This window comes from Qipengyuania proteolytica, from assembly GCF_019711565.1.
In the GTDB taxonomy this organism is placed as follows: domain Bacteria; phylum Pseudomonadota; class Alphaproteobacteria; order Sphingomonadales; family Sphingomonadaceae; genus Qipengyuania; species Qipengyuania proteolytica.
The window spans coordinates 223999-280425 of record NZ_JAIGNN010000002.1 but is presented as its reverse complement, the minus strand read 5'-3'; the positions used below and the strand labels follow the sequence as shown (position 1 = coordinate 280425).

Annotated in this window: 54 protein-coding genes (2 of these 54 cut by a window edge); 40 read left to right on the top strand and 14 right to left on the bottom strand. The window is 65.4% G+C overall.

Features of this window, described 5'->3' with window-relative positions; genetic code table 11:
- Nucleotides 1-1053 carry the 3' portion of an NAD(P)H-hydrate dehydratase gene (locus tag K3172_RS10235; protein ID WP_221589716.1) on the top strand. Its footprint begins 330 nt before the window's first position, so the window shows 1053 of its 1383 coding nt (coding positions 331-1383); its start codon lies beyond the left edge, outside the window; its stop codon occupies nt 1051-1053.
- Nucleotides 1050-2246 carry a class I SAM-dependent RNA methyltransferase gene (locus K3172_RS10230; RefSeq protein WP_221589714.1) on the top strand — a complete coding sequence of 399 codons (1197 nt, stop codon included), beginning with the start codon at nt 1050-1052 and terminating at the stop codon, nt 2244-2246. Before K3172_RS10235 ends, K3172_RS10230 begins: the two co-directional genes overlap by 4 nt.
- On the opposite strand, the gene K3172_RS10225 is transcribed toward K3172_RS10230, so the two are convergent.
- The 4 genes from K3172_RS10225 to K3172_RS10210 are packed head-to-tail and all read right to left on the bottom strand — an operon-like array spanning nt 2243 to nt 5030.
- Nucleotides 2243-3019: a hydrolase 1, exosortase A system-associated gene (locus tag K3172_RS10225; RefSeq protein WP_221589712.1), complete on the bottom strand. Its 777-nt coding sequence runs from the start codon at nt 3017-3019 to the stop codon at nt 2243-2245. The genes K3172_RS10230 and K3172_RS10225 overlap by 4 nt on opposite strands.
- Nucleotides 3016-3642, bottom strand: a complete 627-nt coding sequence (locus K3172_RS10220; protein WP_247718132.1) for an alpha/beta hydrolase family protein — start codon at nt 3640-3642, stop codon at nt 3016-3018. Before K3172_RS10220 ends, K3172_RS10225 begins: the two co-directional genes overlap by 4 nt.
- A 59-nt stretch (nt 3643-3701) precedes the next feature.
- Nucleotides 3702-4004 (bottom strand): phosphopantetheine-binding protein, encoded by a 303-nt coding sequence (locus K3172_RS10215; RefSeq protein ID WP_221589708.1) that lies wholly within the window; start codon nt 4002-4004, stop codon nt 3702-3704.
- A 36-nt stretch (nt 4005-4040) separates the two neighbouring features.
- Nucleotides 4041-5030, bottom strand: coding sequence for a GNAT family N-acetyltransferase (locus K3172_RS10210; protein ID WP_345725640.1), 990 nt, complete (start codon nt 5028-5030; stop codon nt 4041-4043).
- Between the two features lie 27 nt (nt 5031-5057).
- On the opposite strand from K3172_RS10210, the gene K3172_RS10205 reads away from it, so the two are divergent.
- The 12 genes from K3172_RS10205 (at nt 5058) to K3172_RS10150 (ending at nt 20157) form a co-directional block, all read left to right on the top strand.
- The gene (locus K3172_RS10205; protein WP_221589706.1) at nt 5058-6572 is read left to right on the top strand and encodes an acyl-CoA ligase (AMP-forming), exosortase A system-associated; all 1515 of its coding nucleotides are present in this window, start codon (nt 5058-5060) and stop codon (nt 6570-6572) included.
- Nucleotides 6569-7795, top strand: coding sequence for a pyridoxal-dependent decarboxylase, exosortase A system-associated (locus tag K3172_RS10200; protein WP_221589704.1), 1227 nt, complete (start codon nt 6569-6571; stop codon nt 7793-7795). The genes K3172_RS10205 and K3172_RS10200 overlap by 4 nt, the downstream gene beginning before the upstream one ends.
- A gap of 162 nt (nt 7796-7957) precedes the next feature.
- A complete protein-coding gene (locus tag K3172_RS10195) occupies nt 7958-8599 on the top strand; it encodes an XrtA/PEP-CTERM system exopolysaccharide export protein (RefSeq protein ID WP_221589702.1) in 642 nt (213 codons plus the stop codon).
- A gap of 15 nt (nt 8600-8614) precedes the next feature.
- Nucleotides 8615-10135 (top strand): XrtA system polysaccharide chain length determinant, encoded by a 1521-nt coding sequence (locus K3172_RS10190; protein ID WP_221589700.1) that lies wholly within the window; start codon nt 8615-8617, stop codon nt 10133-10135.
- A gap of 15 nt (nt 10136-10150) precedes the next feature.
- Entirely contained in the window at nt 10151-11197 is a 1047-nt protein-coding gene (locus K3172_RS10185) for a P-loop NTPase family protein (protein WP_345725639.1), read from the top strand.
- 4 nt (nt 11198-11201) lie between these two features.
- Nucleotides 11202-12872, top strand: a complete 1671-nt coding sequence (locus K3172_RS10180; protein ID WP_221589696.1) for a preprotein translocase subunit YajC — start codon at nt 11202-11204, stop codon at nt 12870-12872.
- A 13-nt stretch (nt 12873-12885) separates the two neighbouring features.
- Entirely contained in the window at nt 12886-14082 is a 1197-nt protein-coding gene (locus K3172_RS10175; RefSeq protein ID WP_221589694.1) for an XrtA/PEP-CTERM system-associated ATPase, read from the top strand.
- 33 nt (nt 14083-14115) lie between these two features.
- Entirely contained in the window at nt 14116-14973 is an 858-nt protein-coding gene (locus K3172_RS10170; protein ID WP_221591102.1) for an XrtA system polysaccharide deacetylase, read from the top strand.
- The gene (locus tag K3172_RS10165) at nt 14970-16031 is read left to right on the top strand and encodes a FemAB family XrtA/PEP-CTERM system-associated protein (RefSeq protein WP_221589692.1); all 1062 of its coding nucleotides are present in this window, start codon (nt 14970-14972) and stop codon (nt 16029-16031) included. Before K3172_RS10170 ends, K3172_RS10165 begins: the two co-directional genes overlap by 4 nt.
- A gap of 14 nt (nt 16032-16045) precedes the next feature.
- Complete coding sequence (locus K3172_RS10160; protein WP_221589690.1) at nt 16046-17269, top strand: TIGR03087 family PEP-CTERM/XrtA system glycosyltransferase; 1224 nt, start codon at nt 16046-16048, stop codon at nt 17267-17269.
- Nucleotides 17259-18248, top strand: a complete 990-nt coding sequence (gene xrtA, locus K3172_RS10155; protein WP_221589688.1) for an exosortase A — start codon at nt 17259-17261, stop codon at nt 18246-18248. Before K3172_RS10160 ends, xrtA begins: the two co-directional genes overlap by 11 nt.
- 10 nt (nt 18249-18258) lie before the next feature.
- The gene (locus K3172_RS10150; protein ID WP_221589686.1) at nt 18259-20157 is read left to right on the top strand and encodes an XrtA/PEP-CTERM system amidotransferase; all 1899 of its coding nucleotides are present in this window, start codon (nt 18259-18261) and stop codon (nt 20155-20157) included.
- Between the two features lie 10 nt (nt 20158-20167).
- Here K3172_RS10150 and K3172_RS10145 read toward each other — a convergent pair whose 3' ends face one another.
- The 4 genes from K3172_RS10145 to K3172_RS10130 all read right to left on the bottom strand — a co-directional run bounded on the left by K3172_RS10145 (nt 20168) and on the right by K3172_RS10130 (nt 23327).
- The gene (locus K3172_RS10145; RefSeq protein WP_221589683.1) at nt 20168-20866 is read right to left on the bottom strand and encodes a pirin family protein; all 699 of its coding nucleotides are present in this window, start codon (nt 20864-20866) and stop codon (nt 20168-20170) included.
- Nucleotides 20867-20966: 100 nt separating this feature from the next.
- Nucleotides 20967-22079, bottom strand: a complete 1113-nt coding sequence (gene zapE, locus K3172_RS10140; RefSeq protein WP_221589681.1) for a cell division protein ZapE — start codon at nt 22077-22079, stop codon at nt 20967-20969.
- Entirely contained in the window at nt 22076-22540 is a 465-nt protein-coding gene (locus K3172_RS10135; protein WP_247718196.1) for a PaaI family thioesterase, read from the bottom strand. The genes zapE and K3172_RS10135 overlap by 4 nt, the downstream gene beginning before the upstream one ends.
- Nucleotides 22541-22544: 4 nt before the next feature.
- Complete coding sequence (locus tag K3172_RS10130; RefSeq protein ID WP_247718131.1) at nt 22545-23327, bottom strand: succinate dehydrogenase iron-sulfur subunit; 783 nt, start codon at nt 23325-23327, stop codon at nt 22545-22547.
- A gap of 164 nt (nt 23328-23491) precedes the next feature.
- Between K3172_RS10130 and K3172_RS10125 the strand changes: the two genes are divergently transcribed.
- A complete protein-coding gene (locus tag K3172_RS10125; RefSeq protein WP_221589678.1) occupies nt 23492-24220 on the top strand; it encodes an SDR family NAD(P)-dependent oxidoreductase in 729 nt (242 codons plus the stop codon).
- Nucleotides 24221-24232: 12 nt separating this feature from the next.
- Here K3172_RS10125 and K3172_RS10120 read toward each other — a convergent pair whose 3' ends face one another.
- On the bottom strand, nt 24233-25249 hold the full coding sequence (locus K3172_RS10120; RefSeq protein WP_221589676.1) for a D-alanine--D-alanine ligase family protein: 1017 nt from the start codon (nt 25247-25249) through the stop codon (nt 24233-24235).
- A 145-nt stretch (nt 25250-25394) separates the two neighbouring features.
- Between K3172_RS10120 and K3172_RS10115 the strand changes: the two genes are divergently transcribed.
- The gene (locus K3172_RS10115) at nt 25395-26030 is read left to right on the top strand and encodes a class I SAM-dependent methyltransferase (RefSeq protein ID WP_345725638.1); all 636 of its coding nucleotides are present in this window, start codon (nt 25395-25397) and stop codon (nt 26028-26030) included.
- Nucleotides 26031-26103: 73 nt separating this feature from the next.
- On the opposite strand, the gene K3172_RS10110 is transcribed toward K3172_RS10115, so the two are convergent.
- Entirely contained in the window at nt 26104-28815 is a 2712-nt protein-coding gene (locus K3172_RS10110; protein WP_221589674.1) for an Rne/Rng family ribonuclease, read from the bottom strand.
- A gap of 451 nt (nt 28816-29266) precedes the next feature.
- On the opposite strand from K3172_RS10110, the gene K3172_RS10105 reads away from it, so the two are divergent.
- From K3172_RS10105 to K3172_RS10085, 5 genes are all read left to right on the top strand, one after another.
- Nucleotides 29267-30124 (top strand): N-acetylmuramoyl-L-alanine amidase family protein, encoded by an 858-nt coding sequence (locus tag K3172_RS10105; RefSeq protein WP_221589672.1) that lies wholly within the window; start codon nt 29267-29269, stop codon nt 30122-30124.
- A gap of 67 nt (nt 30125-30191) precedes the next feature.
- Nucleotides 30192-32699: a penicillin-binding protein 1A gene (locus K3172_RS10100; RefSeq protein ID WP_221589670.1), complete on the top strand. Its 2508-nt coding sequence runs from the start codon at nt 30192-30194 to the stop codon at nt 32697-32699.
- A gap of 81 nt (nt 32700-32780) precedes the next feature.
- Nucleotides 32781-33908, top strand: a complete 1128-nt coding sequence (prfB, locus tag K3172_RS10095) for a peptide chain release factor 2 (protein ID WP_221589668.1) — start codon at nt 32781-32783, stop codon at nt 33906-33908.
- Nucleotides 33905-34672, top strand: coding sequence for a class I SAM-dependent methyltransferase (locus tag K3172_RS10090; RefSeq protein ID WP_221589667.1), 768 nt, complete (start codon nt 33905-33907; stop codon nt 34670-34672). Before prfB ends, K3172_RS10090 begins: the two co-directional genes overlap by 4 nt.
- Nucleotides 34672-36078: an NAD(P)H-dependent flavin oxidoreductase gene (locus K3172_RS10085; protein WP_221589665.1), complete on the top strand. Its 1407-nt coding sequence runs from the start codon at nt 34672-34674 to the stop codon at nt 36076-36078. The genes K3172_RS10090 and K3172_RS10085 overlap by 1 nt, the downstream gene beginning before the upstream one ends.
- A 9-nt stretch (nt 36079-36087) precedes the next feature.
- Here K3172_RS10085 and K3172_RS10080 read toward each other — a convergent pair whose 3' ends face one another.
- Both K3172_RS10080 and K3172_RS10075 read right to left on the bottom strand, forming a co-directional pair.
- Nucleotides 36088-36516: a DUF4440 domain-containing protein gene (locus K3172_RS10080; protein WP_221589663.1), complete on the bottom strand. Its 429-nt coding sequence runs from the start codon at nt 36514-36516 to the stop codon at nt 36088-36090.
- A 54-nt stretch (nt 36517-36570) separates the two neighbouring features.
- Entirely contained in the window at nt 36571-37587 is a 1017-nt protein-coding gene (locus K3172_RS10075; RefSeq protein ID WP_221589661.1) for a 2-hydroxyacid dehydrogenase, read from the bottom strand.
- 82 nt (nt 37588-37669) lie between these two features.
- On the opposite strand from K3172_RS10075, the gene K3172_RS10070 reads away from it, so the two are divergent.
- The gene (locus tag K3172_RS10070) at nt 37670-38137 is read left to right on the top strand and encodes an SH3 domain-containing protein (protein ID WP_221589659.1); all 468 of its coding nucleotides are present in this window, start codon (nt 37670-37672) and stop codon (nt 38135-38137) included.
- Between the two features lie 65 nt (nt 38138-38202).
- Here the strand turns inward: K3172_RS10070 and K3172_RS10065 are convergent, their stop codons facing one another.
- Together K3172_RS10065 and K3172_RS10060 are read right to left on the bottom strand one after the other, a co-directional pair.
- Nucleotides 38203-38598, bottom strand: a complete 396-nt coding sequence (locus tag K3172_RS10065; protein WP_221589657.1) for a hypothetical protein — start codon at nt 38596-38598, stop codon at nt 38203-38205.
- A 56-nt stretch (nt 38599-38654) separates the two neighbouring features.
- Nucleotides 38655-39851, bottom strand: a complete 1197-nt coding sequence (locus K3172_RS10060) for a thiolase family protein (RefSeq protein WP_221589655.1) — start codon at nt 39849-39851, stop codon at nt 38655-38657.
- Nucleotides 39852-39940: 89 nt separating this feature from the next.
- Between K3172_RS10060 and K3172_RS10055 the strand changes: the two genes are divergently transcribed.
- The 18 genes from K3172_RS10055 to nuoN form a co-directional block, all read left to right on the top strand.
- Nucleotides 39941-41371: a coniferyl aldehyde dehydrogenase gene (locus K3172_RS10055; protein ID WP_221589653.1), complete on the top strand. Its 1431-nt coding sequence runs from the start codon at nt 39941-39943 to the stop codon at nt 41369-41371.
- A 147-nt stretch (nt 41372-41518) separates the two neighbouring features.
- Nucleotides 41519-41893: an NADH-quinone oxidoreductase subunit A gene (gene ndhC / locus K3172_RS10050; protein WP_221589650.1), complete on the top strand. Its 375-nt coding sequence runs from the start codon at nt 41519-41521 to the stop codon at nt 41891-41893.
- A 4-nt stretch (nt 41894-41897) separates the two neighbouring features.
- The gene (locus K3172_RS10045; protein WP_221589648.1) at nt 41898-42464 is read left to right on the top strand and encodes a NuoB/complex I 20 kDa subunit family protein; all 567 of its coding nucleotides are present in this window, start codon (nt 41898-41900) and stop codon (nt 42462-42464) included.
- A 5-nt stretch (nt 42465-42469) separates the two neighbouring features.
- Complete coding sequence (locus tag K3172_RS10040; protein WP_221589646.1) at nt 42470-43393, top strand: NADH-quinone oxidoreductase subunit C; 924 nt, start codon at nt 42470-42472, stop codon at nt 43391-43393.
- Nucleotides 43393-43914, top strand: a complete 522-nt coding sequence (locus K3172_RS10035) for a hypothetical protein (RefSeq protein WP_221589644.1) — start codon at nt 43393-43395, stop codon at nt 43912-43914. The genes K3172_RS10040 and K3172_RS10035 overlap by 1 nt, the downstream gene beginning before the upstream one ends.
- A complete protein-coding gene (locus K3172_RS10030) occupies nt 43911-45122 on the top strand; it encodes an NADH-quinone oxidoreductase subunit D (protein WP_221589642.1) in 1212 nt (403 codons plus the stop codon). The genes K3172_RS10035 and K3172_RS10030 overlap by 4 nt, the downstream gene beginning before the upstream one ends.
- Entirely contained in the window at nt 45122-45790 is a 669-nt protein-coding gene (gene nuoE, locus K3172_RS10025) for an NADH-quinone oxidoreductase subunit NuoE (RefSeq protein ID WP_221589641.1), read from the top strand. Before K3172_RS10030 ends, nuoE begins: the two co-directional genes overlap by 1 nt.
- On the top strand, nt 45790-45933 hold the full coding sequence (locus K3172_RS10020) for a hypothetical protein (protein ID WP_221589639.1): 144 nt from the start codon (nt 45790-45792) through the stop codon (nt 45931-45933). The genes nuoE and K3172_RS10020 overlap by 1 nt, the downstream gene beginning before the upstream one ends.
- A complete protein-coding gene (gene nuoF, locus K3172_RS10015; protein ID WP_221589637.1) occupies nt 45933-47225 on the top strand; it encodes an NADH-quinone oxidoreductase subunit NuoF in 1293 nt (430 codons plus the stop codon). The genes K3172_RS10020 and nuoF overlap by 1 nt, the downstream gene beginning before the upstream one ends.
- On the top strand, nt 47225-49213 hold the full coding sequence (gene nuoG / locus K3172_RS10010; protein ID WP_221589635.1) for an NADH-quinone oxidoreductase subunit NuoG: 1989 nt from the start codon (nt 47225-47227) through the stop codon (nt 49211-49213). Before nuoF ends, nuoG begins: the two co-directional genes overlap by 1 nt.
- A complete protein-coding gene (locus K3172_RS10005) occupies nt 49210-49398 on the top strand; it encodes a hypothetical protein (protein WP_221589633.1) in 189 nt (62 codons plus the stop codon). The genes nuoG and K3172_RS10005 overlap by 4 nt, the downstream gene beginning before the upstream one ends.
- The gene (nuoH, locus tag K3172_RS10000) at nt 49395-50450 is read left to right on the top strand and encodes an NADH-quinone oxidoreductase subunit NuoH (protein WP_221589631.1); all 1056 of its coding nucleotides are present in this window, start codon (nt 49395-49397) and stop codon (nt 50448-50450) included. Before K3172_RS10005 ends, nuoH begins: the two co-directional genes overlap by 4 nt.
- On the top strand, nt 50447-50932 hold the full coding sequence (gene nuoI, locus K3172_RS09995; protein WP_221589629.1) for an NADH-quinone oxidoreductase subunit NuoI: 486 nt from the start codon (nt 50447-50449) through the stop codon (nt 50930-50932). Before nuoH ends, nuoI begins: the two co-directional genes overlap by 4 nt.
- 27 nt (nt 50933-50959) lie before the next feature.
- Complete coding sequence (locus K3172_RS09990) at nt 50960-51583, top strand: NADH-quinone oxidoreductase subunit J (protein ID WP_221589626.1); 624 nt, start codon at nt 50960-50962, stop codon at nt 51581-51583.
- Nucleotides 51580-51885: an NADH-quinone oxidoreductase subunit NuoK gene (gene nuoK / locus K3172_RS09985; protein ID WP_221589624.1), complete on the top strand. Its 306-nt coding sequence runs from the start codon at nt 51580-51582 to the stop codon at nt 51883-51885. Before K3172_RS09990 ends, nuoK begins: the two co-directional genes overlap by 4 nt.
- A 6-nt stretch (nt 51886-51891) precedes the next feature.
- Nucleotides 51892-53883, top strand: a complete 1992-nt coding sequence (gene nuoL, locus K3172_RS09980; protein ID WP_221589622.1) for an NADH-quinone oxidoreductase subunit L — start codon at nt 51892-51894, stop codon at nt 53881-53883.
- Nucleotides 53883-55427 (top strand): NADH-quinone oxidoreductase subunit M, encoded by a 1545-nt coding sequence (locus tag K3172_RS09975; protein ID WP_221589620.1) that lies wholly within the window; start codon nt 53883-53885, stop codon nt 55425-55427. The genes nuoL and K3172_RS09975 overlap by 1 nt, the downstream gene beginning before the upstream one ends.
- Nucleotides 55427-56427: the 5' portion of an NADH-quinone oxidoreductase subunit NuoN gene (gene nuoN, locus K3172_RS09970; protein ID WP_221589618.1), read on the top strand. Its footprint extends 463 nt past the window's final position; 1001 of the gene's 1464 nt are visible here — the first part of the coding sequence; the start codon lies at nt 55427-55429; the stop codon falls past the right edge of the window. Before K3172_RS09975 ends, nuoN begins: the two co-directional genes overlap by 1 nt.

Below are 56427 nucleotides of genomic sequence, written 5' to 3'. Positions count from 1 at the left end.
GTGGTCGACTGCCTGTTCGGCTACGGACTCGCAAGGGAGGTTCGCGTAGACTTTGCGAAGCTGCTTGAGAAAGTAGCTGGAAGTACCTGTTATAAGATTGCAATCGACGTCCCGAGTGCCGTCGAAAGCGATAGCGGGCGCATCCTCGGGCCGCTGCCTGCATACGACCTGACGCTGGCGCTGGGTGCGTGGAAGCGCGCGCATCTGCTGATGCCTGCCATGGCTGCGATGGGTGCGCGTCGACTGGTCGACATCGGGCTCGATCTCGATGGCTCCACAGAGCGACTCTCGCAATGGCCCGCGTTCGCCGCACCGCCTGCCGACAGCCACAAGTATCGCCGCGGCCTGCTAGCCATCCTTGCCGGGACCATGCCGGGCGCGCCGATCCTCGCGGCGGAGGCGGCCATGCATGCCGGGGCAGGCTATGTGAAACTGGTGAGCGAAAACTCGCATCCCGACGCGCCCGCCGATCTGGTGATCGGGAGCGATCTGGCCGGGGTGCTCGACGACAGGCGCATCGCGGCGCTGCTCGTCGGTCCGGGTCTGGGGCGGGATGCCGCCGCGCGCGACAAGCTGTCGGCGGTCCTGGCTACCGGCAAACCGTGCGTCCTCGATGCCGATGCCTTGCACCTGCTTGTGCCAGACATGGTGGCGGGCAAGGACCCTGCCGCGGTCTGCCTAACCCCACATGAGGGCGAGTTGGCACGACTCTGCGAGGCTTTCGGCGTCACGGCGGAAAGCAAGCTTACGCGGGCGCAGGGGCTGCACGACGCCACTGGCCTGACCGTGCTGGCCAAGGGCCCGGACACGATCCTCGTCGGGAGGGACGGCACGCGTTTCTTCCCCGCCGGATCGAGCTGGCTCTCGACCGCCGGAACTGGCGATGTGCTCGCCGGTATCGTGGCGTCACGGCTGGCGGTCCACGGCGATCCGATGCGGGCCTGCGAGGAAGGGGTGTGGCTGCACCTCGAGGCTGCGCGCCTTGCGTCACCGGCTTTCTCGGCCAGCGATCTTGCGCGCGCCGTGAAACCGGCCATGGCGTCGTTCCTGTGAGCAACAAAGAAACCATCCTTCGCATCGCCGCCAAGGGCGATGGCGTCACCGCGTCGGGTCGCCATGTGGCCGGTGCCGTGCCCGGCGACATCGTGCAGGACGATGGCACGATCGAGCGTGGCCCGCATCATGTCACGCCTCCGTGCCGTCATTTCGGTACCTGCGGGGGATGCCAGCTGCAGCAGGCCGACGAGGAGGCGCTGCGGCAATTCGTCACCGATCGGGTTGTCCACGCTGCCGAGGGGCAGGGTATCGTGGTGGGCGCGCTGCTCCCGACGCACCTTTCGCCGCCGAACAGCCGCCGGCGCGCGACCCTGCATGGCCTGCGCACCGCCAGCGGTGCCGTGCTCGGATTCCGTGAAAAAGGCGCGCACCGGATCGTCGACCTGCGCGAGTGCCATATCCTCCGACCCAAACTGTTCGCCCTAATCGCGCCGCTGCGCGCGCTCGTTGCGAAACATGGCGGGCGACAGCCGGTCGATATCGAGCTGACGCTGGCGGACCAGGGCGTCGATTGCGTGCTGAAGGGGATGTCGGCAGATGGCCTTGTCGCTACCGAAGCCCTGCTTGATTTCGCGCGTGATCATGGCCTCGCTCGCCTTTCGCTCGATCAGGGTTACGGGCCCGAGACCGTCTGGGAACCGCAGCCGATCACCGTCATGCTCGGCCCGGTTCCGGTTCCCCTGCCGCACGGCAGCTTCCTCCAGCCCACGCTCGATGGCGAGAATGTGCTGGTGGCCGATGCGCGCGCTGCGCTGACGGGCGCGGCCACCGTAGCCGACCTGTTCTCCGGCCTCGGCACATTCGCCTTCGCGCTTGTCGGACCGAGCAAGTTTCTTGCTGTCGAAGCCGCGCGCGATGCGCATCTGGCTTGCAAGGCGGCGGCGAACCTGCGTGGCCAGTCCGTCCATGCAATGCACCGGGACCTGTTCCGCAATCCCCTGCAAGCCGAAGAAATCGGCCGCTTCGCCGCCATCTTGCTCGATCCTCCGAGGGCCGGGGCGCGCGAACAGGTGGCACAGATCGCAGCCAGCACGGCACAGCGCGTCGCTTACATCAGTTGCAACCCTGCAAGCTGGGCGAAGGATGCGAAGACGCTGGTCGATGCGGGCTTCCGGCTCGAGACGCTGCGTCCGGTCGGGCAGTTCCGCTGGTCGACGCATGTCGAACTCGCCAGCTACTTCGTCCGCTAGACCCGGAGCGCTTCGAGTATCTGCTCGCGCAGCCATGTGCGGGCATGCGCTTCGGCATAGGCATGACCGGCACCCGGGCAGCGGACAATGCGGCTATCCGAACTGTCCCACCGCTCGGCGAAAACCTGCGCCGTCCGGTCGTTCTCGGCCAACAGGATGCGGACGGGGCCGACGAAGCCGGCCAGGCCGCGCTCCATTTCTCCAGCAAGCTTCGAGCGCGGCGGACCACTCGCACTCGCTTGCCGTACGCCTGACGCAAGCTTGCGCAGGTCGACCCCGCCCGTGAGCAACCGCAGAACTTCGCGCGGGTTCTTCAGCTTCTCGACATAGCGCGAGCGCAGCGCGGACGGGGCCTGCACCGCAGCCTCGTGCTCGTCGATTGTCCAAGGATTGCTGAGGACGAGGGCGTCGCAACCCGCACCCTCTGCCAGCATCAGCGCGCTCGCGGCATCGCAATTGCCGAATCCGACGACGCGTTCGACCTGCGGCGCGATGGCACGGAACGCCAGCAGGGCCGAGGCGATATCCTTGCGCGACCTGCGAAATTCGCGGTTCTCGCCCTCGCTGTCGCCGATCCCCCGGCGATCGAAGCGGAATACCGGGAAACCTTTCGCGGCGATTTCAGCGGCAAGGCGCGCCTGTCCGTTAAAGGCACCGGCGCGGATTTCGTTGCCGCCGCTCACGATCAGCAGGCCCGTTGCCCCGGGCGCAGTGTCGAGCGTCGCGCCGCAGCGCTTGCCCTGGCACTCGAAGCTAAGCGGCATGCGGCTCATGCGGACAACCCCGCCAGGATCAGAGCTACAAGCGCGTCGGCCTGCGCCGGATCGACATCGTTTTCCGCCCGCAGCCAGAGTGGCTTTCCGCCGATGTCGGCCTGTTCGATCACCGAATAAGCGGCAGCGGGCTCGAATTGCGCTGTTTCCAGTTCGCCGACAAGCCGGGACCCGAGCTCCCATCCCGTCAGCTCGATACCCTTGGTGCGGCCCTGCTCGAGTAAGCTGTCCACCGTCTCGTCGCGGCCTGCTTCGCGCGCCGCGAGGGTGCGCGCGCGGGCGAGGCTTCTCAGGATCTTGGCCGGTCTGGCAGGCGCATAGAGCCAGCCTGCATGAGCCTCTGGAGCAAGCCAGCTACCCGACCGGATCGCGAAGACATGCGTCGCCCGCACATGGTCGGCTGCTCTGGCCGCCACCTCCTGCCAGCGGGCGAGGCTCTGCTCGCCATGTCGGGCAAGGCTCTCGTTGCACCCGGGCATGTCCGGCAGGAAGCTGTCGATCCCGTTCTGATCCAACCTGCGCATGATTTCAACGAGTTGACGACGAAACTTGTTGGCCTCGTCGAATAGTGGAGCGAGCAGCAATATGCGGGTTGTCCGCCCTTGGTCGAAGCCCAGCATCATCTCCTCGCCCGTTCCGCCATCGGGCGTCGGGCAGGGCCAACTGCTGTACATGCGGAGGGTCAGCCTTCGACCGTTTTCGCTTCGGCGAAGGCGAGCAGGCCGCCATAGGTCTCGAGCATTTCGCCGTCGACATCATCGTCGTCGATCACGATGTCGAGCCGGTCTTCCATTTCGGTCAGCAGGCCGGCGACGGCCATGGAGTCGAGTTCGGGCAGGTGGCCGAACAGGCCGGTATCGCCGTCGAAACCTTCGACCTGCCCGTCATCCAGAGCGAGGACATCGCGCAGGATGGCGCGCAAGGTAGTGTCGATGGCGCTGCGGCTAGGCCCGGTCGGATCGGCACTGGCGGTCTCGGCGGTCATTCGCTTGGTAATCCCCTGCGTACGAAGGCGTTGCCCTTAGCCGCGCGAATTTCGCGGCGCAAGGCGACGGACCAAGGCCTTCGCAATCGGCAACCACGTGGCGGGCCGGCGCCAGTCATAGCAGGTCAGGCGGTAACGCGGGCGCACTGTTTCCATCCAGTCGCGCTTGTAGGCGTCCGACCCCGTGCCGAAATCGACCAATTCGACCTTGTCGACATCGATCGCATGCTCGAACAGCGCGGCGCTCAGCGTGGTCCCGGCAGAAAGCGGCTTGGCGGCCTCGATATGGGCGAGCTTGTGGATGTAGGCGGTGCCATTCTCGACCGTCCAGAACTGTGCCGCGACCGGGCTTCCGTCGGCTCGGGCTATGCCGAGGCGAATGCGGCCGGCTTCCCCCTCGGCGCGGGCGAAGGCATCAAGAACATCTGCCCGTTCTTCCTCGGGCTTCCAGCTCGCTTCGTATATGGAGCGATAATCCGCCCAGGCGGGCTCTTCGAACCGAGTCAGGATTTCGACGTCGACCTTCCTGGCCTTCCGTTTCAAGGTCGTGCGCATTTTTCCGGGGCGATAGGACCAGTATTCCGCGAAGGAGCGGCCTTCCACCCGCAGGACATGGTTTTCATCCGACTGTTCGCGGATGACGATCCAGCCGCCCGCGCGGAACGCTGTTTCTAGCCGCGCTGCGCTGCCGTCTTCATCCGGCACGGGTGCGAGAGTAAGGTGCGCCACCCTGCCGCGCAGGTCGCGGGCGATTTCGGTGAGGATCTCGTCGACCAGATAATCGGTATGGCCCAGCGGGCGCCAGGTGAAGCTGAACCAGTTGGTCAGGCTCGCAAGGCCATCGTTGCCGCGCATCAGGGGCAGGGCGACTGTCCGCTTTGCCGAGCGACCGGTCACGATCAGCGGCTCGCAACCGCCCGTCGCCAGCAGCGCATACCACTCCGCCCTGTCGAACGGTCCGCGTGCAAATTCGGCAAACTCTTGCAGTTTGCTAACCGTCTCGTGATAGCTGACTTCGATCGCCACCCGGAAATTCCCCGCCTTGGAGCATCGATGCCTTATCCCACGCCGTTCCCGCTCGATCAACTGACCGAGAGAGGCGATGCACAGGCTGTTGCCCTGGTGCTGCGCGACCGCACGCTGACCTATGCCGATCTGCGCGCGCGGGTCGGGCTGCTCGCAGGCTGGCTGGCACAGAGGGCGCAGAAGGGCGCGCGGGTCGCCAGCTGGGCCGCAAAGGGCGAACTCACCTGCCTCCTGCCGCTGGCAGCCGCCCGCGCCGGCCTGATCCATGTGCCGATCAATCCGCTGCTGAAGCGGGCGCAGGTCGCGCATATCCTCGGTGACAGCGGTGCTGTCACGCTGGTCGGCACGAAGGCGCGCTTGGCCACACTGGAGGCCGGGGATGTGCCCGAAGGGTGCGAGGTGTTTGACGAAAACGACGTGTTTGCGCTTGCCGATGCGGGGGGTGCCACGCTCGGTCCGTCCACGCAGGACCCGCAGGAACTGGCCGCAATCCTCTACACAAGTGGTTCAACCGGCAAGCCCAAGGGGGTCATGCTCAGCCACGCCAATATGTGGCTCGGGGCGGTCTCCGTCGCTTCCTATCTCGGCATGGCGAGCGACGATGTGACGCTCGCGGTTCTCCCGCTGAGCTTCGACTATGGCCAGAACCAGTTGCTCTCGACCTGGTATGCCGGCGGGGCGGTGGTGCCGCTCGATTACCTGTTCCCGAAGGATGTCGCCAAGGCCTGCGCGAAGCACGGGGTGACGACGCTGGCGGCGGTCCCGCCATTGTGGGTCCAACTGACCGAGACCGAATGGCCGCAGGAGGCGATCGCGAGCATGCGCCGGCTGACCAATTCTGGCGGCGCGCTGACTGTCGAACTCGTGCGAAACTTGCGTACCATGTTCCCGGAAACAAAACTTTTTCCCATGTACGGCCTGACGGAGGCATTCCGTTCGACCTATCTCGATCCCGAACTCGTCGACGCGCATCCGACTTCGATGGGCAAGGCGATTCCCTTCGCGGAGATCCTCGTGATCGATGATGCCGGCGAGGTGGCTGCGCCGGATACGGAGGGCGAACTGGTGCATTGCGGTCCGCTGGTCGCGCAAGGTTATTGGCAAGACCCGGAGCGGACAGCGGAGAGGTTCAAGCCTGCGCCTGTTGCCTCGACCTACCGCGGGACTGCTGTGTGGTCCGGCGACCGGGTCAAGCGCGACGAGGATGGCCTGCTCTATTTCGTCGGGCGGCGCGATGCGATGATCAAGAGTGCGGGCAACCGGATCAGTCCGCAGGAGCTCGAAAGTGCCGCGCTCGCTACAGGCCTGGTGGCCGAGGTTGTAGCGTTGGGCGTGCCCGACGAGCGGCTCGGTCATGCAATCCACCTCGTGGTGCGCGCAGCGAACAACATTGACGATGGGGGACCGGCGCTCGAAAAGGCGCTCAAGAAGGACCTGCCGAATTTCATGCAACCGCACGCGATCCATTGGCGCGACACGCTGCCGCTCAATCCGAATGGAAAGCTGGACCGGACCGCGATTGCCCGCGAGATCGGCGCATGAAGCCCCTCGGTCCCATTCCCGGCGGCTATTCCGCGATAGACGGCGAGCTGGCGATTGCTGGGCGCAAGGTTTCCGAATTGGTCGAAGAAGCCGGGCGCACCCCGCTCTTCGTCTATTCGCGCGCACTGATCGCGCAGCGGTTCGCCGACCTGCGCGCGGCCATGCCTGAGCGTATCAGGATAAATTATGCTATAAAAGCCAACAGTTTCGCGCCTGTTCTTGAGTTTGTGTCTACCCTGGCGGACGGACTCGACATCGCCTCGGGCGGCGAACTGGAAATGGTCAGGGCGACCGGTTTCGACCTGTCACGGGTGAGCTTTGCCGGGCCCGGCAAGCGCGACGAGGAGCTCGAAGCCGCGATTGCCGCCGGCGTGACGCTGAATCTCGAAAGCGCCAACGAGGCCCGCCGGGCGCTCGCCATCGGGGAGCGGACCGGCACCACGCCGCGGCTCGCGATCCGCGTGAACCCCGATTTCGAGCTCAAGGGCTCGGGCATGAAGATGGGCGGCGGGCCCAGGCCCTTCGGCGTCGATGCGACCGAGGTGCCGGCCCTGGCGCGCGAGATTATCGCCGCAGGCTGCGAGTGGCGGGGCTTGCATATCTTCACCGGTAGCCAGGCGCTGTCGGCCGAGGCAGTGATCGACATGCAGGCCAAAGTGCTCGACTGCGCCGACCGCATCGCGCAAGAGGCGGGTGTGGCGCTGCCCAAGCTCAACATGGGCGGCGGTTTCGGCATCCCCTATTTCGCCGGCGACGAACCGCTCGATATCCAGGCGGTGGGCGATGCGCTGGAGGAGCGCTTCCGGCATCTTCCCGACACGCTCGCCGAAGCTGAACTCTTTATCGAACTCGGTCGCTATCTCGTTGGCGAGGCTGGCGTTTACCTGACCCGCATCGTCGACCGGAAGGACAGCTACGGCGAGACCTATCTCGTCACCGATGGCGGCTTGCACCACCAACTCGCCGCGTCGGGCAATTTCGGCACGGTGGTGCGCCGCAACTATCCCGTCGCCATCGCGAGCCGCTTCGATGCGGAGCCGACCCAAGAGGCCAACGTCGTCGGCTGCCTGTGCACCCCGCTCGATCGCCTCGCCGACAAGGCGCAACTGCCGCATGCCGAGGTCGGCGATCTGGTCGCGGTGTTCTGCGCCGGGGCCTATGGCGCCAGCGCCTCGCCCAGCGCATTCCTCGGACAGGGGCCGGCAGCCGAAGTCCTGATTTGAGACACCCCGCGTAAAACAGGGTAAACCCGCGGGAATCCGCCGCATTCCGGGCGCATGGATAACAGTATGTTCACCTTTATCGGGCAATAGATGGCCCAAACCGGGATTGCCGGGCGCATGCCGTGCCTGTCCGTCCCACACGTATGTTCAGGGATACGATCTATGCGCTTCACCCGTACTGCCAGCTTGCTTGCCGGATGTGCCGTCGCCACGCTGGCTCTCGGCGGATGCACCACCACGGGCGAGGAACTGCCGCCGGCGACCTTCGTCGCGCTGCAGGAAGGTCCGGGCGAGGAATATGTGATCGGTCCGCTCGACGAGCTCACCATCCACGTCTGGCGCAACCCCGAACTGGGTGCGGAGAAGATCCAGGTCCGCCCCGACGGTCGCATCACCATCCCGCTGGTCAAGGACATGCCCGCAGTTGGCAAGACTCCCTCGATGCTGGAGGAGGACATCCGCCTGCAGCTGAGCCAGTATATCGAGGACCCGCTGGTCTCGGTGATCGTCAACGAATTCGCGGGCACTTTCAGCCAGCAGGTCCGCATCGTCGGGGCGACCGAACAGCCGGCCTCGCTGCCCTATCGCGCGAACATGACCGTCCTCGACGCCATGATCGCCGTGGGCGGTCTGAGCGAGTTCGCCGCGGGCAATCGCGCCAAGCTGATCCGGTTCGACAAGCAGCTCGGCCGCCAGCGCGAATATGCGCTGCGCCTGACCGACCTGCTCAAGCGCGGTGACAGCAAGGCGAATGTTCTGTTGCAGCCGGGAGATGTGATAATCATCCCGGAAAGCACCTTCTAAGGGGTCTGCGGGGGCATGCAGGAAGTTTTCGACGAGATCCGCGGCGCGCTGCACACGGTGTGGAACCGCCGCTGGCTGGCGCTTGCTGTGGCCTGGGGCGTCTGCATCCTCGGCTGGCTGTTCGTGGCGACGATCCCGAACAGCTACGAAAGCCGCGCGCGTATCTATGTCGAGCTCGACGACGTGCTGTCCAAGCAGCTCGAGATTTCGGGCGAGGGCAGGCAGGCGATCACCAAGGTGCGCCAGACGCTGACCAGCGCGGTCAATCTCGAGAAGGTCGTCCGCGCGACCAAGCTGGGCGAAAACGTCAATACGCAGCGCGAGATGCAGAGCGCGGTGGACGGCCTGACCAAGAATGTCGGTGTGAAGAGCACCGAGGACAACCTCTTCGAACTCACCGCAACCATCGGCGATTCCTCGCTGACCGATGCGGAAAACGCGGCCCTGGCGCAGGACGTCGTGCAGAAGCTGATCGACATCTTCCGCGAGGAGAACGTCTCCGGCAATCGCGGGCAGGTGGCCGATACGCTGGTCTTCCTCGACCAGCAGCTCGACGATCGGAAGAAGGAACTCGAGGCTGCCGAACAGCGCCGCCTCGCCTTCGAAGCGCAGCATCCCGAACTGATCGGCGGTAGCGGCAGCGTCAGCAGCCGCCTCAACACCATGCGGGACGAAATGCGCGGCGTGGATAGCGACATTGCCGCTGCATCTAGCTCGCTTGCCGCGATAGACGGACAGATTTCCAGCACGCCGCGGACCATCGCGACCTTCGGCGCCGAAGGCGGCGCGCGGGGTGCGCTGTCGCAGGCCCAGTCGCAGCTCGCCGCGATGCGGGCCCGCGGCCTCACCGATAGCCACCCGGACATCCAGGCGCAGCAGCGCCAGATCGCCGCGCTGCGCGAACAGGCCGCCCGCGAACCGGCCGGATCGACCGGTGCGCCCAACCCGGCCTATGCCTCGCTCGTCGCAATGCGATCCGAACGGCAAGCGAACTACCAGGCATTGCAGGCCCGCAAGGCGGCGCTGCAATCGGATATCTCGCGCCTGATCGCGAACCAGGCGGAAGAACCCGCCGTGGCCGCCGAGGCCAACCGCATCACCCGCGATTACGAGGTGCTCAAGGAAAAATACGACGAGCTTCTCAACGACCGCGAGGAAATGCGCCTGCGCGGACAGGTCGAGACCGAGCGCAGCGCGTTTCAGTTCGAAGTGATCGATCCGCCTACCGCGCCCACCAAGCCGGCGGCACCGAACCGCCCGCTGCTGCTGGTCGGGGTGCTGCTGGCGGGTTTCGGTGCAGGGGCCGCTATTGCCTTCGTCCTCGGCCAGATGAAGTCCAGCTTCACTACCGCCGACAAGCTCGAGCGGGTGCTCGATATTCCGGTCATCGGGACGATCTCCCGCTCGGTCACGGCAGAGGCGCGGCGGCTCGAGAGAATGCAGCTCAAGAAGTTCTTCGCCGCGAGCGGTGCGCTGGCAGGCATCTGCCTGTTGCTGCTGGTCGTCGAGGTCATCCAGGTCGGATCGGTGGCCTGAGGGGGAAACGTGTCAGTGAACAAGCCCACCAAGATCACGCCCCCGGATAGCGGGACGGAGCCCAAGCGCGGCTCGCTGCTCGAGCGCGCCAGCGGCGCATTCGGGCTCGACAGCCTCAAGCCGGCGGGTGTTCCGCAGGGGCTGGAGAGCGACAAGGCGAAGAAGTTCGCGCCGAAGCGCCGCACCGAAGACGCTGCGCCCGCACAGCCCGCCCAGCCGGCACCGCCCAAGCGCCGGTCGTCCGACTACATCGGCGAAGCGGTCGGCGCGGATGCAGCGAAGCCGGCCATGCCCGCTGCCACTCCGGCCGAACCCGAGACTCCAGCCGTCGCCTTCACCGGGCAGAAGCGCGAAATCGTACGCTCGATGCTGCGCGAACAGGGGCTGATCGACCCCGATGGCGGCGCTTCCACGCTGCTGGAGGAATTCCGCATCGTGAAGCGCCAGTTGCTCGCGGCGGCCAAGGCCGAAGCGAGCGCCCATGCGCGCCGCGTGCTGGTCTGTTCGCCGCATCCCAACGAGGGCAAGACCTTCTGCGCGCTCAACCTCGCGATCGCCATGGCGGCGGAACGTGACATGGAAGTGCTGCTGATCGATGCCGATTTCGGCAAGCCGTCGATCATGGGCAAGCTCGGCCTCGAAGCGGGCAAGGGCTTCATGGACGTGCTCGCCGATCCCTCGGCGCATGTCGAGGACTTCGTCGTCGGGACGGATATCCCGGGCCTCTGGGTGCTCCCGGCAGGCGAACGCACGGGGCGCGACAGCGAATACCTTGCGAGCGAACGGACCTGGGTCGTGCTCAACCGCCTCACGCGCGGCGCGCCCAACCGCTTCCTCATTTTCGACAGCCCGCCGGCCCTTGCCGCAACGCCCGCGGCGGAGCTGGCCAAGCATGTCGGGCAGGCGCTGCTCGTCGCCCGCTCGGACCAGACCGGACGGGCCGCGCTCGAAGATGCGCTGGACCTGCTGTCGGCCTGTCCGGACATCAAGCTCCTCCTCAACGATGCCACCTTCAGCCCGAGCGGCCGCAAGTTCGGCAGCTATTACGGGTATGGGGAGTAAGCCCATGAACAGTCGCAAGAAACTGGCCTGCGCATCGGCGCTCGTGCTTGCAGCCATGCTGCCGCTCGCCGCCCCGCTGCATGCGCAAGATTTTCAGGGCAGTGGATCCGAGGAGGCCGAGGCCGACGGTGCGCCTCGCTCGGGCCGCAGCGTCCGGGTCGATCCCTATATCGAGGCAAATACGATCGCCAACTGGCAGATCTCGCCCGAGAGCGACGTCCTCACCTACACGCAGCTTGCGGCAGGCGTGGATACCTCGATCCAGGGCCGCAACAACGGTCTGGCGGCCTCGGTGCGCTACGAGCGCAATTTCGCGCACCAGTCCGATGGGGCCGATTCCGACAGCCTGTCGGGCATCGTGCGCGGTTATGCCTCGGTGGTGCCCAATGTGCTGACGGTCGAAGCGGGGGCGCTCGCCAACCGCACCAGCGTCGACGGCAGCGGCCGCTCAACGATCGCGCCCTTTGCGGCCGACGACCTGACCACGCAGACCTACTCGGTCTATGCCGGGCCGACCTTGCAGACGCAGGCGGGTCCGGTCGAAGTCTCGGCCAATTATCGCATCGGCTACACGCGCGTCGAAGCGCCGGAGATCGTCACGGCGAGCGGGCAGGCGGTCGATATCTTCGATGACAGCGTCAGCCACAGCGCCAATGTGCGCGCCGGGATCGCACCCGGCTGGGCTGGCCTGCCGGTCGGCGTCGGCGTCGGAGCCGGTTACTATCAGGAAGACGTCTCGAACCTCGACCAGCGCGTGCGCGATGCGTATGTGCGGGGCGATGTGACCGTGCCGGTCTCGCCGACGCTGGCCTTCGTCTTCGGCGCGGGCTTCGAGGATGTCGAGGTATCGAGCCGCGACGCCGTGCGCGACGCCGACGGCAATCCGGTGATCGGTTCGGACGGCCGCTATGTCACCGACGAGACCAGCCCGCGCGTCATCGCCTACGAGGCGGACGGCCTGATCTGGGACGTCGGCGTCATGTGGCGCCCGAGCAGCCGCACGCAGCTGCAGGCGACCTTCGGCCACCGCTATGACAGCGAGACCTTCTACGGCAGCTTCACCTGGACCCCGAGCAGCCGCAGCACCTTCGGCATCGGCGTCTATGATGGCATCCAGGGCTTCGGCGGCCGCCTCAACAATGCGCTCGCCGCGCTGCCGACCGATTTCTCGGTCGTGCGCGATCCGGTCACGGGCGACATCACCGGCTGCGTCAACAGCTTCGACGGGTCGGGCTGCATCGACGGCGTGCTTGGCTCGGTCCGCTCTTCGGTCTTCCGCGGCCGGGGCGTGGCCTTGAGCTACACCCACCAGATGGGCCGCACGGTCGCCGGCATCGGTGCCGGCTACGACCGCCGCCGCTTCATCGGCGCGCCGGGCACGCCGCTCGCGCTGGCCGACGGGATCGTCGACGAGAGCGTCTATGTCTCGGCGAACCTCGCGGGCCCGCTGGGCCGCGGCAACTATTCGCTCAACACCTATGCCAACTGGTTCGAAAGCGGTGCAGGCGCGCTCGGCGACGCCTTCGCGCTCGGCACCTCGGCCTCCTATTCGGAGCAGGTCTGGCGTAACCTCTCGGCGCGCGCCGCGGTTGCCCTGTCCATGCTCGATGCGGAAGCCGCGCCGGACGAGGTGGTTACCGCCTCCGCGCTGCTCGGCCTGCGCTACGATTTCTGATAAGGACGCTTCGATGTACGAGGAATTCTACGGTTTCAGCGAGCGGCCCTTCCAGCTCACCCCCGACCCGGCGTTCTATTTCGAAAGCCTCACGCACAAGAAGGCGCTGAGCTATCTCGGCTACGGCCTGAACCAGGGCGAGGGCTTCGTCGTCATCACCGGCGAGGTGGGCGCGGGCAAGTCGACGCTGGTCGCGCACCTCAAGGAAAAGCTCGACGGCGAGCGTATGACTGTGGGCGAAGTCGTCACCAGCGCGCTCGACGGCGAGGAGATGATCCACGTGGCCGCGCGCAGCTTCGGTCTCGATGTAGATGGCGGCGACAAGGCGGCGGCACTGGCCGCGATCGAGCTGTTCCTGCACGAGGAAGCCCGCAACGGCCGCCGCGTGCTGCTGATAGTCGACGAGGCGCAAAATCTCTCGATCGGCGCGCTCGAAGAGCTGCGGATGCTGTCGAACTTCCAGCTCGGCTCGCACCCACTGCTGCAGACGCTCCTGCTCGGCCAGCCCGAATTCAAGCACCTGCTCGCGCAGTCGGACGAGCTCGAACAGCTACGCCAGCGCGTGATCGCGGCGCACCATCTCGAGCCGATGCAGCCGGGCGAGATCGAACCTTATGTGATTCACCGCCTGGCCCATGTCGGCTGGGACCATAATCCCGAGATCGGCGCGGGTGTGTGGGTCAAGCTGCACAAGGCGACCGGCGGTATCCCGCGCAAGGTCAACCAGGTGATGACCCGCCTGCTGCTGATGGGTGCGGTAGAGGAACAGGCGGTGCTCGAAGCCGACATGCTCGAAGCCGTGCTCGAGGAGATGGCTGGCGACGCCTCGCCGGAGCAGGCCGAGACCAAGGTCGCCCGGCCGCGTCCGGATCGCGATCTTCCGGCGGCCGACGCGATCGCCAAGGCGGCGCAGGCCGCCGCCGCGCCCCAACCGGTGTCGCAGGAACGCGTACGCGGCCTGCTCGATATGCAGATCAACGCCATCGAGAAGGCCTTTGCCGAGCGCGACAAGCATATGGCGGCGCTGCGCCGCGAGGTCGAGAAGCTGTCGAAGACACGGGCCGAAGCCGGTGGCAGCTTGCCCGCCGATGCCGACCAGCGCCTTTCGGCCATCGAGCGTCGTCTCGACGAACAGGAGCAGTCGCTGCGCCACGTTCTGACCATGATGATCGACTATTTCGAAAGCCAGGCCACCCGCGCGGCAGCCTGACATCGCGGGGGAGGGCCGGTGACACAGCACAGCATCGTCAACGGCCTGTCGGTCGACGTCGAGGACTGGTTCCAGGTCGGCGCGTTCGAGAACACGATCCGGCGCGAGGACTGGGATTCGCTCCAGCTGCGCGTCGGCGACAATGTCGAGCGCATCCTCGACCTGTTCGACCAGGCCGGGGTCAAGGCGACCTTCTTCACCCTGGGTTGGGTCGCCGAGCGCAACAAGCCCGCCATGCGCCGGATCGTCGAGCGCGGTCATGAGCTGGCCAGTCACGGTTACGACCACACGCGCGTTTTCACCTTCACGCCCGATGAGTTCGCCGAGGATATCGCCAAGGCGCGCGCCATCCTCGAAGATGCGGGCGGCGCGGCGATCACTGGCTATCGCGCGCCGAGTTTTTCCATCGATGCCCGCAATCCGTGGGCGCATCAGGTGCTTGCCGAGCACGGCTATGCCTATTCCTCCAGCGTCGCGCCGATCGTCCACGACCACTATGGCTGGCGTGAAGCCCCGCGGTTCGCCTTCAATCCGGTGCCGGACAGCGATCTGGTCGAGATCCCGGTCACGACCGCGCTTTTCCGCGGCAAGCGCCTGGCGGCGGGCGGAGGCGGATTCTTCCGCGTGCTGCCCTATGGCTTCAGCCGCTGGGCGATCCGGCAGGTGAACAGTCAGGACAAGCGCCCGGCGGTGTTCTATTTCCACCCGTGGGAGGTCGATCCCGACCAGCCGCGCGTCCCCGGCGCTCCGATGCGTTCGCGCCTGCGGCACTACACCAACCTTGCGCGCATGGCGGGCAAGCTATCCGACCTGCTCGGCGATTTCGCCTGGGGCCGGATGGACGCGCTCGCCGCGCGCGAAAAGCCGCTCAGCCTCGACTGGGCCGCATGAACGCGCCGGTGAACCACAGCGTCGCCATCCGGCAGGTCGATCCGCGCGATCCGAAAGAGGCCGCGCGGATCGAGGCTTTCGTGGCCGGACAGGGCGCGAGCGCGTTCCATCGCCCGCTTTGGCTGCGGGCCATCGAGCAGGGGACGGGCAACCGCGCCCTCGGCCTCGTCGCCGAACGGGGCGGCATTCCCTCGGGCTGGCTGCCCCTCAGCGAAATCCATTCGCCGCTGTTCGGGCGCGCGCTCGTTTCGAGCGGCTTCGGTGTCGGCGGCGGCGTGATTGCCGAGCGGGAAGGCGACGCGCTTGCACTGTGCAAGGCGGCCGAAGAACTCGCGCTGCGCCGCTCGGCCAGCACGATCGAGTTGCGCGGTCCTGTGGCACCGGAAGACTGGCAATCCATCGAAGGGAAACACGCCAACTTCGCCGCCGACCTCGCCGTCGACGACGAGGCACAGTTGCTCGCCATCCCGCGCAAGGCCCGCGCAGAGGTGCGCAAGGGTCTCGCGGGAGACATGACCGTGTCGACGGGTAGCGACGAGGCCGAGCGCGCCTCGCACTATGCCGTCTATGCCGAAAGCGTGCGCAATCTCGGCACGCCGGTCTTCCCGCGCCGCCTGTTCGATGCGGTGCTCGACCTGTTCGGGGAAGATGCCGATATCCTGACGGTGCGGCACGAGGGCGCGCCGGTCGCCAGCGTGCTGTCGCTCTACCACCGCGGAACCGCCATGCCGTTCTGGGGCGGGGGCACCTATGCCGCCCGCGCCCTGCGGGGCAACGAGCGCATGTATTACGAACTGATGCTCCATGCCCGGCGCAAGGGCTGCACCCGCTTCGATTTCGGGCGCTCGAAAGTCGGCAGCGGACCCTTCGCCTTCAAGAAGAACTGGGGGTTCGAAGCCGAACCGCTGGTCTATCGCAGCTGGTCGGCGCCCGGCGTTGCGGCGCGCAATATCGACCCGACCGACGAGGGTTATTCGGCCAAGATCGCGCTGTGGAAGAAGCTGCCGCTGCCGGTGGCGAACCGGATCGGTCCCTGGATCGCGCGCGGGCTCGGCTGAGGGCGCAAGAAACCGTGGGCGACATCCTGTTCCTTGCACACCGGGTCCCGTTCCCGCCCGACCGCGGCGACAAGATCCGTTCGCACCACCTGTTGCAAGGGCTGGCGAAACTCGCGCCCGTGCATGTCGGGACCTTCGGCGAGACCGAAACCGACATGATGCAGAAACGCGAGCTTGCGCAGATGGCCAAGACCCACGCGCTGGTCGAGCGTCGCAAGCCGCTCCCTCTGGCGGGTATCGAGGCCGTGCTCTCGAACAAACCGGTGAGCGTGACAGCCTTCGAGCACGAGGCGATGCGCCGCTATGTCGCGAAGACGCTGGGCAACCACCGGATCGACACGATCTTCGTGTTCTCCGGGCAGATGGGCCAGTACATCCCGGACAGCTATCACGGGCGGGTCGTGATCGACCTGTGCGACGTCGATAGCGCCAAGTTCGAGGCCTATGCCGCTGCAGGCCAGCGCCGCTGGATCAACCGCCGCGAGGCGAAGCTGCTGGCGCGCGAGGAGGCGCGGCTGGCGCACCGGGCGGATGTGACGCTGCTCATCAGCGCGATGGAGGCCTCGCTGCTGGCAAGCCGGATGGACAGCCTGTCGGGCACCGCGATCCGCGCGCTGGGCAATGGCATCGACACCGATTTCTTCGATCCGTCGAGCACGCCGTTCCAGCCCGATCTCGAGGAGGGCGAGGACCCGCAGCTCGTCTTTACCGGACAGATGGATTACGCCCCGAATGTCGCGGCGGTGGAATGGGTGATGCGCGAGATCATGCCGGCCTTGCGCAAGACCCATGCGCGCGCGCGGTTCCATATCGTCGGGCGTGCTCCCGGCGCGGCGCTGAAGGCGCGGCATGGCGAGAACGGCGTGCGGGTGTGGGGCGAGGTGCCCGACGTGCGCCCCTTCCTGCGCTCGGCGGACCTCGTCGTTGCGCCGCTGATGATCGCGCGCGGGGTGCAGAACAAGGTGCTCGAGGCGATGGCCATGGCGAGGCCGGTCGTGCTGACACCGGGCGCGGCGACGGGCATCCCGGCGCGCGATGGCGAGCATTTCGCCGTCGTCCCGGCCGATCCGGCACAATGGCTCGAAGCTATCGATGGCTTGCTGGGCGATGCCGGCAAGGCGCGCGGCATGGGCGCGGCTGCGCGCCGTTTCGTTACCGGGCACATGGGCTGGGCGGCGATCCACCGCCAGCTGGCGGAGCTCATGCGACCGACCGAAAGCGACAGCGATGCCGCGTGAAGCCTCGCTCGATCTGCCGCGCGACGATGCCTGGACCGGCGCCGTGATGCGCCTCGGCGTGATCTGGCTTGCGTTGTTCGCAGCCACCTTCACCGAATGGGCGGAGATGGCGCACCAGTGGTGGAACATCGATACCTACAGTCACATCCTGCTCATCCCGCCGATCATCGCCTGGCTCGTCTGGCTGCGGCGCGAGGAGCTGGCACAGGTCAGGCCGCAAGGCTGGTGGCCCGGACTGCTTTGGACCGCGCTGGGTCTGGTCATCTGGCTGGGCGGCAGGGCGCTGGGGATCAACCTCTTCGCGCAGGCTGGAACGGTCATGGCTTTCCAGGGCGCGGCCATCGCGCTGCTTGGTTTGCGGGTCAGCCTGGTGCTGGCGCTCCCGATCGTTTTTTCGAGCTTCCTCGTGCCCTTCGGCGACGAGATCATCCCGCAATTGCAGGCCGTCACGGCGCATCTCGCCACCTGGCTGACCGAGGCGAGCGGCGTCGCGATGGTGGCTGACGGCATCTATATCGACACGCCTGCGGGCCTGTTCATCGTCGCAGAGGCGTGTTCGGGGGTGAAGTTCCTGATCGCCATGGTGACGCTCGGGGTGCTGGTGGCCTTCACCTGCTTCGATCGCTGGAGCAGGCGCGGGTGGCTGCTGCTCGCCTGCGTGATCGTGCCGATCATCGCCAATGGCGTTCGTGCCTGGGCGACCATTTTCATCGCGCAGTATGTCGGCGCAGAGGCGGCAGGCAGCTTCGACCACATCGTTTACGGCTGGGTGTTCTTCGGGATCGTCATCGCGCTGGTGCTGGGCATCGCCTGGCGCTGGTTCGAGCGCGATCCGGAAGATTCCGGGTGGAGCGCCGCCGAGGTCGCCGGGCTGCCGGTTGTCGCGCGACTAGAGGGTTATTGGCTGGCGCCCAATCTCGTCCTCGGCCTCGGCCTGGCCATCGCTTTCGCCTTTGCCGTGATCGCACGGCTCGTCTAGGCCACCGCGCATGTGCGGGATCGCGGGGATTTTCCATTACGAGACGGTGAAGCCGGTCGATCCCAAGCGGGTCGAGCGGATGACCGATGCGCTTTCGCACCGCGGGCCGGACGGGTCGGGTGTGTGGACGGCGCCCGGCGTCGGGCTCGGTCACCGGCGCCTGTCGATCATCGACCTCGCAGGCTCGCCACAGCCGATGCATTCGGCCGACGGGCGCGCGGTGATCGTCTTCAATGGCGAGGTCTACAATTACCGCAGCCTGCGCCGCGAGCTGGAGCTGGCCGGCGCCCGCTTCCGCACCGATGGCGATACCGAGACGATCCTCGCCGCTTGGCAGAAGTGGGGGCCGGGTTGCCTCGAGAAGCTCGACGGCATGTTTGCCTTCGCACTCTACGATTGCGAGAAGCGCCAGCTCTTCCTCGCGCGTGACCGTCTGGGCGTGAAGCCGCTCTACATGGCGCGGCTCGAGGGCGGGGCGCTGGCCTTCGCGAGCGAGCTCAAGGGCCTGCTCGCCAACCCGCTGTTCAAGCGCCGCGTGGATCCGCTCGCGATCGAGGATTACATGACCTGGGGCTACGTCCCCGATCACCGCGCGATGCTGCAGGGGGTCGAAAAGCTGCCCGCCGGGCATTTCCTGCTGCTGGAGCACGGCAAGGCGCCGGGTCGGCCGGTGCAGTGGTGGGACGTGAGCTTCGCCGAACGCCAGCGCGGGCGGACCGAGGATTATGCGGCGCAGCTCCTCCATCTGATGCGCGAAGGCGTGACGAGCCGGATGGTGGCCGACGTGCCGCTGGGCGCCTTCCTCTCGGGCGGGGTCGATAGCTCCTCGGTGGTCGCGCTGATGAGCGAGGCGAGCGCGAAGCCGGTGACGAGCTGCTCGATCGGCTTCGACGTCGCGAGCGTCGACGAAACCAGCCACGCCCGCAAGGTGGCGGAACTGTTTGCCACCGACCACCACGAGCGGATCGTTTCGGCCGACCAGTTCGGCGCAATCGACCGGATCGCGGCGATCTTCGACGAGCCCTTCGCCGATGCGAGCGCGCTGCCGACCCTGCGCGTGTGCGAGCTGGCGCGCGAGCATGTGACCGTCGCGTTGTCGGGCGACGGCGCAGACGAAGCCTTCGCCGGGTACCGCCGCCAGCTGTTCCAGCGGCGCGAGGAGCAGGCGAGGGCGGTCCTCCCCCGCGCGCTCCGCGAGCCGGTGTTCGGCGCTCTCGGGCGGGTCTGGCCAAAGGCCGACTGGGCCCCGCGTCCGCTGAGGGCGAAGACGACGTTCCTTGCGCTCGCGGCGAGCGGGGAGGCGGGTTATGCCCGCGCGCTGGCTATCCTCGCTCCCGAACAGCGGCAGGCGCTCTATGGCGACGCGATGCTGCGCGAGCGCGGCGAGTACCGCGCAGAGCAGCCCTTAGAGCAGATGATGCGCGAGGCGCCTGCGCGCAGCGGGCTCGACCGCGCGCAATATGCTGATCTCAAGTTCTGGCTGCCGGGCGACATCCTGACCAAGACCGACCGGACGAGCATGGCCGTCGGGCTGGAGGCGCGCGAACCGCTCCTAGACCACCGGCTGATCGAATTCGGTGCGCGGCTGCCCGAGGGCCAGCGCATTCGCGGCACGACCGGCAAGTGGCTGATGAAGCACACGATGGAGCGGTATCTTCCGCAGGACATCCTCTACCGGCCCAAGCAGGGGTTCGTGACGCCGCTCGCCGAGTGGTTCCGCGGGCCGCTCGCGGGCGAGGCGAGGGCGGTGGCTTCTAGTGAACTTCTGACCGGCAGCGGATGGTTCGCCCGCAAGGCGCTCTCACGCCTCGCGGACGATCATATTGCGGGCCGTTCGGACAACGGCCGCGTCTTGTGGCAGCTGCTGATGCTGGAGCGGTCGCTCCGGCACCTGAGGCCCGGCACCTGAGGCCCGGCGCCTAGCGCGCGTCGACCAGCACGATCTCGGCGTCGTCAAGCGCCTCGACCACGATCTCGCTCTCGCCGGTCACGGCAATCCCGTCGCGCGGCTGCGCTTCGACGCCGTTCACGGTCACGCGGCCCTTGGGCGCGACGAGATACTGGTGCCGCTCGCCCGACGTCTGCCAGACCGCCGTCTGACCGGCAGCGAGCGTCGCTGCGGCGACCTTCGCATCGGTGCGGATCGGCAGCGCGTCGTCGGCCTCGGGCGTGCCGCTGGCGAGCACTTCGAAGCCGCCCTCGCGCGAGGCCTTGGGGAATTCGCGCTGGCCCCAGCCGGGCTTTTCGCCCGCGCGATCGGGGATGATCCAGATCTGGAACAGCGTCGTGTCCTCGTCCTCCAGATTGAACTCGGCATGGGTGATGCCCGTGCCCGCGCTCATCACCTGCACGTCGCCCGCTGCGGTGCGGCCTTCGTTGCCCAGGCTGTCGCGGTGGCTGATCGCGCCCTTCCGGACGAAGGTGACGATTTCCATGTCGCGGTGCGGGTGCGGGGGGAAGCCGGTCTGCGCCTGGATGGTGTCGTCGTTCCACACGCGAATGCTGCCCCAGCCCATGCGCGCCGGATCGTGGTAATTGGCGAAGCTGAAGTGATGCCGCGCATCGAGCCATCCGTGATCGGCATGGCCAAGACTCTCGAAGGGACGGATATCGATCATGGTATTTCTCTCGCATCGGCGGGGTGTTGACGCCGGAATGCGCCCGATGTGGGGGCGGCTCTTCTGCCGTCAAGAAACACCGATGTGACTACCCTGCCGCTCAGGCGAGCCCGTGACCGCGCGCCATGTAATCGGCGCTCTGCATTTCCTTGAGGCGGCTGACGGTGCGCTCGAATTCGAAGGCCCCGTCGCCGCTGGTATAGAGGTCCTCTGGTTCGGCCGCGGCGGTGGCGAACAGCTTGACGCTGTTCTCGTAGAGCGCGTCGATCAGCTTGGTGAAGCGGATCGCCTCGTTGCGATTGTCGGGCGACATGCGCGGGATGCCGACCACGATGACGGTGTGATAGGCGCGCGCGATGGCGAGATAGTCCGCCGCACCGCGGTTCTCGCCGCACAGCCGCTTGAAACTGAACACACCGACGCCCTTGAGGCTCTTGGGCACATGCAGCGTCCGCCCGCCGCCGAGGTCGAGTTCGCCCGAAGGGACGTTGGCGGCATCCTCCGGGTCGAAATCCGTCAGGCGGAAGAAGGCCTCGCGCACCTGCGCGGTGGCCGCATCGCCCATCGGCGCGTGCCAGCTTGCGATGTCGCCGAGGCGGTCGAGCCGGTAATCGACCGGGCCATCGAGCGGCATTACGTCGAGTTCGGCCTGGATCAGGTCGATGAAGGGCAGGAAGAGCGAGCGGTTGAGCCCGTCCTTGTAGAGGTCCTTGGGCGGGCGGTTGCTGGTCGTCACCACGGTCACGCCCTCGTCGCAGATCAGCGCGGTGAACAGGCGGCTCATGATCGCGGCATCGGCGGTGTTGGTGACGACCATCTCGTCGAAGGCGAGGCAGCGAATGCCTTCCGCCAGCGTCGCGGCCACCGGACGGATGGGGTCGCCGGCTTCCTTGGCGCGTTCGTGCCGGATCAGCTGGTCGACTTCGAGCATGAACTCGTGAAAGTGGACGCGGCGCTTCTGTTCGATGGCAAGGCTGTCGATGAAGAGGTCCATCAGCATCGACTTCCCGCGCCCCACGCCGCCCCACATGTAGACGCCTTGCGGGCGGGTCTTCCTGGCGCGGAACAGCTGCGAGATCAGGCCGCCGGGCGCCTCGGCCTGCAGGTCCTTCTGCAACCGGTCGAGCCGTTCGGCGGCGCGGCGCTGGTCGGGATCGGCGCGTAATTCGCCAGCGGCGACGAGCCGCTCGTAACGGGCGAGCATACCGCTCATTGCGGCGTCGGGCGGCGGTGCATCTTCTTCACGATGCCCGAAAAGCTGGCGACGAGATGCTCCTCTTGCACCACCTGCCCGCGCACGAAGACCATGCTGCCCGTCTCGCGCACGATCTCGCACACTGCGTCGAGCGACCGGTCCACCAGTCCGCCGCCGACGAACTGGGTCGACAGCTCGAGCGTGACCGAAGGGCCGGCGTTGCCGGTCCCGATCGTGTGCATGGTGGTGAACAGGCTAATGTCGATCAGCGAAAGCGTCACCGCGCCGTGGATGATGCCCTGCAGGTTCTCATGCCGCCGTTCGGGAAACATGCGCAGCCGCGCTTTCCCGTCATCGTCGATGCGGGTGATGAGCTTGCCCATCACCGCGCCGTTGAACAGCGTCGGGTCCTTCAGGTTCCAGTGCCGCCAGCCCGGATTGTCCGGGTCGGGACCGTGTTCGAAGACCTCGTCCGGCAGCACGTCAGATCGCGCGTTCGGCCATCATCTTCTTGGTTTCGGCGATCGCCTTGGCCGGGCTCAGGCCCTTGGGACAGACGTTCGCGCAGTTCATGATCGTGTGGCAGCGATAGAGGCGGAAGGGATCTTCCAGCTGGTCGAGCCGCTCGCCGGTCATTTCGTCGCGGCTGTCGGCCAGCCAGCGATAGGCCTGCAGCAGGATCGCCGGGCCGAGGAACTTGTCGCTGTTCCACCAATAGCTCGGGCACGAGGTCGAGCAGCAGGCGCACAGGATGCACTCGTAGAGGCCGTCGAGCTTTTCGCGCTGTTCGGGCGACTGGAGCCGTTCCTTGCCGCTCGGCGTAGTCGAGACGGTCTGCAGCCAGGGGCGGATGCTGGCATATTGCGCGTAGAAATGCGTGAAATCGGGCACGAGGTCCTTGATCACGTCCATGCTCGGCAGCGGGGTGATGCGGATTTCGCCCTTCAGGTCTTCGATCGCGGTGGTGCAGGCGAGGCCGTTCTTGCCGTTGAGATTCATCGAGCACGAGCCGCAGATGCCTTCGCGGCAGGAGCGGCGGAAGGTCAGCGTCGGGTCGATCTCGTTCTTGATCTTGAACAGCGCATCGAGAACCATCGGACCGCAATCGTCGAGGTCGAGCTCGAATGTGTCGTAACGCGGGTTCTCGCCGCTGTCGGGATCGTAACGGTAGATCTTGAACTTGCGGATCCGGCTGCCGCTTTCCGCCTTGTGGGCGCGGCTCTTGCCGGTGATCTTCGAATTCGCGGGGAGGGTGAAACTCGCCATTACGCCTGTAATCCTGTTGCCTTGCGCAACCCATCTAGCGGTTCAGGCGAGCGGTGCAAGGCCGAGAGTGGCGCAAATCCCGCAACGTCTGTGCGACGGGATGGAACAGGGCGAAACACGTACTGCGCGCGGAACCGTCAGGCGGTCTCAGCGGTCTGGGAAACATGGAGGACCCACACAAGTCATTTCGGCGGGCGGCCGTTTTCGGCGCGAGCGGGGGGATCGGCAGGGCGCTTTGCGAAGCGCTCGTCGGTCGCGGGATAGAGGTTTGGGCCGGCTGCCGGTCCGGAGAGACCGGTCTGGCGGGCGCGAGAGGTTTTCGCTTCGACCTGACCGACGAGCCCAGCATCGAGCGCGCGGCAGGGCTGATGCAGGATGCGCCACCGGATCTCGTGATCGTGGCGAGCGGCGTGCTGACGCTGGAGGACGCGACCGGCCCCGAACGGACGTACCGGTCGCTCAATGGCGCGGCCATGGAGCGGGTATTTCGGCTCAACACGATCGGCCCGGCGCTGGTTGCCAAACATGTGCTGCCACTGTTCGATCGCAGCGAGCGATCCGTCTTTGCCGCGCTCTCGGCGCGCGTCGGGTCGCTCGGCGACAACCGCCTTGGCGGGTGGCACAGTTACCGGGCAAGCAAGGCGGCGCTCAACATGCTGTTGCGGAACTTCGCCATCGAGCTCGGCCGCACCCATAAGCACGCCATCGTGGCGGGACTTCATCCCGGTACCGTAGACACCGCGCTGTCCGAGCCCTTCCAGGGCAATCTGCCCGAGGGCCAGCTGACCACTCCGAGCGAAGCGGCGCAAAACCTGCTGGCCGTCATAGACCGGCTTTCGCCGCAGGACAGCGGCAAGGTCTTCGACTGGAAGGGAGCGCCTGTACCCGACTAGGTATAGAGGGCCTCAGCCGGCGATAAGGCCGTTGCGCCGCCAGCTCTCCGCTAGCAAGGTCTCGAGCAGGTCGGCATGGCTGAAGCCCGCCTGGGCCGCGGCCTTGGCCATGACCTTTTCCGACCACAGGTTGCAGTTGAGGTTGATCTCGATGAAATTGATGTCGCCGGTATTCAGGTCGAGGCGGAACTCGATCCGGCCATAGTCGAAGGGCACGAATTCCTGTGCGACCTTGCGCGCCATCGCCTCGATCCGCGGCGCGAATTCGGCATGCTCGAACCGCTTGAGCGCCGCCTTTTCCTTGTTCTCGACGAGATCGCGCTTCTCGTAATAGGTCCACAGGCGCTGGGTGTCCTCGCGTTCGTACCACAGCATGGGCAGGGCGACGGGTTCGTCATGGAGCGTGATGAAGGCGCACTGGATGTCGTAACCGTCGAGATACGGCTCGACGATCGCGTCATGGCCTTCGGTATGGATGTGCCAGATGGCGTTTGCGACTTCGGTCCATTCGTGGGCGTCGGTGATGCCCCAGCTGGCGGAGGACGCGTTGGGCTTGATCACCCAGCGTCCGGCATCCTTGGCCGGGAGGTCCTTCTCCAGCACCGGTGCGCCGCGGCGATAGCAGAACCACGGTGCAGTCGGCACGCCGGCGTGGTCGCAGACCAGCTTGGAGACCGACTTGTCGTCGCCCAGCCCGCGCAGGAACGGCATCGCGCCGAGATAGGGGATGCCGTGCTTGTTGCACAGGATCGGGATCAGCATCTCGCTGTTCACGAACCCACCGCGATTGAGCAGGGGGAAGACGAAATCCACGTCCGGCTTCTGGAAGAGCACGTCGTAGGTGTTCGCAAGCTGGAGGTTGAGACCGAGTCCCTCCAGCGTGGAGCGGACCTCGTGGTGGTAGATCGCGTGGTTGCCGTCTTCGGGATGCATGCCGCCGCCGAACAGCGCGTGCTTGGCCATGAACAGCATCCGGATCCGTTCCTTGGCTTCTTCGGGGATGCGAAGCGGTGCGATTTCTGAGCTCATAGGTTACCCGGTCCTGTTCGTTTCGCGCGCTTTACGCCTCCCGTCGATATGCCGCCATCCCTTTTTTGGCCCTCAGAATTCGCTTGCCGCATCGCAGAAACGCGATAGCGTAAGTCCCGGATATCGCCGGTTTGAGGAGAGCGGCGTGGGATTGAAGACCTGGTACGACGCACATGTCATGCCCCGGCTGATCACGCTCGCCTGCGGGCAGCCGGAAATCGAGGATCGCCGCCGAATGGTCGTACCGCTTGCGCGCGGGCAGGTGTTCGAGATCGGGTGCGGGGGCGGACTGAACCAGAAGCTCTACGATGCCGACGCGGTCACCGCGTTCAGCGGGATCGATCCGCATGCCAAGCTGCTCGACGGTGCGCGTGCCCAGGCTCTGCGCAAGGGTTGGGAGGTGGATCTGCGGCAAGGGGTCGGAGAGGACATTCCCTTCCGCGATTCCAGCTTCGACACTGCGGTCTGCACCTACACGTTGTGCTCGGTCGACGACCCGGCGAGGGTATTGTCCGAATTGCGCCGAATCCTGCGGCCCGGCGGCCGCCTGCTGTTTCTCGAACACGGGCGCGCCCCCGATCCGGGCGTGGCCGCCTGGCAGGAGCGCATCGAGCCGGTGTGGAAGCCGCTGGCAGGCGGCTGCCACCTGACCCGTCCGATCGGATCGGCCCTGCGCGGCGCGGGCTTTGCGGTCGAGCCGCTCGGGCAAGCCTATCTGCCCAAGGCCCCCAGGGTCATGGGCTGGATGGAATGGGGCGTGGCGCGCAAGGAAGGCGCGTGAAGTAGGGCTGACAGAAAAAACCCTCCGGTGCCGTGGCGCCGGAGGGTTTTTCGCGTTTGCCGTGGCTCGAAAATCAGCTCTCGCCGAAAGTCCGCTGCCACCAGCCGCGGCGCGGCTTCGTCTCGTCTTCGGCACCGCCCTCGTCGGCGGCTGGCACCGCCGGCTGCTCGACCGTTTCGGTCTCGGCCGGAGCGTCGGCCTTCGGCGCGGCATCGGCCTTCTTCTTGCGGGTCCGCTTGGGCTTCGGAGCCTCTTCTGCGGCTGGTGCATCCGCCACGGCTTCCGCTGCCGGGGCGTCTTCCACCTTCTTCTTGCGGGTGCGCTTGGGCTTCGGCTTTTCTTCCGTGGCTTCAGCGGGGGCCGACGCTTCGGTTTCGGCCATGGTGTCGGCCTCGACGTCCGCCTTCTTCTTGCGGGTGCGTTTCTTGGGCTTGGGCGCTTCCTCCTCGGCAGCCGCTTCCGCGGTTTCCGGGGCGTCGTCCGGCCCTGCGACCACCGCCATGTCTTCGACTACCTGTTCGGAAACCTCTGCGAGCGCCTCCATGTCGGTGCCGTCTTCGGCATTGCCGTCTTCGACATTGCCGTCTTCGGCATTGCCGCCGCGACCGCGACCGCCCCGGCGACGTCCGCCACGGCGGCGACGTTTCTTGGGCTTGTCCTCGTCATCATCGGCACCCTGCTCGTCGTCGCCGTTCTCGACGGCGGCCTCGTCGGCATCGCTATCGGTATCGTCTTCGGAATCCTCGTCCTGATCGCGGCGCTTGTTGCGGCCACGGCCACCCCGGCGGCGGCGGCGCTTCTTCTTCGGACGATCGTCCTCTGCGCCGTCCTCGTCCTCGTCCTCGTCGTCATAGGCTTCGGTTTCGGGCTCGTCCTCAGCCTCTTCGTCCTCGACGATAGTCTCGAACCTGGGCACGTGGGTCGGGCGCGGGCCGGAGCTGCCGACGCTCATTTTCGCGCCTTCCTCCTCGCCTTCGGGCCGCACGACCACGGTCACGCCATAACGCTCTTCGATCTCCATGAGATCGGCGCGCTTTTCGTTGAGCAGGTAAACTGCGGCCTCGGTACTGGCGGCGAGGGTGATGATCGTGCCCTTGCCCTTGGCCGCTTCCTCTTCGATCAGGCGCAGCGCGCTGAGGCCCGCCGAGCTGGCAGTGCGGACGAGACCGGTGCCGTCGCAATGCGGGCAATCGCGGGTCGTGGCTTCGAGCACGCCGGTGCGCAGGCGCTGGCGGCTCATTTCCATCAGGCCGAAGCTCGAGATGCGGCCGACCTGGATGCGCGCACGGTCGTTCTTCAGCGCTTCCTTCATCGCCTTCTCGACTTTGCGGGTGTTGGAGTGGTGCTCCTGGTCGATGAAGTCGATGACGACGAGGCCGGCCATGTCGCGCAGGCGCAGCTGGCGGGCGATTTCGCGCGCGGCCTCGAGATTGGTGTGCAGCGCGGTCTGCTCGATATTGTGCTCCTTGGTGGAGCGGCCCGAGTTGATGTCGATCGAAACCAGCGCTTCGGTCGGGTTGATCACGAGGTAACCGCCGCTCTTCAGCTGCACGACCGGGTCGTACATCGCCTTGAGCTGGTCTTCCGCGCCATAGCGCTGGAACAGCGGCACCGGGTCCGCATACTGTTTCACCCGGCGCGCGTGGCTGGGCATCAGCAGCTTCATGAATTCCTTGGCCGACTTATAGCCATCATCGCCTTCGACGACGACTTCCTCGATCTCCTTGTTGTAGATGTCGCGGATCGCCCGCTTGATCAGGTCGCTGTCCGAATGGATCAGCGTCGGAGCGGAGGAGGACAGCGTCTTTTCGCGAATCTCGTCCCACAGGCGGGCGAGGTAGTCGAAGTCGCGCTTGATTTCGGGCTTGGTGCGGCTGAGTCCGGCGGTGCGGACAATCAGGCCCATCGACTTGGGTAGGCTGAGATCGCCGACGATCTGCTTCAGGCGCTTGCGGTCGCTCGCGCTCGATATCTTGCGGCTGATGCCGCCGCCGTGGCTGCTGTTCGGCATGAGCACGGTGTAGCGGCCGGCGAGGCTCAGGTAGGTGGTGAGGGCAGCGCCCTTGTTCCCGCGCTCTTCCTTGACGACCTGGACCAGCAGGACCTGGCGGCGCTGGATGACATCCTGGATCTTGTAGCGGCGACGCAGCGCCATGCGCTTGGCGCGCGCTTCGTCGACTTCCTTGGCGCGGGTGCGGCCACCCTTGCCCTGGCGGCGCCCGCGACCGCGGCCGCGACCGCGCCCGCTGGACTTGCCGTCGCTATCCTCGGTCTCGTCGGCGTCGTCGTCGTCCTCGTCGTCATCCTCGTCGCCGTCGAGATGACCTTCCTCGATCGTGGCGACATCGTCCTTGTCGGAAGTGTCGACTTCCTCGAGCCCGTCTTCGGCGAGGTCTTCGGCCAGCGCTTCGGCGCTTTCGTCCTCGGCATCGTATTCATCGCCGGGCATTTCGCCGCGCTCTTCCTCTTCGGCGCGCAGGCGGGCTTCTTCCTCGGCCACTTCGGCCTCGGCCGCGAGCAGTGCTTCGCGGTCTTCTTTGGGAATCTGGTAATAGTCGGGGTGGATTTCGCTGAAGGCGAGGAACCCGTGGCGATTGCCGCCGAAGTCGACGAAGGCCGCCTGCAGCGACGGTTCGACCCTGGTTACTTTCGCGAGATAGATATTGCCCTTGATCTGCTTGTGATCGGCAGATTCGAAATCGAACTCCTCAATCCGGTTTCCCTTGAGGACCGCCACCCGGGTTTCTTCCTGGTGGCGCGCATCGATAAGCATGCGCGTTGCCATGTAGTATTCTCCAGCCGCTGCGGGGCGGGGCGGACCCTGCCTCTGCGCGGCACATCATGTTGGGATTTCCGCGTCCGTATCCGGAAGTCGCGGCGTTAAGAGACCGGTCGCCGCGCAGTGCTGCAAGGCGCCGGGTATTCGTGACTGCGTGGACGCCCCTGCGCATTGTCTGCGCTGTCCGGCCCGACGAAAACGCGGCGGGGCCGGTGGCCTGCGCTGCGAGTGTCGGGGAGGAACGGGGCATGTCCGGCATCAACCTGTATTGCTTGCGATCCATGCGCCTTGGGGCACGGGACCGGTGGGAGCGGGAGACCCCGGTGACCCTCTTCGTCGCGGATTTTCGCGCCGATCGGAGGCATCGGGATGCCGCTGGTGCATCGCTAGCACCGTGGGTTTCACACGGCAACCATATTGCGTGTTTGCACAACATAGCCCTAACAAATCGGCCGAAATGTCGAGCCGCGCGCAAATCCTTGCCCTGATTGTGCTTCCGCTGGCGATACTTGCCGGACTGATGGTAACCGGCATGCGCCTTCCGCTGCCCGAACTCGGACGCGGCTACGTGCAGCGGATCGCGCTGCCTCGGGCGATGAATACCCTCGAATTGCCCGATGTGGACGGGGACGAAAGCCTGCCGCTCGTGGTGATCGATGCCGGCCATGGCGGCCACGATCCCGGCGCCTCGGGGCAGGGTCTTGTCGAGAAGGATCTCGTGCTCTCGCTTGCCCGTGCCCTGAAGGATGAACTGGAGGCACAGGGCAGGGTGCGCGTTGCGCTCACCCGCAACGACGATCGCTACCTGCTCCACGCGGAGCGATACGAGATCGCGCGGCGGCTCGATGCCGACCTCTTCATCTCGATCCATGCCGACAGCGCCGGCGATGCGGACGAGGTTGTCGGGGCGAGTATCTATACGCTCTCCAACGAGGCATCGAGCGAGGCGGCAGCCCGCTTCGCCGAGCGGGAGAACGCTTCGGACCGGCTCAACGGGGTCGAACTGGGCGACCAGAGCGATGCGGTCAGCACGATCCTCGTCGAATTGTCGCAGCGGCGCACGCAGGAGCAATCTGCCGAACTGGCGCGGCTTATCCGGCGCGAAGGCGAGGACAACCTGCGCTTCCACCCACAACCCGTGCGATCCGCCGCGCTGAAGGTCCTGCGTGCGCCCGACGTGCCATCGGTGCTGTTCGAAAGCGGGTTCATCACGAACGAAGACGAAGCGCGGCGGTTATCCTCCGATGAGGGTCGGGCGCTGTTCGCGCAGACGATCGCCCGTGCGATCCGCATCTATTTCGCCCGCCAGCAGTAATTCTGCAGCGCGGGGATTCTTGTTCTGGCGATTTGCAGAAAGGGCATGCTAGAGGCGTCCGCCAGCCATGTCCGAACAATCGACTCTCGACTATTACCGCCACCGTCTGACGGGCGATCCGCAGCGGCTTGCCGCCTGGTTCAAGGAGAACTGGTCGAGCAACCAGAAGTTGCGCGTGACGAGCTATGCTGCCGGGCTTGCAGTGGCGCTGCTGGTCCTCGCCTGGGCGACGCTGGCTCGCAACCTGCCCGACGCGGAATCGCTGCTCGATTACGAGACGCCGCTGCCCACCGTGGTCCGCGGTGTCGACGGCGAGATCGTGCACTCCTACGCCCGCGAGCGGCGCGTCCAGCTGCAATATGGCGATTTCCCGCAGCAGATGATCCAGGCCTACCTCTCGGCCGAGGACAAGACCTTCTTCACGCATGGCGGGGTGGACATTACCGGCACCCTTGGCGCGGTAGTCGATTATGCCACGAAGTTCGGTTCGGGGGAGCGCGCGGTCGGCGGGTCGACCATCACGCAACAGGTCGCCAAGAACCTGCTGCTTGGCGACGAGTATTCGGTGACGCGCAAACTCAAGGAAATGATCCTTGCGACCCGTATCGAGAGCGTGCTGACCAAGCAGGAGATCCTCGAACTCTACCTCAACGAGATTCCGCTCGGTCGTCGCAGCTTCGGCGTGCAGGCGGCCGCCCGCGCCTATTTCGACAAGGACGTCGGCGATCTCGATCTGCATGAAACCGCGTTCCTCGCGATCCTGCCCAAGGCGCCCGAGCGCTATGGGCGGGCGCGCTACGTCGACATGGCGATCGAGCGCCGCAATTTCGTGCTCGACCAGATGGTTGCCAACGGCTTCGTCAGCGCTGCCGATGCGGCGACCGCGAAGCGCCAGCCGCTCGGCCTCGTCCAGCAACGCAGCGAACGGTCCGCCGACGCCGGATACTTCCTCGAGGAAGTTCGTCGCCAGCTGATCGACCGCTTCGGCGAAACCGCAGAGGACGGCGGCAACAGCGTGTACGCGGGCGGCCTCTGGGTGCGCACCTCGCTCGACACCGAATTGCAGGATGCGGCACGCGATGCCCTGCGCGCGCAGTTGCTGAGCTATCATGGCAACCGCGGTTACACCGGGGCGATCGCCACGCTCAATCCCGAGAATGGCGACCTGCATTCGCAGCTGGCTTCCTCCAATATCTCGATCAATTACGAAGACTGGCGGGTCGGGGTAATCACCGAAGCAGGCAGTGCGCCAAAGATCGGCTTCACCGATGGCGAGGACTATCCGCTGCTCGGCGCGCCGACCTCGATCAAGGTGGGCGACGTCGCCGCCGCGACCAAGTCCGGCAACGGCTATCGCCTGCGCGGCGTTCCGGAAGTCTCGGGCGGGTTTCTCGCGCAGGCTCCGCAGACGGGCCGTATTGTCGCCATGCAGGGCGGCTTCGACAGCCGTCTGGGCGCTTTCAACCGCGCGACCCAGGCGGAGCGCCAGCCCGGCTCGACCATCAAGCCGTTCGTCTATGCATCGGCGCTCGACCACGGCATGACCCCGGCCACCGAAGTGCCCGACCAGACCTTCTGCGTTTGGCAAGGGGCGGGTCTGGGCGAGAAATGCTTCCGCAACTTCGGCGGCGGCGGCGGCGGTGTCCATACCATGCGCTGGGGCCTCGAACAGAGCCGCAACCTCATGACCGTCCACATTGCCGACACGACCGGCATGCAGAACGTGGTCCAGACGATCAAACGTGTCGGGATCGGCGACTACGATCCCTACTACTCCTTCGCGCTCGGTGCGGGCGACACGACGGTTGCACGGATGGTCAATGCCTATGCGGCGCTGGCCAACTGGGGCCGCCAGACCGAAGGCACGGTGATCGACTACGTGCAGGACCGCCGCGGCAAGGTCATCTACCGCGCGGACAAGCGCGAATGCACCGGCTGCAACATGGAGCAGTGGGACGGGCAGCCGATGCCGCGCTTCGACCTGCGGGGCAAACAGGTGCTCGACCCGCGTACCGCGTTCCAGGTGGTGCATATGCTGCAGGGCGTCGTGACCCGCGGCACGGCCGTCCGGCTGCGGAGCCTCGAATTGCCGCTGTTCGGCAAGACCGGCACCACCAACGGTCCCACCAATGCCTGGTTTGTCGGCGGCACGCCGGACATCATCGCAGGGATGTATGTCGGCTTCGACAACCCACGCAATCTCGGCGGGTGGGTACAGGGCGGCAACACCGCCGCGCCGATCATGAAACGCTTCGTCGAAGCCACGCGTGATCGCTGGACGGCCGAAGACTTCGTTGCTCCTCCCGGTGTGCGCATGGTCAAGATCGACCGCCGTACGGGCAAGCGCGTGTTCGAGGGGACGCCGTCCGACGAGCCGACCGCTGCGGTTATCTGGGAAGCCTTCAAGCCCGATACGGAACCGCCGCGCTCCACCCGGTCGGATGCGATCGCTGCCAAGCGCACGGAAATCCTCGAACTGATCCGCCGCGCCCGGCAGGGTCCGGGAGAGAAACCGCGCCCTCAGGCCGAAGGCCGGCCGGACGACTTCGTCGAAGAGCAGGGCGGCATCTACTAGCCCCCGATCCCGTCCCTCCGGGTTTACAATCGCCGCCCGCGCGCTAGTTGGCGGTGCCAGATCAATGTGAAGGAATTTTCCATGCGTGCCGAAGGGCAGGCCCATATCGAGAGGATCGAAGCAGCCCTGTCGCTGGTGCGCCAGTCGCTCGACTGGGAGCGCGCCCTGCGTCGTCTCGACGAACTCGATGCGCGCGTGCAGGATCCGACGCTGTGGGACGATCCCAAGCAGGCGCAGGCCATCACCCAGGAACAGAAGCGTCTCGAAACCGCGATCAACACGGTGCGCGAGATCGAGAGCGAGATGGCCGATGCCGTCGAATTCGTCGACATGGGCGAGGCCGAGGGCGATGCCGAGGTCGAGCGCGAGGGCCTCGATACGCTGGCGGGGCTCGCCGAGCGCGCGGATCGCGACAAGGTGCAGGCCCTGCTTTCCGGCGAAGCCGACGGCAACGATACCTATCTCGAAATTCACGCCGGTGCGGGCGGGACCGAAAGCCAGGACTGGGCGGAAATGCTGCTGCGCATGTACGCCCGCTGGGCCGAACGGCGCGGCTTCAAGGTCGATACGGTGGAATATCAGGCGGGCGACCAGGCCGGGATCAAGAGCGCGACGCTGCTGATCAAGGGCGACAACGCCTATGGCTATGCCAAGACCGAAAGCGGTGTCCACCGCCTGGTCCGCATCAGCCCTTACGACAGTTCGGCGCGGCGCCACACCAGCTTCAGTTCGGTCTGGGTCTATCCGGTCATCGACGACAACATCGACATCGCGATCAATCCGGCCGACCTCAAGGTCGACACCTATCGCGCGTCGGGCGCAGGCGGCCAGCACGTCAACACGACCGACAGCGCGGTCCGTATCACGCACCAGCCGACAGGGATCGTGGTGGCGAGCCAGCAGGACCGCAGCCAGCACAAGAACCGCGAAATCGCCATGAACATGCTCAAGGCGCGCCTGTTCGAGCGCGAGATGGCCGAGCGTGAGGCGGCGGCCTCGGGCGAATATCAGGAAAAGAGCGATATCGGGTGGGGTCACCAGATCCGCAGCTATGTCCTCCAGCCGTACCAGATGGTGAAGGACCTGCGCACCGGTGTGACCTCGCCGACGCCCGACGACGTGCTCGATGGCGCGCTCGACCCGTTCATTTCCGCCGCGCTCGCCCAGCGGGTCACCGGTGAAACGGTCGAGGTGGAGGACGCGGAGTGAGGCTCGGCCTCGCTCTGATCCCCCTTCTCGCAGCCAGCCTTGCCGCCTGCGACGGGTTTACCGTGACCGGGCCCGATAACGAGGAGCAGTCTTTTCCCGCTCCCGACAGGTCCGTTTCGACCATCGGCACCTATTCCGTTGCCAGCGAAACCCAGCGCGACAGCCGCGGCGAAGCACAGACCGTGATGGACCTCGCGGAACTGGCAGAGGGCATGACCGTCGCCGATATCGGCGCCGGGAACGGCTACTACACCGTCCGGCTCGCCGAACGGGTGGGCAAAGGCGGTCGGGTGCTGGCGCAGGACATCGATAGTGACGCCCTGGCACGGCTCGGGCGGCGCGTCGAACGCCAGCGGCTAGACAATGTCTCGATCCGGCTCGGTCAGCCCGACGACCCGCGACTGCCCGCAAACAGCTTCGACCGCATCTTCATGGTCCACATGTACCACGAAATCGAGCAGCCCTACGAGTTCCTCTGGCGCATGTGGCCGTCCTTGCGCGAAGGCGGGCAGGTCATCGTGGTGGATATCGACCGGCCGACCGACCAGCACGGCATCGATCCGCTTCTATTGTCCTGCGAGATGGAACGCGTTGGCTACGAACTTGTCGCCTTCAAGGACGCGCCCGAGTTGCTGGGTTACTATGCACAGTTCAAGGCAGCGGCTACGAGGCCCGAGCCTGGAGAGATCGAGCCCTGCCGCGGCGACCGTGCCGCGCTGGGGGAGGCGCTGAAGAAGCGCCCAACGAAAAGAGAGAAAGTATAATGAGTTTCAAGGGGTTGAGCCCGATCGTTTACGGCGGCAAGGAAGTCTGGCCGCTGATCGAAGGGGGCAAGGGTGTCTCGGCGACGAATCACATGAGTTCGGGCGCCTGGGCCGCTGCCGGCGGCATCGGCACGGTGAGCGCGGTGAATGCCGACAGCTATGACGAGGACGGCAATCCGATCCCGCAGGTCTACCCGCAGGCCACCCGCAAGGAACGCTTCGAGCAATTGGTGCGCTACGCCATCGATGGCGCCACCGAGCAGGTCAATCGTGCCTACGAGATTGCCGACGGCAAGGGTGCCATCAACATCAACGTCCTGTGGGAGCAGGGCGGGGCGCAACAAGTGCTGGAAGGCGTCCTCGACAACTGCGCCGACAAGATCACCGGCGTCACCTGCGGTGCGGGCATGCCGTACAAGCTGGCGGAGATCGCCCAGCGCTACAACGTGAACTATCTCCCGATCGTGTCCTCCGCGCGCGCTTTCCGGGCGCTGTGGAAGCGCAGCTATTCCAAGGTCCCCGAGCTGCTGGCGGCAGTGGTCTACGAAGATCCCTGGCTGGCTGGCGGGCACAATGGCCTGTCCAACGCCGAGGACCCCACCAGGCCGGAGGATCCCTATCCCCGCGTCAAGGCGCTGCGCGACACCATGCGCGCCGAGGGTGTGTCCGAAGACACCGCGATCGTCATGGCTGGCGGCGTGTGGTTCCTGCGCGAATGGGAGAACTGGATCGACAATCCGGAACTCGGCAAGATCGCCTTCCAGTTCGGCACCCGCCCGCTGCTGACGCACGAAAGCCCGATCCCGCAGGTCTGGAAGGACATGCTGCGCACGGTCGAGCCGGGCGACGTGCTGCTGCACAAGTTCTCGCCGACGGGGTTCTATTCCTCTGCGGTGAAGACGCCGTTCCTCTACGATCTCATGCACCGCAGCGAGCGGCAGATCCCGATCTTCAAGCGCGACGAGGAAGAGGGCACGATCCCGCTGCTCGATCACGGCAAGGCGAAGTACTTCTTCGTGCACCCCGGCGACCAGCGCAAGGCGCTCGCCTGGATCCACGAGGGCTTCACCGAGCCCCTGAAGACGCCGGACAACACCGTGGTCTTCGTCACGCCCGAAAGCGCCGAACAGATCCGCGCCGACCAGCAGGGCTGCATGGGCTGCCTCTCGCACTGCCAGTTCTCGAGCTGGAAGGACCACGACGACCACACCACCGGCCGTCTTGCGGACCCGCGCAGCTTCTGCATCCAGAAGACCCTGCAGGACATCGCCCACGGCGGCGACCCGGACGAGAACCTCGCCTTCGCCGGCCATGCGGCCTACCGCTTCAAGCAGGACCCCTTCTACTCGAACAACTTCACCCCGACGGTGAAGGAACTGGTCGAGCGGATCCTGACGGGGGATTGAGCCGGGCGCTCAGCGCCACAGCTGCATCGCGCGGATCGCGTCGGGCATCCTCTCGTCCGTATCCGGCCGCGAGAGGGTGCGTTCGACGAGCTTCCATTTGCGGCTGACTTTGGCCTTCTGCCACAGGTCGACGACCCAGCCGTCGCCGCTCCAGTCGTGGTCTTCGACCGAAGCCTCGAGGCCGAGCCGCGTGGCGAAGAGGGCGACATTGCCGTGCTTGCGGACGTAGACCTCGTCGAACCGATAGCCGGTGCAGCGGAAACGGGTGGTCGCAGCTTCCAGCCAGCTCGCGCGATCCAGGATGACCGGCTTGTGCGAGCCGAGCAGGAAAATGAAATCCCGCGCGGCGAGGCTCTTCATCTGGTTGCGGTCGCGTTGCATCCACGATCGCATCCACAGGTGTTCGAGCGCTTCAATTCTTGCTGAGAATTCGTCCATGGATTGCGAGCGTTACAGGCCTGACGGCCAAAGACAAGCGGCCTTCGTTCGCCGTCAATCGAGCCCGGTCAGGACCTGGTCGGGGGGCCTGTGCCCGTCGGCCCACATGCGGATGTTGGCGATTACCTTCATACCCGATTCCTCGCGCCCTTCGCGCGTCGCGCTGCCTATATGGGGGAGGGTCATCACGTTGGGATGACGGATGAGGCGGCGATCGACATGGGGTTCGTCGGGATAGACGTCGAGGCCCGCGCCGGAGAGGTGGCCGCTTTCCAGCGCCGCGATCAGTGCCTCCTGGTCGACGAGGTCGCCGCGGGCCGTATTGATGAGGCTGGCCCCGGTTTTCATCATGCCGATCCGCCCTGCGTCGATCATTTGCCGGGTGCCCGGCCCGGCCGGACAATGAAGCGTCACGATATCGGCACCGGCGAGCAACGCGTCGAGGCTCTCGACATAGGTAGCGTCGAACATCCGCTCGACCGCTTCGGGCAGGCGCTTGCGGTTGTGATAGGTGATCTTCAACCCGAAGGCGCGGGCGCGATGGGCGACGGCCTGGCCGATGCGGCCCATACCGACGATGCCGAGTACCTTTCCTGCAAGCTTCGTGCCGAGCAGCGCCGTGGGCGTCCACCCGCTCCACTGGCCGCTGCGGATCAGTTGTACCCCTTCGCGAACCCGGCGCGGGACGCCGATGATGCCCGCCATGGCGATATCGGCGGTGTCGTCCGTGAAGACGCCGGGGGTATTCGTGACCATGATGTGTCGCGCATGTGCCGCCTTGAGCGCGAGATGCTCCGTCCCGGCACCGAAATTGGCGATCAGGCCCAGATTTTCCGCGGCTTCCGCGATCATGTCGGCATCGATGCGATCGGTGACGGTCGGGACCAGCACGTCGCAGTCCTTCATCGCGGCAACCAGCTCTTCGCGGGAGAGCGGCATATCGTCCGTGTTCAGCGTCACATCGAACAATTCGCCCATGCGCTCTTCGACCGAGGGCATCAGGTGGCGAGTAACGAAGACGCGCGGCGTGCGGGTCAGGCGTTTAGTGACAGGATCGCTGGTGTGGGTCATACTAGCATAGCGCTAAGGCGAGCGTGGGCAGATGGTCAAGCGCGGTTGCCGCCCGCCATGCGAATCCGCTATGGGAACACGCATGGTCGCGCGCCTCCTGTTCGTTCTAGCACTCCTTGCCGGTCTGTCCGGACCTGCCTCCGCGCAGGACCGCGAGGTGCCCTATTGGGCGACGATCCGTGCGAGCGAGCTCAACATGCGAGTCGGACCGAGCGCAGATTACAAGATCGCCTGGGTTTATCGCCGCCCCGGGCTTCCGGTTAAGGTCATTCGCGTGATGGAAGGCTGGCGCCTGATCGAGGATCCGGCAGGAGACAAGGGGTGGGTGGTCGCCAGGCTGCTGAGCCCCGATCGCGGGGCGATCGTGACTGGTGAAGGGTCGGCTTCCATGCGCGACGGCCCGTCGGCCGCCGCTGGCTTGAAATGGCAGGTCGAGCCCGGAGTCAACGGGTTGCTCGGAGAGTGCGAGAGCGGGTGGTGTGAAATCACCATCGGCAACCGAAAGGGGTGGATCGAGCAACCGCGCCTGTGGGGCGCGGGCGAGCCCTGACACCCTGACAAAAAAGGGCGACCCGGAGGCCGCCCTTTCGGATCTTCTAATCCTGTTCGCGAAGCCTAGCCCTCGACCTTGCGTACCGTGGAAACCACGGAGCCGCCTGCGTCACGCATTTCGAAGCTACCATCTTCGCCTGGCGCGCCGCCCGCATAGCAGGCTTCGGCCTCGTCGCCGGCCGGATCGAAGCACATCTGCGCGCCCTCCTGACGCCATGTACCGCGTTCGGTTTCGGTGCCGTCGACGGTCGAGTCGACATAGGTGCCATCGGCGTTGATCGTCTGGCGGGTTACCGTGCCATCGGCCATCTGGATTTCGTACGTACCGGTCATGTCGCCGGTCGCGGTCGTCCCGACTTCGGGAACGCTCGTATCGACCGGAGCCGGTGCGGGCTCCTCGTTCGATCCACAGGCGGCGAGAGCGACACAGGCCGCGGCGGTCAAAAACAGCTTCTTCAAGACACTTCCCCTTTCGCGGCATCAACGCGCACGCGGCGGGGAAGTGCCCGGAGAATTCAGGCGAGTTCGACGGCCACCGCTGTCGCTTCGCCGCCGCCGATGCAGAGCGAGGCGATGCCGCGCTTCTTGCCCTGCTGCTTGAGCGCATTGAGGAGCGTCACGATAATCCGCGTTCCGCTGGCCCCGATGGGATGACCGAGGGCGGTGCCGCCACCGTTGACGTTGATCTTCTCGTGCGGGATGCCGATGTCGCGCATCGCGAACATGGCGACGCAGGCGAAGGCTTCGTTCACTTCCCAAAGGTCGACATCGTCTGCCGACCAGCCGGCTTTTTCGAGCACCTTGTTGATCGCGCCGACCGGGGCAACGGTAAACTCGCTCGGCTCCTGCGCATGGGCGGCCATGGCGACGATCCTCGCGACCGGCTCCTGGCCATTGGCCCTGGCCACACTCTCGCGCGTCAGGACGACCGCTGCGGCCCCGTCCGAGATCGAGGAGGAGGTGGCTGCAGTGATCGTTCCGTCCTTGGCGAAGGCGGGGCGCAGCTGCGGGATTTTGTCCGGATTGCCGCGACCGGGCGCTTCGTCGGTGTCCACGGTGACGTCGCCCTTGCGGGTCGCCACAGTTACGGCGACGACCTCATCGGCGAACGCGCCGCTCTCGATCGCGGCGTTGGCGCGGCGCAGCGATTCGATCGAGTAATCGTCCATCTGCTCGCGGGTCAGCTGGTATTCGTTCGCCGTGTCCTGCGCGAAGGTGCCCATGGCGCGTCCTTCCTCGTAGGCATCTTCAAGCCCGTCGAGGAACATGTGGTCATACGCGGTGTCATGGCCGATGCGCGCGCCGCTGCGATGCTTCTTCAGCAGGTACGGGGCATTGGTCATGCTCTCCATGCCTCCGGCGACGACGTAGTCCACCGTGCCGCTGGCGAGGGCTTCGGCGCCCATGATCACCGTCTGCATGCCGCTGCCGCAGACCTTGTTGACCGTGGTTGCCTGGACCGACTTGGGCAGGCCGGCCTTGATCGAGGCCTGGCGGGCGGGTGCCTGGCCGAGGCCGGCTGGAAGGACGCAGCCCATGTAGGTGCGATCGAACTTGTCGACCGCGACACCCGAACGCTCGACCGCAGCCTTGACCGCCGTCGCCCCAAGGTCCGTCGCCGAAACATCGGCGAGGGCACCCTGCATGCTCCCCATCGGGGTGCGGGCGTAGGAGAGAATAACGACGGGGTCGGCTGCGCTGAACTGGGTCATGCTTGTGCTGGTCCTCTGGTTCTGGAATATCGTGGGCGCGAGATAGGACACGCGCCGTTGGGGCGCAACATGCACCATGGGAGAATACGATGGCGGACGACAAGAAGAGCGAAATGGAAGCTGTCCTGCGCAAGCAGCGCGCCGCCCACCACCAGATGCGCCCCGAGCTGATGGCGCTGCGCAAGGACCGCATCGAGCGCGCGATGAACCTGCTCAAGAAGCATGGCGACGACCTGTGCAAGGTGATGAGCGCCGACTTCGGCAACCGCTCGCCGCACCAGTCGATGATCACGGACATCGCGGGCACGATCAGCTTCGGCAAATATTGCCTCAAGAACATGGACAAGTGGGCCCGGCCCGAAAAGCGGCATGTGCAGTTCCCGCTCGGCCTGCTCGGCGCGAAGGCGCAGCTGCGCTACGAGCCCAAGGGCGTGATCGGCATCCTGAGCCCGTGGAATTTCCCGGTGAACCTCAGCTTCGGTCCGCTTATGCAGGTTTTCGCTGCGGGCAATCGGGCGATGATCAAGCCGAGCGAATTCACCGAGAAGACCAGCCAGCTGACGCAGGAGCTGGTCGCCGAATACTTCACGCCCGACGAGTGCGCGGTCTTCACCGGCGGTCCGGAAGTGGCGGCGGCTTTTTCCGAGCTGCCGTTCGACCACCTCGTCTTCACCGGTTCGACCGCCACCGGGCGCCGCGTGATGGAAGCGGCGTCGAAGAACCTCGTACCGGTGACGCTCGAGCTCGGAGGCAAGAGCCCGGTGTTCATGGGCGAGAGCGCGGACTTCGCCAAGGCCGGCGAACGCATTGCCCTCGGCAAGATGATGAACGCGGGCCAGATCTGCCTCGCACCCGATTACCTCTACGTGCCCGAAAGCAAGCAGGACGAGGCTATCCACGGCGTGTGGCAGGGCACGGCGAATATGTATCCGACGCTGCTCGAGAACGAAGACTATGCCAGCGTCGTCAGCGACCGCCACTTCGACCGGCTGCAGGGCCTCGTCGCCGACGCGCGCGACAAGGGGGCTGAGGTCATCGAGGTCAACCCCGGGAACGAGGATTTCTCTAACGCCAACCAGCGCAAGATGCCGCTGACGATCCTCAAGGGCGTCACCGACGACATGAAGGCGATGCAGGAGGAAATCTTTGGTCCGGTGCTGCCGGTGAAGACCTACAAGGGCATCGACGAGGCGATCGATTACGTGAACGAACACGATCGCCCGCTCGGCCTCTACTACTTCGGCGAGGATTCCGGCGAGCGGGAAAAGGTCCTCACCAAGACGATCAGCGGCGGCGTCACCGTGAACGACGTGATTTTCCACGTCTCTATGGAAGACCTGCCCTTCGGCGGTGTCGGCCCCTCGGGCATGGGCAGCTATCACGGCGTCGAAGGTTTCCGCGAGTTCAGCCACGCGCGCAGCGTTTATACGCAGCCGAAGATCGACGTGGCCAAGCTCGGCGGGTTCAAGCCGCCCTACGGCGCCGCGACCGAGAAGGCCGTGAAGACCATGATGAAGTGAGGCACCCGGCCCTTGCCGGAGGGTCCGGCAGGGGGCTGGCGTCGTATGCACGGGATTGTGCAGGATTTGCGCCTTGCGCACCCTTGCACCTGTCCGCCGAGCGGCCTAGAGGCGTGCGCGAACCAAGCCCCCGCTTAGGAATCATTCGTGGTCGACCTCGAACAATACCTGCCGATCCTCATCTTCCTGTTCATCGCCGTGGCGCTGTCGGCGGCCTTCGTGTTTCTGCCAATGGGCGTCTCGCGGCTGACCGGCGCACACAATCCCGATGCGGAGAAGCTGAGCGAATACGAGTGCGGCTTCCCCGCCTTCGAAGATCCGCGCAGCCAGTTCGACGTGCGCTTCTACCTCGTGGCGATCCTGTTCATCATCTTCGACCTCGAAGCCGCGTTCCTCTTTCCCTGGGCGGTCAGCCTCGACCTGACCGGCTGGCCGGGCTGGATCACCATGATGGTGTTCCTCGGCGAACTCGCGATCGGCCTCGCCTATGCGTGGAAGGTCGGCGCGCTGGAGTGGGAGTGAGCGCATGAGCCAGTCGACCATCATCACCCCGCCGAATGCCGTTCCTTCCGCACAGCCAGGTGAAGTGCGCCAGCCGGACGCGGATTATTTCAACGCGCTCCAGACCGAAGTGAACGACAAGGGATTCCTGGTCACTTCGACCGAGGACCTGTTCCAGTGGGCGCGCACCGGATCGCTGTGGTGGATGACCTTCGGCCTCGCCTGCTGCGCGGTCGAGATGATCCACGTCAACATGCCGCGCTACGACATGGAGCGCTTCGGCGTCGCCCCGCGCGCGTCGCCGCGCCAGTCGGACGTGATGATCGTCGCGGGCACGCTGTGCAACAAGATGGCCCCGGCGCTGCGCAAGGTCTACGACCAGATGTCGGATCCGAAATACGTGATCTCGATGGGCAGCTGCGCCAATGGTGGCGGCTATTACCACTACAGCTACAGCGTCGTGCGCGGCTGCGACCGGATCGTTCCGGTCGACATTTACGTGCCCGGCTGTCCTCCGACGGCCGAGGCGCTGCTCTACGGCGTCATGCAGCTGCAGCGCAAGATCCGCCGCGTCGGCACGATCGAGAGGTAAGGGCGATGGCTACACTGCATTCTGCGCCCCGCTTCACGCGGATCGACGGGTTGAAGGACGCGCTCTCGCAGGCGCTCGGCGATCATCTGGTCGAAGCGCATGAGGAGCATGGCGAACTGCTGCTGCACGTGAAGCGCGACAGCGTCGAGGACGCACTGCGCGTGCTGCGCGATGATCACGCCTACCAGCAGCTGATGGAAATCGCCGGGGCCGACTATCCGAGCCGCGCCGAACGGTTCGAAGTCGTCTACATGCTGCTCAGCCTCACGAAGAACAGCCGCATCATCGTGAAGTGCCGCGCGAGCGAGGACACGCCCGTGCCGACCGTCACGACGCTATGGCCGAACGCCGGCTGGCTCGAGCGCGAAGTGTTCGACATGTACGGCGTGCTCTTCGCCGGCAATACCGACCTCCGCCGCATCCTGACCGACTACGGTTTCGAAGGGCATCCCTTCCGCAAGGACTTCCCGCTGACCGGCTTTACCGAGCTGCGCTATTCGGAAGACCTGAAGCGGGTCGTGTACGAGCCGGTCGAGCTTGCGCAGGACCTGCGCCAGTTCGACTTCATGTCGCCATGGGAAGGCGCGGATTACGTGCTGCCGGGCGACGAGAAGGCGGATACGCCGCCGGTCAACGACCCGAAGACGACCGAGAAGCCGTCCGACACCGGTGCTGGCGCGAAGACCGATGCCAAGGCCGCCGAAAAGGTCAGCGCCAAGGCTCCGGCCGAGCAAGATGGCGGCAAGGACGCCGAGGCTCCCGAGCCGACCGAGGACCGCCCTGCGCGCGCCAAGCGCAAGGGGAAGGCATCAGGCACCGCCAAGGCGACAGAACCCGAGGCCAAGCCTGCCGCGAAGAAGAAGCCTGCCGCGGCAAAGAAGGCCCAGGCGAAGCGCAAGGCTCCTGCCAAGAAGAAGGACGATCAGTGATGCGTGCTCTTCTCCCCATCGCCCTGCTGGCGCTTGCTGCCTGTTCGCAATCGAACGACCAGGAAAGCGCCGACGATTTCGCCAGCCGAATCGGCTCGGGCGAGATCGACCCGTCGCAGGCCGATCCGAATGCGCCCAATACGGCCGTAAAATCGCCGCCGCCCGGTGCCAATCTCACCCAGCTGCAGCAGTTGGGCGACGTCGCGGGCGTCAACCTCGGGCCGCGTCAGGGCGGCTGTACCTTCATGGTCGGCAGCCAGGAAATGATCATCGCCGCGGGCATGAACGAGGCGACCCTGCCGGGTAAGGCGGTGGTCCGCGTCGGCAACACGCTGGTGATGATGGACGCCGGCCCCGGCGGGCTCGAAGGCATCAAGAACGGCACGAAGTTCGAAGGCGAGGGCTTCTCGCTCGCCATGTCGGTCGCGGCCGGTGCCGGCCAGAGCCGCAATGCGAATGTCGTGATGCGCGATGCCGCGGGCAACACCAGCCAGTATTCGGGCAAGTGGATCTGCGCATGAGCATGCAACTCGAACAGTCGCCGACCACCGGTGACGAGGTCATCACCAACTACACGATCAACTTCGGGCCCCAGCACCCCGCGGCGCACGGCGTGCTGCGCATGGTCATGGAACTCGACGGCGAGATTATCGAACGCATCGATCCGCACGTGGGCCTGCTGCACCGCGGCACCGAAAAGCTGATCGAGCACAAGACGTACTTGCAGGCGCTGCCCTATTTCGACCGGCTGGACTATTGCTCGCCGCTCTGCATGGAGCACAGCTACGTCCTCGCGATCGAGAAGCTGCTGAATGTCGAGGTGCCGATCCGCGCGCAATACCTGCGCGTGCTGTTCGCCGAGCTGACGCGCATCTGCAACCACATGCTCAACATCGGCGCGCACGTCATGGACGTCGGCGCGATGACGCCAAACCTGTGGGTTTTCGAGCTGCGCGAAGACTGCATGAACTTCTTCGAGCGGGCCTCTGGTGCGCGCATGCACTCGGCATGGTTCCGCCCCGGCGGCGTCCACCAGGACGTGCCGGAGAAGCTGCTGGTCGACATCGGCGAATGGCTCGACACGCGCCTGCCCGAACTGTTCGGCGACGCCATGAGCCTCGTGCTCGACAACCGCATCTTCAAGCAGCGCAATGTCGATATCGCCGTGGTCAGCAAGGACGACGCTGTCGCCTGGGGCTTCTCCGGCCCGATGATCCGCGCCGCGGGCATCCCGTGGGACCTGCGCAAGTCGCAGCCCTATGACGTCTACGACCGGATGGAGTTCGACATTCCCGTCGGCACCAATTCGGACTGCTACGACCGCTTCGTGGTCCGCGTGAAGGAAGTCTACGAGAGCAAGAAGATCATCAAGCAGTGCCTCGCGGAGATGCCGCAGGGCCCGATCTGCTCCGACGACCGCAAGGTTGCGCCGCCCAAGCGCGCCGAGATGAAGCAGTCGATGGAAGCGCTGATCCATCACTTCAAGCTCTACACCGAGGGCTTCCACGTGCCCGCGGGCGAAGTCTATGTCGCCACCGAGAGCCCCAAGGGCGAATTCGGCGTCTACCTCGTCAGCGACGGCTCGAACAAACCCTATCGCTGCAAGATCCGTCCGACGGCCTTCAGCCACCTGCAAGCAATGGATTTCATGAGCAAAGGCCACATGCTGCCCGATGCCACCGCCATCCTCGGCGCAATCGATGTCGTGTTTGGGGAGTGTGACCGCTAATGGCTGACCGTTCCCCCGCACCCGACACCCCCGAACTGCGCGAGCGCTGGGGCGCTTTCGAGTTCAACGAAAGCTACCGCGCCAAGGCGGACAAGGCGATTGCGCGCTATCCGGAAGGGCGCCAGAAATCGGCGGTGATGCCGCTGCTCGACCTTGCCCAGCGCCAGGTCGGTGAAGAGACGAACACGCAGGGCTGGCTGCCGCTGCCGGTGATCGAATATGTCGCCGACTATCTCGACATGCCGGTGATCCGCGTGCTCGAGGTCGCGACCTTCTACTTCATGTACAACATGAAGCCCGTGGGTAAGTACCACGTGCAGGTCTGCGGCACGACGCCCTGCATGCTGCGCGGCTCGGACGGGCTGTTCGAAACCTGCAAGAAGCGCGGCATGAGCAAGGGCCACGTCTCCGAAGACGGCCTTTGGACCCTCACCGAAGTCGAATGCATGGGCAATTGCGCCACCGCGCCGATGGTCCAGATCAACGACGACAATTACGAGGACCTTACGCCCGAACGGCTCGACGCGATCCTCGACGCGCTGGCCGCGGGCGAGCAGCCCAAGACCGGCACGCAGATCGAAGGCAAGCGCACCAGCGAGCCCGAAGGCGGCCCGACCACGCTCAAGGACATGGTCGACGCCAATCACGATTACCGGGGCGAATGGTGATGGATAGCAACATCATCTCCATCATCGTCGCGCTGATCCTGATCGTGGTCGCGTGGAAGGTCTTCAAGGGCGTCGTCAAGACTGTCGTCCTCGCCGCGATCCTCATCGCCGTCGCCATCTTCGTTTTCGGAGGGTTCGCCTGATGCTTGCCGATAAGGACCGCATCTTCACCAACCTCTACGGCTTCCAGGACTGGGGCCTCAAGGCGGCGCAGCAGCGCGGCGACTGGGACGATACCAAGTCGCTGATCGCGCGCGGGCAGGACTCGATCATCGAAGAAGTGAAGGCCTCGGGCCTGCGCGGCAGAGGCGGCGCTGGCTTCCCGACCGGCCTCAAATGGTCGTTCATGCCGAAGGAAAGCAAGGACGGTCGTCCCAGCTTCCTCGTCATCAATGCCGACGAATCCGAACCCGGTTCGTGCAAGGACCGTGAAATCATCCGCCACGATCCGCACAAGCTGATCGAAGGCGCGCTGGTCGCCGGCTTCGCCATGCGGGCGAGGGCGGCCTATGTTTACATCCGCGGCGAATATATCCGCGAGGCCGAGACGCTGCAGGCTGCCATCGACGAGGCCTACGACGCGGGCCTGATTGGCAAGAATGCCTCGAAGTCGGGCTACGATTTCGACGTCTTCCTGCACCGCGGTGCGGGCGCCTACATCTGCGGCGAAGAAACCGCGATGATCGAAAGCCTCGAAGGCAAGAAGGGCCAGCCGCGCCTCAAGCCGCCGTTCCCGGCAGGCGCGGGTCTCTATGGCTGCCCGACCACGGTGAACAACGTGGAATCGATCGCCGTGGTCCCGACCATCCTGCGCCGCGGCGCAAGCTGGTTCGCGAGCTTCGGGCGCGAGAACAACAAGGGCACCAAGCTCTTCCAGATCAGCGGGCACGTGAACAAGCCCTGCGTGGTCGAGGAAGCGCTCAGCATTCCGTTCAGCGAGCTGATCGAGAAGCACTGCGGCGGCATTCGCGGCGGCAAGGACAACCTCCTCGCGGTGATCCCCGGCGGTTCCTCGGTTCCGCTGGTGCCGGCTGAGCAGATCTGGGACGCGCCGATGGATTTCGACGGGCTCAAGGACCTCGGCTCGGGCCTCGGCACCGCCGGTGTCATCGTGATGGACAAGTCGACCGACATCGTCCGCGCGATCAGCCGCCTCAGCTATTTCTACAAGCACGAGAGCTGCGGCCAGTGCACCCCCTGCCGCGAAGGCACCGGCTGGATGTGGCGCATGATGGAACGCCTGCGCACCGGCGATGCGGCGATCGAGGAAATCGACATGCTGCAGCAGGTCACCAAGCAGGTCGAAGGCCACACCATCTGCGCGCTGGGCGACGCGGCGGCCTGGCCGATCCAGGGCCTCATCCGCCACTTCCGCCCGGAACTCGAACGCCGGATCGAAGAACACAACGCCAAGTTTGCCGAGGCAGCCGAATAATGCCCAAGGTCACCGTAGACGGTCAGGAAATCGAGGTTCCGGACGGCGCCACCGTCCTGCAGGCGTGCGAGCTTGCGGGGAAGGAAATCCCGCGCTTCTGCTATCACGAGCGGCTGAGCATCGCCGGCAACTGCCGCATGTGCCTGGTCGAGGTGAAGCCCGGACCGCCCAAGCCGCAGGCGAGCTGCGCACTGCCGGCCACCGAGGGCCAGGAAATCCGCACCGACAGCCAGATGGTCAAGACCGCGCGCGAAGGGGTGATGGAGTTCCTCCTCATCAACCACCCGCTCGATTGCCCGATCTGCGACCAGGGCGGCGAATGCGACCTGCAGGACCAGTCGATAACCTATGGGCGCGGCGCGACGCGCTATGAAGAAAATAAGCGCGCGGTCACCGAGAAATACATGGGCCCGCTGATCAAGACGGTCATGACCCGCTGCATCCACTGCACCCGCTGTGTGCGCTTCTCCGAAGAGATCGCCGGCGTGGACGAAATCGGCGCGCTCTATCGCGGCGAGGACATGCAGATCACGACCTATCTCGAGCAGGCGGCCGAGCACGAGCTGTCGGCCAACGTGATCGACCTCTGCCCGGTCGGTGCACTCACGTCGCGCCCCTATGCCTTCGAAGCGCGTCCGTGGGAGCTCAAGAAGACGCTCAGCATCGACGTGTCGGATGCGGTCGGTTCGAACATCCGCCTCGACAGCCGCGGCCGCGAAGTCATGCGCGCGCTTCCGCGCATCAATGACGACGTGAACGAGGAGTGGATCTCCGACAAGGCGCGCTATCAGGTCGACGGCCTGACCAAGCGCCGCCTCGACAAGGTCTTCATGCGCAAGCGGGGCAAGCTCCAGCCCGCCAGCTGGGACGAGGCCTTCAAGGCCATCGCCAAGGCAAAGCCGGGCAAGAGCATTGCAGCCGTTGCCGGCGACATGGTCGATTGCGAAACCATGTTCGCAGCCAAGGCGCTGCTCAAGGCTTGCGGTTCGAGCCTGATCGAAGGCCGCCAGACCGGCATGGATTACGACGTGTCGAACCTCGCGGCGGTGAATTTCAATTCGACCTTCGCGGGGATCGAGCAGGCCGATGCGATCCTGATCGTCGGCAGCCACGTTCGCTGGGAAGCTCCGCTCGTCAACGTGCGCATCCGCAAGGCGGTGAAGCGCGGCGCGAAGGTGTTTGTCGTCGGTCCCTATTGGGAAACGACCTATCCGGCGGAATTCCTTGGCGAAGAGCTGGGCGTCCTCAACAAGCTGCCAGATGCAGTCGCCGAAGCGTTCAAGAACGCCGGGAAGCCTGCGATCATCCTCGGCGGGGCTGCGCTCAAGGGGGCCCACGGCAAGGCACTGGCGCTGGCCCACGAGTTCGGCGCGGCGTTTAACGTCCTCCACTTCAGCGCCGCGCGTATGGGCGGGCTGATGCTCGGCTTCGCACAGAAGGGCGGGATGAAGGACATTGCGGCGGCCAAGCCCAAGGTCGTCCTCAGCCTCGGCGCGGACGAGATGGATTTCGAACCCTTCGCCGACGCGATCAAGGTCTACATCGGCCACCACGGCGACAAGGGCGCGCATGCGGCGGATATCATCCTGCCCGCGGCGAGCTATGCCGAGAAGGACGGGACCTACGTCAACACCGAAGGCCGCGTGCAGTTCGCCGAGAAGGCCGTCTTTGCGCCGGGTGACGCGCGTGAAGACTGGACGATCCTGCGCGCGCTGGCCGATGCGTTGGGCGTAAACGTCGGCTTCGACAGCTTCGCCGAATTGCAGGCTGCGATGATCGCGGAAGTCCCGGCGCTAGGCGAGGAAGGGCTCGCCGATTACGGCGCGCTGCCCAAGGCGGACGCCAAGGCGAAGGCGGAAGGCACGATCAGCGCCTATCCGATCAAGGATTTCTACCTCACCAACCCGATCGCCCGCGCCAGCGAGGTGATGCAGCGCTGCTCGGCAGAACTGCTCCACGGCGGCGACCTGGCGGAGGCAGCGGAATGAGTACGATGCTTATCGTCATTGCGGCCATTGCTGTGACATTTGTCGCCTTGCTCGGGCTGGCGCGCGTCTCGATGTGGATGACCGACCGAAAAGACGTGGCTGGATCAAACAGCTGGTTCGAGTCCGGTCAAGGCAACCCTGATGGCTATGGCGACTTCGCTGGTGGCGGAGACGGAGACCAATGACCGAATTCTTCCAATCCCTCGGCATGAGCTACGAAGCGGCGTGGTTTACCGCCACGATCGCGGGCATCCTGCTGATCGCGCTGCCGGTGATGCTGGCGGTCGCCATGGTGATCTACGTCGACCGCAAGGTCTGGGCCGCGATCAACCTGCGTCGCGGCCCGAACGTGGTCGGCCCGTTTGGCATCCTGCAAAGCTTCGCCGACGCGCTGAAGGTGATGCTGCAGGAAACGATCATCCCCTCGGCCGCGAACAAGGGCATCTTCATCCTCGCGCCGATCGTGACCTTCACCGTGGCGCTCGCCGCCTGGGCAGTGGTGCCGTTCAGCGCGGAAGCCGTGCTGGCGGACATCAATGTCGGCCTGCTCTACATTCTCGCGATCAGTTCTTTGTCCGTTTACGGCGTGGTGATGGCGGGCTGGGCGTCGAACTCGAAGTACCCGTTCTTCTCCGCCATGCGCGCCGCCGCGCAGATGATCTCCTATGAAGTCTCGATCGGCTTCATTCTCGTCTGCGTCGTGCTGTTCGCCGGGACCTTCAACCTCAACGACATCGTGCGCGCGCAGGAAGGCTTCGGGCTGGGCTTCATCAACGCCTATGTCGTTCATCCTTTGCTGTTCCCGATGTGGGTGGTGTTCTTCATCTCCAGCCTTGCCGAAACGCAGCGCGTGCCCTTCGACCTGACGGAAGCCGAGTCCGAGCTCGTCGCCGGTTACCAGACCGAATACAGCTCGATGGCCTTCGCCATGTTCTGGCTCGGCGAATACGCCAACATCCTGCTGATGTGCATGCTCAACGCGCTGCTGTTCTGGGGCGGGTGGCTGCCGCCGATCGACTGGGAGCCGCTCTACGCCGTCCCGGGCATCGTCTGGCTGTTGCTGAAGGGCTTCATGTTCTTCTTCTTCTTCAGCTGGGTCATGGCGACCGTGCCGCGCTACCGCTACGACCAGCTGATGCGCCTCGGCTGGAAGGTCTTCCTGCCGATGAGCCTGATCTTCATCGTCGTCATTTCCGGTTACCTGATGGCGACCGGCCACTTCGGAGCCGCCGCATGAGCGTCGCGCACCTCATCAAGTCGTTCACCCTGTGGGAGTTCGTGAAGGCGCACGCCCTTACGCTGAAGTATTTCTTCAAGCCCAAGGTGACGATCAACTACCCGTTCGAAAAGAACCCGATCAGCCCGCGTTTCCGCGGCGAGCATGCGCTGCGTCGCTACGCCAACGGCGAAGAGCGCTGCATCGCCTGCAAGCTGTGCGAGGCGATCTGCCCCGCGCAGGCGATCACGATCGAGAGCGAACCGCGCGAGGACGGCAGCCGCCGCACCACGCGCTACGACATCGACATGACCAAGTGCATCTATTGCGGTTTCTGCCAGGAAGCCTGCCCGGTGGATGCCATCGTCGAGGGTCCGAACTTCGAATACGCGACCGAAACGCGCGAGGAACTGCTGTACGACAAGGCGAAACTGCTGGCCAACGGGGACAAGTGGGAGCGGGCAATCGCCGCGAACCTTGAAGCCGACGCGCCCTATCGCTAACCGCCGCGCCAACGAGAAACAGGGCTCATGATTCAGACCTTCGCCTTCTACCTGTTTGCCGTGCTGCTGATCGCCAGCGCCGTGCTGGTGATCATGGCGCGCAACCCCGTGCACTCGGTCCTCTGGCTGATCCTCGCCTTCTTCAACGCGGCGGGGCTGATGGTGCTGGTGGGCGCGGAGTTCATCGCGATGCTGCTGGTGATCGTCTACGTCGGCGCGGTCGCGGTGCTGTTCCTGTTCGTGGTGATGATGCTCGACATCGATTATGCCGAATTGAGGGCAGGCTTCATCAAGAACTTCCCGCTGGGTCTCGCAATCGCCGCGATCCTGCTGGCGGAGCTGGTGCTGGGCCTTGGCGCATATCGCGCCGGCGCATTCGAGCTCGGCACGCCGAGCGGCGCTGCCGCACCCGTGCTCGACCGTTCGAATATCGAGAGCCTCGGCGCGGTGCTCTATCGCGATTACCTGTTCCTGTTCGAGGCGGCCGGCCTCGTGCTGCTCGTCGCCATGGTCGGCGCCATCGTCCTGACCCACCGCCAGCGCCCCGACGGCGCGCGCGGGCAGCAGAACATCACCAAGCAGGTCCGCCGCAACCCGGACGAGGCAACCGTCATGAAGCAGCCGGAGATCGGCAAGGGGGTCGAGCTGTGATCGGCATCGAACACTATCTCGTCGTCAGCGCGATCCTCTTCGTGATCGGCGTGCTCGGCATCTTCCTCAACCGGAAGAACATCATCGTCATTCTGATGGCGATCGAGCTGATCCTGCTGAGCGTGAACATCAATCTCGTGGCTTTCAGCGCCTACCTCACCGACATGATCGGGCAGGTCTTCGCCATGTTCGTCCTGACCGTCGCCTCGGGCGAGGCGGCCATCGGGCTCGCCATCCTCGTCATCTATTTCCGTAGCCGCGGCACCATCGCGGTCGACGACGCAGACCGGCTGAAGGGGTAAGCACCGGTGCATCCGATCCTTTTCATCGTCTTCCTGCCGCTGCTCGCGTCGATCGTCGCCGGCCTGACCAACAAGGCCGCGCCGAGCGTGTTCGCCAAGTCGATCACGACCGGGGCATTGTTCGTCAGCTGCCTGCTCAGCTGGCCGATCTTTCTCGGCTTCGTCGGCGGGACAGCGGAAGCGAGCGTCATACCCGTGCTGCAATGGATGCAGTCGGGTGACCTGACCTTCGACTGGGCGCTGCGCGTCGATACGCTGACGGCAGTCATGCTGGTGGTGATCACCACCGTCTCGGCGCTCGTGCACCTCTATAGCTGGGGCTATATGGAGGAAGACCCGGACCAGCCGCGGTTCTTCGCCTACCTCTCGCTGTTCACCTTCGCCATGCTGATGCTGGTGACCGCCGACAACCTCGTCCAGATGTTCTTCGGTTGGGAAGGCGTCGGTCTCGCCAGCTACCTGCTGATCGGCTTCTGGTTCAAGAAGCCCAGCGCCAACGCCGCCGCGATCAAGGCCTTCGTGGTCAACCGTGTGGGCGACCTCGGCTTCATGCTTGGCATCTTCGGCACCTTCCTGGTGTTCAACACGGTCTCGATCCCCGAGATTCTCGCCGCCGCACCCTCGATGAGCGGGGCGACGATCGGCTTCCTGGGTTACCGCGTGGCGACGATGGATGTGCTCTGCATCCTCCTGTTCATCGGGGCGATGGGCAAGTCGGCGCAGCTCGGCCTGCACACCTGGCTGCCCGACGCGATGGAAGGCCCGACCCCGGTCTCCGCGCTGATCCACGCGGCCACGATGGTGACCGCGGGCGTGTTCATGGTCTGCCGCCTGTCGCCCATGTTCGAGACCGCGCCGGTCGCGCTCGGCATGGTGACCTTCATCGGCGCAGCGACCTGCATCTTCGCCGCCACCGTCGGCACGACGCAGTGGGACATCAAGCGCGTCATCGCCTATTCGACCTGCTCGCAGCTCGGCTACATGTTCTTCGCCGCCGGCGTCGGCGCCTATGGCGCGGCGATGTTCCACCTGTTCACGCACGCCTTCTTCAAGGCGCTGCTGTTCCTCGGTGCCGGTTCGGTGATCCACGCGATGCACCACGAGCAGGACATGCGTTATTACGGCGAGCTGCGTAAGCACATCCCGCTGACCTTCTGGGCGATGATGGCGGGGACGCTGGCGATCACCGGTGTGGGTATCTACCACCTCGGCGCAGGCTTCGCGGGCTTCTGGTCGAAGGACGCGATCCTCGAGGTGGCCTACGGTCGCGGCACCGAACTCGGCAACTTCGCGTTCTGGATGGGCACTTTCGCGGCGCTGCTGACCAGCTTCTACAGCTGGCGCCTGATGTTCCTCACCTTCTGGGGCAAGCCCCGATGGATCGAGAGCGAGCACATCCAGCACTCCGTCCACAAGACGCCCGAAGAAGCCGGTGCGGACACGACGGGTGGCTATCATCCGCACGAAAGCCCGCTGACCATGCTGATCCCGCTCGGCGTGCTGTCGATCGGTGCAGTGCTGGCAGGGCAGGTGTTCGCTCCGACCTTCCTCGACAGCGCGGCCTTCTGGAACGGTTCGATCTACTATAACGAGCCGCTGATCCACGCGATGCACGCCGTGCCGTACCTCGTGAAGTACGCGGCCTTCATCGTCATGTTGATCGGCCTGTTCGTCGCCTGGTACGCCTATATCAAGGACACCTCGATCCCGGCTAAGGCGGCGGAACAGCTCGGCCCGGTGTACCGGTTCTTCTACAACAAGTGGTATTTCGACGAGCTCTACCACTACCTCTTCGTGGTGCCGGCCTTCTGGCTCGGCCGCCAGTTCTGGAAACTCGGCGATATCGGCACGATCGACCGCTTCGGCCCCAATGGCGTTGCCTGGGTGGTCGAAAAGGGCTCGGTCGGCGCGCGCAAGTTCCAGACCGGATATCTCTATAGCTATGCGCTGGTGATGCTCCTCGGGCTCGTCGCCGCGGTGACCTGGGTGCTCTTCTGATGGAATTTCCCATCCTCTCGCTGATGCTCGCGGTTCCGCTTGCGGCCGCCATCGCCTGCCTGTTCCTGGGCGCGCAGAGCGCTCGGATGCTGGCGCTGGGTGCGACGCTGTTCGACCTCGCGCTCGGCATCCTGCTGTGGGCGAATTACGACATTGGCGGCGCGCAGTGGCAGTTTACCGAGCGCGCGGAGATCTTCGCGGGCTTCAGCTATGCCCTCGGCATCGACGGCATCGCGCTGATGCTGATCATGCTCAGCGTCTTCCTGATGCCGATCTGTATCCTCGCCAGCTGGGATGCGATAACCAAGCGCGTCGGCGAATACATGGCCGCCTTCCTGCTGATGGAAGTGCTGATGATCGGCGTGTTCGCCGCACAGGACATGTTCCTGTTCTACATCTTCTTCGAGGCCGGCCTGATCCCGATGTACCTGATCATCGGCGTGTGGGGCGGCGATAACCGCATCTACGCCTCGTACAAATTCTTCCTCTACACGCTGCTCGGCTCGGTCCTGATGCTGATCGCGATGATGTGGATGGTGAACGAGGCGGGCACCACCGACATCCCGACGCTGCTCAACTACGACTTCCCGGCAGGTGCGCAGACGTGGCTGTGGCTCGCCTTCTTCGCCAGCTTCGCGGTGAAGATGCCGATGTGGCCCGTCCACACCTGGCTGCCCGACGCGCACGTTCAGGCGCCGACCGCGGGTTCGGTGATCCTCGCCGGCGTGCTGCTCAAGCTCGGCGGCTACGGCTTCATCCGCTTCAGCCTGCCGATGTTCCCCGAAGCCAGCGCGCAGTTCGCCTGGCTGGTGTTCGGCCTGTCGATGGTCGCAGTGGTCTACACCTCGCTCATCGCGCTGGTGCAGCACGACATGAAGAAGCTGATCGCCTATTCCTCGGTCGCCCACATGGCGATCGTGACGGCAGGCCTGTTCGCCTTCAACGTGCAGGGCATCGAAGGCGCGATGATGGTCATGCTCGGCCACGGCCTCGTCTCGGGCGCCCTGTTCCTCTGCGTCGGCGTGATCTACGACCGCCTGCACACGCGCGAGATCGACCGTTACGGCGGACTCAGCATCAACATGCCGAAATACGCGCTGTTCTTCCTGCTCTTCACAATGGCCTCTGTCGGACTGCCGGGCACCAGCAACTTCGTCGGCGAATTCCTCGCGCTGGCGGGCCTCTACAAGGTCTCGACGCTGGTCACTCTGGTCTGCACCACCGGTATCATCCTGGGCGCTGCCTACATGCTCTATCTCTATCGCCGCGTCGCTTTCGGCGAACAGAAGAACGCCGATGCGGCCGCCATGCTCGACCTCAATGCGCGCGAGTGGATCATGCTCGCACCCATTGCGGCCGCCGTGCTGTGGATGGGCGTCTATCCCGAAAGCTTCCTCGCCCCCATGCGCCAGGATATTGCCGCGCTCGAGACGCGAATGGCCCGCGCCGCGCCTGAGGGTGACAGCCAGCTCAAGATCGGTGCGCCGAAGGAGCATAACGCCAATTTTGTCGCAGCCGCTCATGAAGCGGAGGGAGCGCACTGATGTCTTTCGCCAGCTCTCTCTATTTCACCGGTGCGGAGGTCGGCCTGTCGCTGACCGGCCTCGTCCTGCTGCTCGTCGCGGCATGGGGCGGCCAGAAGTCGGCGCGCATGGTCACGATCCTGGCAGTCGCCGGCCTGTTCGGTGCCGCGATCTTCAGCATGCACCTGTTCGACCTCGCCACAAGCGAAGTGGCGGGCCGTGCCTTCGGCGACCTCTATCGCGCCGACGCCTTCGGCAGTTTCGGCAAGGTGCTGATCTATCTCGCGGCCATCGCCGTGCTGATGGTGACGCCGCGCTTCTTCGACCAGCGTGGGGCCTATCGCCCTGAATATCCGGTGCTGATGCTGTTCAACGCCGTCGGCATGGGCATGATGGTTTCGGCGACCGACCTGATGACGCTCTACATCGGTCTCGAGATGTCGAGCCTGTCGAGCTACGTCCTCGCCAGCTTCCTGCGGCAGGATAGCCGTTCTGCGGAGGCGGGCCTGAAATACTTCGTCCTCGGCGGCCTTGCTTCGGGCATCATCCTCTACGGTGTAAGCCTGGTCTACGGCTTCACCGGCGGCACCAGCTACGAAGGTATTCGTGCCGCGCTGGAAGCCGATTTGTCGACCGGCGCCTTGTTCGGCGTGGTCTTCGTCCTCGCCGGCATGGCCTTCAAGATCAGCGCCGTCCCGTTCCATATGTGGACGCCGGACGTCTACGAAGGTGCACCGACCCCCGTCACCGCCTTCTTCGCGACCGCTCCCAAGGTCGCCGCAATGGGCATGCTCGTGCGCATGGCGATGGAGCCGTTCGCCGGACAGGTCGAAGCTTGGCGCCAGATCGTCATCTTTGCCGCGCTTGCATCGATCGTGGTGGGCGCACTGGGCGCAATCGGGCAGCAGAACCTCAAGCGGCTGCTGGCCTATTCCTCGATCAACAACGTCGGCTTCATCCTGATCGGCCTCGCTGCTGCGACACCGGCAGGGGTGGCGGGCGTGATGACCTACCTTGCGAT

What these genes read in the sequence shown, in the direction of transcription:
- nuoI (WP_221589629.1), top strand. Translation starts at nt 50,447, where the DNA reads ATGAGCGTCGCGCACCTCATCAAGTCGTTCACCCTGTGGGAGTTCGTG.
- K3172_RS10190 (WP_221589700.1), top strand. Translation starts at nt 8,615, where the DNA reads ATGCAGGAAGTTTTCGACGAGATCCGCGGCGCGCTGCACACGGTGTGG.
- zapE (WP_221589681.1), bottom strand. Translation starts at nt 22,079, where the DNA reads ATGAGCGGTATGCTCGCCCGTTACGAGCGGCTCGTCGCCGCTGGCGAA.
- K3172_RS10045 (WP_221589648.1), top strand. Translation starts at nt 41,898, where the DNA reads ATGAGCCAGTCGACCATCATCACCCCGCCGAATGCCGTTCCTTCCGCA.
- K3172_RS10130 (WP_247718131.1), bottom strand. Translation starts at nt 23,327, where the DNA reads ATGGCGAGTTTCACCCTCCCCGCGAATTCGAAGATCACCGGCAAGAGC.
- K3172_RS10195 (WP_221589702.1), top strand. Translation starts at nt 7,958, where the DNA reads ATGCGCTTCACCCGTACTGCCAGCTTGCTTGCCGGATGTGCCGTCGCC.
- K3172_RS10035 (WP_221589644.1), top strand. Translation starts at nt 43,393, where the DNA reads ATGCGTGCTCTTCTCCCCATCGCCCTGCTGGCGCTTGCTGCCTGTTCG.
- K3172_RS09975 (WP_221589620.1), top strand. Translation starts at nt 53,883, where the DNA reads ATGGAATTTCCCATCCTCTCGCTGATGCTCGCGGTTCCGCTTGCGGCC.
- nuoG (WP_221589635.1), top strand. Translation starts at nt 47,225, where the DNA reads ATGCCCAAGGTCACCGTAGACGGTCAGGAAATCGAGGTTCCGGACGGC.
- K3172_RS10165 (WP_221589692.1), top strand. Translation starts at nt 14,970, where the DNA reads ATGAACGCGCCGGTGAACCACAGCGTCGCCATCCGGCAGGTCGATCCG.
- K3172_RS10080 (WP_221589663.1), bottom strand. Translation starts at nt 36,516, where the DNA reads ATGGACGAATTCTCAGCAAGAATTGAAGCGCTCGAACACCTGTGGATG.
- K3172_RS10040 (WP_221589646.1), top strand. Translation starts at nt 42,470, where the DNA reads ATGGCTACACTGCATTCTGCGCCCCGCTTCACGCGGATCGACGGGTTG.
- K3172_RS10220 (WP_247718132.1), bottom strand. Translation starts at nt 3,642, where the DNA reads ATGATGCTGGGCTTCGACCAAGGGCGGACAACCCGCATATTGCTGCTC.
- K3172_RS10200 (WP_221589704.1), top strand. Translation starts at nt 6,569, where the DNA reads ATGAAGCCCCTCGGTCCCATTCCCGGCGGCTATTCCGCGATAGACGGC.
- K3172_RS10110 (WP_221589674.1), bottom strand. Translation starts at nt 28,815, where the DNA reads ATGGCAACGCGCATGCTTATCGATGCGCGCCACCAGGAAGAAACCCGG.
- K3172_RS09990 (WP_221589626.1), top strand. Translation starts at nt 50,960, where the DNA reads ATGATTCAGACCTTCGCCTTCTACCTGTTTGCCGTGCTGCTGATCGCC.
- K3172_RS10060 (WP_221589655.1), bottom strand. Translation starts at nt 39,851, where the DNA reads ATGACCCAGTTCAGCGCAGCCGACCCCGTCGTTATTCTCTCCTACGCC.
- K3172_RS10225 (WP_221589712.1), bottom strand. Translation starts at nt 3,019, where the DNA reads ATGAGCCGCATGCCGCTTAGCTTCGAGTGCCAGGGCAAGCGCTGCGGC.
- K3172_RS10175 (WP_221589694.1), top strand. Translation starts at nt 12,886, where the DNA reads ATGTACGAGGAATTCTACGGTTTCAGCGAGCGGCCCTTCCAGCTCACC.
- K3172_RS10120 (WP_221589676.1), bottom strand. Translation starts at nt 25,249, where the DNA reads ATGAGCTCAGAAATCGCACCGCTTCGCATCCCCGAAGAAGCCAAGGAA.
- K3172_RS10105 (WP_221589672.1), top strand. Translation starts at nt 29,267, where the DNA reads ATGTCGAGCCGCGCGCAAATCCTTGCCCTGATTGTGCTTCCGCTGGCG.
- K3172_RS10005 (WP_221589633.1), top strand. Translation starts at nt 49,210, where the DNA reads ATGAGTACGATGCTTATCGTCATTGCGGCCATTGCTGTGACATTTGTC.
- K3172_RS10020 (WP_221589639.1), top strand. Translation starts at nt 45,790, where the DNA reads ATGGATAGCAACATCATCTCCATCATCGTCGCGCTGATCCTGATCGTG.
- K3172_RS10145 (WP_221589683.1), bottom strand. Translation starts at nt 20,866, where the DNA reads ATGATCGATATCCGTCCCTTCGAGAGTCTTGGCCATGCCGATCACGGA.
- nuoE (WP_221589641.1), top strand. Translation starts at nt 45,122, where the DNA reads ATGGCTGACCGTTCCCCCGCACCCGACACCCCCGAACTGCGCGAGCGC.
- K3172_RS10030 (WP_221589642.1), top strand. Translation starts at nt 43,911, where the DNA reads ATGAGCATGCAACTCGAACAGTCGCCGACCACCGGTGACGAGGTCATC.
- K3172_RS10070 (WP_221589659.1), top strand. Translation starts at nt 37,670, where the DNA reads ATGGTCGCGCGCCTCCTGTTCGTTCTAGCACTCCTTGCCGGTCTGTCC.
- nuoH (WP_221589631.1), top strand. Translation starts at nt 49,395, where the DNA reads ATGACCGAATTCTTCCAATCCCTCGGCATGAGCTACGAAGCGGCGTGG.
- K3172_RS10085 (WP_221589665.1), top strand. Translation starts at nt 34,672, where the DNA reads ATGAGTTTCAAGGGGTTGAGCCCGATCGTTTACGGCGGCAAGGAAGTC.
- nuoF (WP_221589637.1), top strand. Translation starts at nt 45,933, where the DNA reads ATGCTTGCCGATAAGGACCGCATCTTCACCAACCTCTACGGCTTCCAG.
- xrtA (WP_221589688.1), top strand. Translation starts at nt 17,259, where the DNA reads ATGCCGCGTGAAGCCTCGCTCGATCTGCCGCGCGACGATGCCTGGACC.
- K3172_RS10100 (WP_221589670.1), top strand. Translation starts at nt 30,192, where the DNA reads ATGTCCGAACAATCGACTCTCGACTATTACCGCCACCGTCTGACGGGC.
- K3172_RS10075 (WP_221589661.1), bottom strand. Translation starts at nt 37,587, where the DNA reads ATGACCCACACCAGCGATCCTGTCACTAAACGCCTGACCCGCACGCCG.
- K3172_RS10180 (WP_221589696.1), top strand. Translation starts at nt 11,202, where the DNA reads ATGAACAGTCGCAAGAAACTGGCCTGCGCATCGGCGCTCGTGCTTGCA.
- K3172_RS10215 (WP_221589708.1), bottom strand. Translation starts at nt 4,004, where the DNA reads ATGACCGCCGAGACCGCCAGTGCCGATCCGACCGGGCCTAGCCGCAGC.
- prfB (WP_221589668.1), top strand. Translation starts at nt 32,781, where the DNA reads ATGCGTGCCGAAGGGCAGGCCCATATCGAGAGGATCGAAGCAGCCCTG.
- K3172_RS10150 (WP_221589686.1), top strand. Translation starts at nt 18,259, where the DNA reads ATGTGCGGGATCGCGGGGATTTTCCATTACGAGACGGTGAAGCCGGTC.
- K3172_RS10055 (WP_221589653.1), top strand. Translation starts at nt 39,941, where the DNA reads ATGGCGGACGACAAGAAGAGCGAAATGGAAGCTGTCCTGCGCAAGCAG.
- K3172_RS10125 (WP_221589678.1), top strand. Translation starts at nt 23,492, where the DNA reads ATGGAGGACCCACACAAGTCATTTCGGCGGGCGGCCGTTTTCGGCGCG.
- K3172_RS10205 (WP_221589706.1), top strand. Translation starts at nt 5,058, where the DNA reads ATGCCTTATCCCACGCCGTTCCCGCTCGATCAACTGACCGAGAGAGGC.